We start from the raw sequence: 54995 nt of genomic DNA, 5'->3' as shown, positions 1-54995 counted from the left end.
CACCTGCTCCAGCGCGGTCAGTGCCGGGAACAGGTTGAAGCCCTGGAACACGAAGCCGACATGGTGCAGGCGGAAACGCTCCACTTCACTGCGGGTCATGTGGCCCACGTCCTGGCCCAGCGCGTGCACGCGACCGCCATCGGGTGCGGACAGGCCGGACAGCAGCGACAGCAGCGTGCTCTTGCCGCAGCCGGACGGGCCGGATACCAGGGTCAGCTCGCCGGGATAGATGTCCAGCGACAGGCCACGCAGCACCGGCACCTGCACATCACCGGACATGAAGCCTTTTTCCAATGCTTCGGCCTGCAGGGTCGGGGCGATGGCGCGTGTGGAAGTCATCGGCCGGTCCTCAACGCAGCAGCAACGATGGATCGGAGCGGACGACACTGCGCACCGCCATGATGCTGGACAGCATGGCCATCACCGCGACCAGCGCCACGCAGCCGAGGATCACCATCGGCGTCAGCTGCACCGGTACGCGCTGGGTCTGCGCGATCAACAGCACCACCGTGCTGAACGCCGCCGCCAGCAGCATGCCCACGCCACCGATCAGCAATGCCTGCTCGAACACCACCCGCGCCAGCGCGTAGCGACCGGCACCGAGCGCATTGAGCGTGGCGTACTCGCGTACCGAGCCGGCCACCACCGAGGCGAACGACTGGTTGGTGATCACCGCACCGACGAAGCAGACGATGACGGCCATGAACAACACGGCGATCCCTGCGCCGGTATCGAACAGCCAATACTGCTGCGAACGGCTGGCGAACGCCGGCGCGGTCCAGAACTCGACCGGTGTGGCCTGGCCCATCGACGCGGCCAGGCGGTCACGCACGCGGTCGGCCAGGTCCGGCGAGCGCAAGCCCGCCACGAAATAGGTGCTTCCCTCGTGTGGGTCGGTGCCGGCGATGGCGCGCGCGGTGTCCAGCGAGGCCAGTACGTTGACACCACCAAGGCCCCGCAGGCCCGGTTGTGCAGCGACCACGCGCACCGCCTTGCCATTGATCCAGGCACGGTTGTTCTGCAGGTCCACGCCCAGCGTATCCAGATCGGCGCTGTCGACGATCACCGCACCCGGCTCGCGCAGCTGCGCGCGCAGGTTCGCAGGGAGGATGCGCGCGAACATCATCGCGTCGTCCCGGGTGGAGATGCCGGACAGGTACACCGACACATTGCCGGTGCCCTGCGCGCCGGACCGCCATTCGCCGTCGACCCACTCGTAGGGTTCGACGCGGGTGACATCGGGGTCCATGCGCAGGTGGCTTTCCACATCGGCGCTGATCGCATGACCGTAGTTGACGCTCTGGGTGCCGGGAAAACCGGCCCAGAGATCGGCCGAGGATGCCTTCACGTAGATCGCAGCGGTACCGAAGATGCCCAGCACCAGTGCGGCCTGCACGATCAACAGCACACCGGCGAAACACATCGCCAGCACCACCGGCAGGAACCGGCGCCACTCATAGGCCAGGGTCTTGCGGGCGAGTGCGATCATTGCGATCCACCCTCGCCCTCGGCAGGCAGCGGGGCACCACCGAGGGCGCGGTACAGCGACGCAAAGGCCAGCACGCGCGCGCCCTGCGCGGCGATCAGGTCGGCCTGCGAGGCGAGTGCGGCGCGTTGCGTATCGAGTCCGTCGAACTCGCTGGACAGACCCAGCTGCAGCTGCCGCGCCTGGCGCTTGACCTGCTGCCCGGCGGCATCGTTGGCCGCGCGCAGCGACTGGATGCTGCTGTCCTGCCGCGCCAGGCTGCCCAGCGCGCCTTCCACTTCGCTCACGCCTTCCAGCACCGCCTTGCGGTAACCCAGCAAGGCGGCATCCAGCTGCTTTTCATCGGCATGGAAGCGCGCGCGACGCTGGCCCCAGTCCCACAGCGGAATATCGATGTACGGGCCGATCGACGGGCTCGAATCGGAATTGGAGCGGGCGTTCTGGGTGAGGTTGTACGCGTACAGGATGGAGCCGCCAAGGCTGACCCGTGGATACATCGCTGCGCGCGCCGAACCCTTGCTGGCCGCTGCCTGCATCACCTCTGATTCGGCCAGCAGGATCTGCGGGCGGTGGCGCAGCAGATCCGCAGGGACCTGCTGCAGTGAGAATGCACCGAGCTTCGGCGGCGCGCGGTATGCGCGCCAGGCGGGATCCGGCCCGTCACGCCCCAGCAGCAGCGCCAGCGCGCGGGCCGCGTTGTCCGCATTTTCGAGGGCCTGCGCCGTCGCTGCTCGGGTCGCCGCCTGGCGCGCACGCAGGCGTTCCAGCTCGCCCGGCTCATCCAGGCGCAGCCGCTGACGGACCAGCGCCAGCTGTTCGCCGCGGTCGTCCACGGCCTGTTGTCGGGCCAGCAGATCCTGCTGGGCCTGGGCCACGGTCAGGTCCAGATAACTGCGCACTACGTCGGCAATCACCGCCACCTGTGCGGCATTGCGCAGCGCCTCGGCATTGCCGGCGGAGGCCTGCGCGCTCAACTGCGCGCTCTCGGCGGCACCGAACAGGCCCAGGTCCCAGATCGCTTCGATACCGGCATGGAAATAAGTGTCGACCGCGGCGGCGTCCTGTACCTGCTTGGCGCTGGCGGTGATTTCCGGCAGAAAGCGCGCGTTGGAGGCGCCGGCGACGATGCGCACCGCCTGCAGGCGCAACGTGGCCTGCTGCAGATCAAGGTTGCCGGCGATGGCCTGATCGACCAGGCCGTCCAGCGCCGGGTCGGCCAGCACCTTCCACCACTGCCTGGCATCCACCGCTACGCCCTGGCCCTGCGGCACCTGGGTCCAGGTGCCGGGTGTGCGATCAGGCAGGTCCGGAGCCGGCACCGACATGCAACCTGCCAGCGCCAGGCTGGTCAGCAGCGCGCCCGGGCGCAGCACTGCCCGCAGGGAGAGTCCGCGCCCGGTCCTGGGCACTGCCACTGAAGTGATACGCCTGACCACCAGCCCGCCAACGTGTAGAAGGAGCATGAAGGCTACCGTGCGATTGTGGAGCGAACATGGAGAATTGGTCCGAAAACGGTCACCACACGCGTGCGGTTCAGGCAACGCCGACCCAGTCTTTCACTGCGCTTTCAACGCGTTCCCGGGACAGAACACTGGATGCTTTTCACGGCGCATTGCACATTGGGACGTCTCCCCGGCTCGACGTGCCACACGCGTGAACATCCTCGCCGCTGGCAGCCAATCGCTTCGATCACGGCGGTGGCTGTCGGTGCATCGTGGTCGCGCTGACCACTCCGCGGGCCTCGAACGCTCGCTGGCGACCCATGGGCGCATCCGGTCCGACAAACGAAAAACGCCCCCTTCCGGGAGCGTTCTTCTTGAATCTGGAGCGGGAAACGAGACTCGAACTCGCGACCTCAACCTTGGCAAGGTTGCGCTCTACCAACTGAGCTATTCCCGCAGATTTCGTTCGACCTGCGTCGAAGGAGCGCTATTGTGTCGATATCGCTGCACGGCGTCAACAGGAATTTTCGCCTGCATTGTGGGGAGGCGTTCAGGCCCCCAGGACCGATACCTCAGGTTCGCAGGCCACGGCGGTGGAAGTAGACCTGCTCGGCGATGCGCCGCGTGGCCGCCATGTGCAGCAGTGCGTTGAGCGGCCAGTCGGCCTGCAGATGGTCCATCGCCCAGCGCAGCAGGCGCTTGCCATGGAATGCCGGCGCCACCTGTCGCGCCACCCGTTCCGCTTCCGGCCCTTGCCCACGCAGATGGCGGGCAATCGCCTCGCCGACCGCCCAGCCGTGCCGCCACGAGGAGTGGATGCCCCCGGCGGACAGCGGCGAGACGATGCCCGCCGCGTCGCCGGTCAGGATCACGCGTTGGCCGGTGAACGGCCCATCCGGCCGGCTGCACGGGACCAAGCCGGCGCGGGTGGCCGAGGGACGCGCCGAAGGCGGAATGCCGACCACATCGCGCACGTGGTCGAGGAAGCCATCGATATCCGGCGGCCGTACCTGTTGCGGGTCATGGCGCAGCGCCAATCCCACCTGCAGCCCGGTCGGATTCTGCGCGACCCAGCCGATGTAGCCCGGTGCGTAGCGCTTGCTGACGAAGCAATGCAGTGCATCGCCCTGCGACACCTGCAGGCCGGCGAACTCACGCTCGACGCCGTAGAGGGTGTCACGCACCTGGCCAAGCCCGGTGCGTTGTGCCACGCGTGAGCGTGCGCCGTCAGCGCCGACCAGATAGGCGCACCGCCCTGCCCCTTCGACCTGCCAGCCGTCACCGCAGCGACGGGCGTCGGTGAAGGACTGCTGCAGGCGCAGGTCCACGCCATTCGCGCGCAGTTCGCTGGCCAGCCAGCGCATCAGGTTCGGCGTATCGGTGGTGAGGAAGTAATAGCCCGGCGCGGCCAGCAACCCGCTGCGCAGGTTCGGCGCATACAGGCGCACGTTTGCGACCCGCTGCACCAGATGCTCGGGCATGCGCCTCAGCCAGGTCTGCTCCATCGCCTCTTTCACCACGATGCCGGTGGTGTGCAGGCGCTCGCCGGGGTCGGTCTTGCGTTCCAGCACGCAGACGCGCAAGCCGTATTGAGCAGCGGCCAGCGCGCAGGCGGCACCGGCGAAGCTGGCGCCGACGATGACCACATCGTGGTCGTAGGCGGAGTGAGCGTGGGGCATTCCTGCATCGCCCTGGAGGATTGGAGATGCAGCTTCGAACGGCCGCGTGGTGAGCCGAAGGAGTGGCGGTGAAGTGGGGATGAAGCGGGCGCTAGGCAAATGAAAAACGCCCCCTGGCGGGAGCGTTCCTCTCGAATCTGGAGCGGGAAACGAAACTCGAATCCACGGTCCCAACCTTGGCAAGGTAGCGGTTGAAGCAGCTGACTGCGTAATGTATGAGTGGCACCGTCACCCAAACCAGCGGCCAGCTCCGGCAGGAATACCAAGCCACTGCTTCCATTTCGGAAACATTGCATGGACCGCGCCACATCAAAGCCTGATGGTGCATGCCCCTTCCTCGCGCATTCAACGATGGCGATTCCAGTCGATCAAATCGTGTTTCTGCTGGCCACCGACTGCTTCAGGGAGGTGCTCCTTTCAACATTTCCGAGAAGCGATGCTGAAGCTGCGCGGCTTGCAGCACAGCGTACAGTGAGCCAGCTGGTCGATGGAGGAGATAACTACTACCTGTGCGCCAGCTTCAGCGAAGCAAGGATAGGAAGCACTCATGATGCATTCTTCGACGATCTTCGCTCGCTTGGCGCCTCCGTCCGATTACAGAACCACGTTGCACTTGTGATTCAAGCACTACCAACTCCCGGAGCAGCAACGATCCGCGCGTGCGATACGATCACGTCCATCGCCAGCTACCTCTTCTGGCTGGAAAGCAAGGCCCTATGCAATCCGATTACAGTGGAGCTCGTTGATGCGATCGCCGTGATAGAACCGCTTGGCCTGCAACGCGAGCCGCCCTGCGTGGATTGGCATGCAGCCTGGACCCATTCGGAGTCCGAGCAGGATCGTTACATTGCTTCGTTGATGGATGGAATTGACGATGCGCCCGTGTACGTATTTAACGACGTGCAGGCATTCACTGTTCGATTCGATTTTCTCTCACTGTGGAGAGCGCGACTTGGCGAAGCCTGCTTTGGACAGATCAGCAAGTTCATCGCGACCGAGGCGCACTTGAGGCTGGACGATCGCGATGCTGACGCCGCTGGTCACATCGATCAGATCCTTGCGGCGATCTAGAACATTCAGACGACAGATTCAAACCAGAACGAAAAACGCCCCCTTGCGGGAGCGTTCTTCTTGAATCTGGAGCGGGAAACGAGACTCGAACTCGCGACCTCAACCTTGGCAAGGTTGCGCTCTACCAACTGAGCTATTCCCGCTTGGGAGGCGAAATTTTACCTGTTCCAAGGATGGCGTCAAGCGCTTTTTCTCAGGGTCTGCGAGGCACCTTGCATTGCGTATCCACGCATGGCGTGGATCTACCACGGCATCCCCGCAAACTGATGGATCCGCACCATCCGTGGACGCAGCATTTCCAGTAGATCCACGCCATGCGTGGATAGGCGCATCGATGGGGTCAGAGCCCTTTCCTTCGGAAAGGGATCCGACCCCGGGGCTCAGTTGCCCAGCTTCTTCTGCCGCGCCCGCTCGCGCGCCGCGCGCTCGTCATCGCGCAGGCTCGGCCAGGCGGCGTGCAGGTACTGCAGGCCCGACCACAGGGTCAGCACCGCGGCAATGGCCAGGGTCCAGTCGCCGATGCGGAACACCGGCCAGCCCATCCAGATGTCTTCCACCGGCACGTTCGGGGCCACCGAATACAGCAGGCACAGCAGCGCGACCATCTGCGCGGTGGTCTTGATCTTGCCGATCATCGCCACGCGCACCTTGGCGCGCTGGCCCAGCTCGGCCATCCACTCGCGCAGCGCCGATACTGCAATCTCGCGGCCGACGATGACCGCCGCCCAGAACGCCATCCACGGCGTCGGATGGCCCTGCACGATCAGGAACAGCGCCACGGCCACCATCAGCTTGTCCGCGACCGGATCGAGGAACGCGCCGAAGGCCGACTCCAGCTGGTAACGGCGTGCAATCCAGCCATCGAGCCAGTCGGTGATCGCGGCCAGGCCGAAGATCGCCGCCGAAGCGAAGTTGGTCCAGGTGTAGGGCAGGTAGAACACCAGCACCAGCACCGGGATCATCACGATCCGCAACAACGTCAGCCAGGTGGGCAGGGTCAACTTCATGCTTGCGTGCTTCTCTCTCTACTCGGCCGCATCAGGCGTGGCCAACCCGTGCAGGTTAGCGTAGATACGTGCCGCGAGGGCGTCATTGATGCCTTCCACCTTGGCGATTTCCGCTTCGCCAGCCGCTTTCAGGCCCACCAGGCCACCGAAATGCTTGAGCAGGCTGGCGCGGCGGCGCGGCCCGATGCCGGGGATATCCTCCAGCTTGCTGGTCATCCGTGCCTTCTGGCGGCGCCCACGGTGGCCGGTGATGGCGAAGCGGTGCGCCTCGTCGCGAACCTGCTGGATGAACTGCAGCGCCGGGTTGGCCGCGCCCGGGCGCAGCTCGCGGCCATCGGGCATCACCAGCGCTTCGTGGCCGGCGCGGCGCTCCACGCCCTTGGCCACGCCCACCAGCAGCACGCCTTCCACGCCCAGGTCGGCCAGTGCGGCCTGCGCCTGCGCCAGCTGCCCGGCGCCGCCGTCGATCAGCAGCACGTCCGGCAGCACGCCCTGCTCTTCCACCGCACGGCGGAAGCGGCGATCGATGGCCTGGCGCATGGCGGCGTAGTCATCGCCCGGCTCGATGCCGCTGATGTTGAAGCGGCGATACTGCGCGCGCACCGGACCGGCGGCGTCGAACACCACGCACGAGGCCACGGTGGCCTCGCCCAGGGTGTGACTGATGTCGAAACATTCAACCCGCTTGACCGGCTCGGCCAGGCCCAGCATCTCGCGCAGTGCGTCGCTGCGCGCCTGCTGCGCGTTGCGGCTGTTGAGTTCGGTGGCCAGGGTCAGCTGCGCGTTGCGGCTGGCCAGTTCCACGTAGCCGGCTCGCTCGCCGCGCACGTTCCACTTCAGCTGCACCTTGCGCTCGGCCGAGGCCGACAGCGCGGCAACCAGCAGGTCGGCATCGGGAATCTCGCGGTCCAGCAGGATCTCGCGCGGCGGCTCGAATTCGATGTAGTACTGCGAGACGAACGCGGCCAGCACTTCCTCCGGGCTTTCCTCGCCGTTGGTGCGCGGGAAGAACGGGCGGGTGCCGAGGTTGCGGCCATCGCGGAACGCCAGCAGCAGCACGCAGGCCTGCGACCCCTGCATGGCCACCGCCAGCACGTCCAGGTCCGCGGCGCGACCGTCCACGTACTGGCGGGTCTGCATGCTGCGCAGCGAGGAAATCAGATCGCGCAGGCGCGCGGCCTGCTCGAACTCCAGCGCCTCGCTGGCGGCCTGCATCTGCTCGCCCAGCTCGCGGGTGAGCTCGTCGCTCTTGCCTTCAAGGAACAGAGCGGCGCGGCGTACCGACTCGGCGTACTCCGCTGCCGGCACCAGCTCCACGCACGGCGCGCTGCAGCGCCCGATCTGGTACTGCAGGCACGGCCGCGAGCGGTTGCGGAACACGCTGTCTTCGCAGCTGCGCAGCTTGAACAGCTTGTGCATCAGGTTCAGCGTTTCGCGCACTGCGGTCACGCCCGGATACGGCCCGAAATAGCGGCCGGGAATGGCGCGGGGTCCACGATGCAGTGCGATGCGCGGCCAGTCCTCGCGGGTCAGCAGCACGTGCGGGTAGGTCTTGTCGTCGCGCAGCGAGACGTTGTAGCGCGGCGATAGAGATTTGATCAGCTGGTTCTCCAGCAGCAACGCCTCGGCTTCCGAGCGCGTGACGGTCACGTCCATGCGCGCGATCTGCGAGATCATCGACATGATCCGCGCGTTCTTCGGGCTGCCGTTGAAGTAGCTGCCGACGCGATTGCGCAGTGCGCGGGCCTTGCCCACATACAGCAGGGTGTCGTCGGCGGCGTACATGCGGTACACGCCGGGCGCGGTGCTGAGCTGGGCCGCGAAGGCCTTGCCGTCGAAGGCCGGGGCGGGAACGTCGGTCATTCGCTGATCGGGACTTCGCTGAGCACGCCGCTTTCGGGGTCGAAGCGCAGCACGGCGTGGGCGTCGGTCTCGGCGATCCACACCGCACCTGCGCCCACCGCCAGTCCAGCCGGGCCATGCAGGCGGCGCGGCAGCGGCTGGGTGGTCAGTTCACCGCCGCCCAGGCGCAGCGTGCGCAGGCGACCGTTGCCGGTATCGGCGATCCACAGCAGCGGGGCGTCCGCGCTCAGCGCGATGGCCTGCGGGAACTGCAGGCTGGCTTGGGTGCGGGGACCGTCTTCACTGCCGAAGCGCCAGGGCCCCTGCCCGACCAGGGTCTGCACCAGGTCGCCACGCAGCTGAAGCGCGCGGATCGAGGAACCCAGTGCATCGGCCACGTACAGCACCTGCTGCACCACGGCCAGCGCGGTGGGCTGGGCGAAGGCCGCCAGATGGCCACTGCCATCACGCTCGTCGATGGAACCACTGCCGGCGCGCCATTGCAGGGTGCGCTGGCCCAGGTGGTAGCTCCAGATGCGGTTGTCGCCGGCCATCGCGATGTGCAGCTGGTTGTCGGCAATGGCCAGGCCGACCGGATGGTCCAGCGAGACCTGCCGCGGCTGCGCGACCGGCCCTTCCACCGGCGCACCGGGTCGCCCGTTGCCACACAGGGTGTCGACGATGCCGGTCAGCAGGTTGATACGGCGCACCGCGTGGTTGCCGGTGTCGGCGACGTACAGCGAATCGCGCTCCAGTACCAGCGCCTGCGGGCGGTGGAATGCCGCTTCGGCGAGGTTGCCGTCCATGAAATCGGCGGTGCCGAGGCCGAACTGACGCAGGATGCGGCCGCCATGGCTGCATTCGAGAATGCGGTGATGGCCGCTGTCGGCGATGTACAGGCGTTCGGTGCTGACCGCCAGCCCCTGCGGGAAGCGCAGGGCCTGGCGCGGTTCCGGATGCAGTTCGCTGCCGCCACGCGGCGGCGCCGAAGGTGCGCCCTGGCACAGCGCGTTCAAGGCGCGCTCCAGTTCACCGGGCGCGCCCTGCCCGACCAGCCGTTGCTGTTCGCGGCCCTGCGCGTCCAGCAGCACCATGGTCGGCCAGGCGGTGACGCCAAAGCGGCGCCAACCATCCCAGTCGGCATCGAGCAGCACGGGCATGCTCAGGCCCTGACGGCGCAGCAGCTTCAGTGCGGCCGTGGCATCGCGTTCGAAATCAAAACGCGGCACCTGCAGCACCAGCGGCTGCAGCTTGCCGGGATGGCGCGACAGCCATTGGCCGAACTCGGCCAGGCGTTGCGCACTCCAGGCGGAGGCCGCATTGACGAACAGCAGCGCGACCGGCCGGCCGCGCAGTTCGGTCAGGGTGCAGGGGGTGGCATTGAGCCAGGTGGCGAATTCGGGCAGGTCCGGGACGGGCTGGACGTTCATGACCTGATTATGCCGGAGTCGGCGTCATGCAACAGTCGTGCCACCGCACGTTTTGCAGCATCGTCGACCAGCGACCAGACCTGTTCGAAATGATCGCTGCCGCCGGTGTAGGGATCGGGGATGGCTACCCGCCCCTGCCCGCCCGACCAGGGCAGGTACAGCGCCAGGCGTTCACGCTGGGCCGCCGATGCCAGGCGACCGGCATCACGCAGGTTGGCCTCGTCGGCACACAGGATCCAGTCGAAACGTTCGAAATCCTCGGCCTGCAGCTGACGTGCGCGCAGGTCGCCGATGTCCACGCCGTGCCCGGCCGCGCAGGCGATCGCGCGGCGGTCCGGCGGCTCGCCCACGTGCCAGTCGCCCGTGCCGGCCGAATCGACCTGCACCCGCCCGGCCAGCGGCGAGGCATCCAGGCGTGCGCGCAGCGCCCCTTCGGCCATCGGCGAACGGCAGATGTTGCCGAGGCAGACGACCAGCAACTTCATCGCGCGGCCATCGCCTGCAGCAACGCCTCGGCGCGCTCCAGGTCCTCGGGGGTGTCGATGCCGGGTGGGAACGGCTCCGGCGAGATCGCCACGCTGATCGGGAAGCCCGCTTCCAGCACGCGCAGCTGTTCCAGCGATTCGACCTGCTCCAGCTGGCCCGGCGGCATCGCCGCGAACTGCTGCAGGAAGCCGGCGCGGTAGCCGTAGATGCCGATGTGGCGCAGCCAGTGGTGGCCGTCCGGCAGCGTGTCGCGGCTGCGTGCGAAGCCGTCGCGGTGCCAGGCGATCGGCGCACGGCTGAAGTACATCGCCTCGTTGCGCACGTTGCGCACCAGCTTCACGACGTTCGGGTCGAACAGGGTGTGCGCGTCCTCGACGGTCGTGGCGAGAGTCGACATCGGCGCAGTGCCAGCGACCAGCGCATCTGCCACCGCGCGGATGCCGGTCGCCGGTGCGAACGGTTCGTCGCCCTGCAGGTTGACCACCACCGTGTCATCGGCCCAGCCGGCAATGCGTGCGCACTCGGCCAGGCGATCGGTACCCGAGGCATGCGTGGTCGCGGTCATCGCCACCTTCACCTCGGCCAACCCGGACAGCGCATCGGAAATGCGTTGGTCGTCGGTCGCCACCCAGACCTCGCGGGCACCGGCCTGCAGCGCGCGGCGCGCCACATGCAGCACCAGCGGCTCACCGCCCAGCGGGCGCAACGGCTTGCCCGGCAGCCGCGAGGCGGCAAAGCGGGCCGGAATGGCGACGACGAATTTGGTCATGCGGGCGGTTCTCGGCAGGCTCGTTACAACGGGAATGCGGCCAGCGGCGCGTGAATGCAAGCGCCGCCGCGCCAATCAGTTCGGTCGCAGCTTGTCCAGGCGATCGGTCAGCGCCACCCAGAACGCGGCGGGCAACTCGGCGCGCAGCGGAACCGCGTAGTGCCAGTCGTTGCCGAACGCCCGGCATTTCACCGCATCCTTTTCGGTCATCAGTACCGGCAACTGGCTGCCGAAGGACAGGTCCTGCGGCTGGTAGGCCTGGTGGTCGGCGAACGCATGCGGCACCACGCCGATCCCGCGCGCGCGCAGCATGTCGAAGAAACGCTGCGGATGGGCGATGCCGGCCACCGCGTGCACGCGCTGGCCCTTGAAGTACGCCAGCGGGCGCGCGCGGCCACCGGCCAGCGGCTGCGCACTGTCGATGTGCAGGGCCATCGGCCACTGGCCGAAGCCACAGGCCTGTGCCGCAGTCTCCTCATCGGCCTGACCGAGATTGACCACGCGGAAATCGCATTCGCTGGCGCGGCTGACCGGCTCGCGCAACGGCCCGGCCGGAATCATCCGGCCATTGCCATAGCGACGCTGGGCATCGACCACCTCGATCTCGATGTCGCGCGCCAGCCGGTAGTGCTGCAAACCGTCGTCGCAGACGATCACATCGCAGCCGGCCTCGATCAGCGCCTTGCCGGCAGCAACCCGATCACTGTCCACGCGCACCGGCACGCCGGTCTTCCAGGCGATCAGCACCGGCTCGTCACCGCCCTTGGCGGTTGGCGTGTCGGCCCGCACCCACAGCGGCTTGTCGGCGTCTTCGCGACCATAGCCGCGGCTGGCCACGCCCGGCTTCCAGCCGGCCGCACGCAGGCGTTCGACCAGCGCAATGGTCAGCGGCGTCTTGCCGGTACCGCCGGCCGTGATATTGCCAACCACGATGACCGGCACCGGCAGCGAATGGCGCTTGCGCCAGCCACGGCGATATGCGCGCCGGCGCAGCGCGGTGACACCTGCGTACAGCGGCGCCAGCAGGCGCATCGCCCACGGAACCGGGGTACCGTCGTACCAGTACGGCGGGGTCTGGGTGCCCTTGCCGGCCATCAGTCCTGCCTTTCGCGGAACTGCATGCTGTGCAGATGCTGGTACAGGCCGCCCAGTTCGAGCAGCTCCTTGTGCGTGCCGCGTTCAACGATGCGGCCATGATCCATGACCAGTACCTGGTCGGCATGCTCGATGGTCGACAGCCGGTGCGCGATGACCAGCGTGGTGCGTTCGGGCATCAGGCGCTGCAGGGCGTCCTGCACCAGGCGCTCGGATTCGTTGTCCAGCGCCGCAGTGGCTTCGTCGAGGATCAGGATCGGGGCGTCGCGCAGGATCGCGCGGGCAATGGCCAGGCGCTGGCGCTGGCCACCGGACAGCAGCGCGCCGTTCTCGCCCACCGGGGTCTGCAGCTGCTGCGGCATGCGTGCGATGAACTCCCACGCGTTGGCGGCTTCGGCCGCCGCGCGGATCTGCTCGTCGGTCGCTTCCATGCCATAGGCGATGTTGGCGGCGATCGTATCATCGAACAGCATGACCTTCTGCCCGACCATTGCCACCTGCCGGCGCAGGTCGGCCAGCGGGTAGTCGTCCAGTGCCACGCCGTCGAGGGTGATGACACCGCCGCTGGGCTCGTAGAAGCGTGGCACCAGCCGGATCAGGCTGGTCTTGCCACTGCCGGAACGGCCGACAATGGCCGTCACCGTGCCTGGCCTGGCAACGAAGCTGATGTCGTCCAGGGCGATGCCGCTGTCCTCGCGGTAACGCAGCATGACGTGGTCGAACGCCAGTTCGCCCCGCACGCGCTGCACGCGTCGCTGCCCCTGGTCGCGCTCCACTGGCATGTCGAGAATGCCGAACAGGCGCTCGGCAGCAGAGACACCGCGCGAAATCGAGGTCTGTACGCTGGTCAGGCGGCGCAGTGAGGGAATGATGGCCATCATCGATGTCATCAGGCCCATGAACTGGCCGGCATTGAGCCGGCCGGCCAGGGCTTCGCGGGTCGACACCCAGACGATCACCGCCAGCGCCAGTGCGGCCAGGAACTGCACCACGCTGGAGGCGGCGGCGCGGGTGACCTCGACCTTCATGTTCAGCGCCAGCATGCGGTTGGCCAGGCGCGAGTAGCGCGAGATCTCATGCTGCTGGGTGCCGTGCACCTTCACTTCCTGCTGCGCCGCCAAGGACTGCTCGGCAGTCTGCGCCATCGTGCCCATGCCGTCCTGGATGCCACGGCTGATGCGGCGGTAGCGTTTGCCCACGTAGGACACGATGCCACCGATCAGCGGCACCACCAGCAACATCGCCAGGGTGACCTTGACACTCATCTGCAGCATCACCGCCAGCATCGCGACGATGGTGAGGGTATCGGCCACCACGGTCTTCAGCGCGTCGGCGCTGGCCTGGGTGACCTGCTCGGTATCGAAGTTCAGGCGGCTGACCATCACCGGCGTCGCTTCGGTATCGAAGTGCGACGACGGCAGGTGCAGGTACTTCTGCAGCACCTGCTCACGCAGGTCGCGGACCACGCTGCGGCCGGTCTTGGCCAGCGTGTAGTCGCTGACCCAGGTGGCCACGCTGCGCATCAGGAACAGGCCGAGGATGGTCAGCGGCAGGACCACGGCCGCGCGCGGCTGCGGATCGACGAAACCCTCGTTGACCAGCGGCTCCATCAGCTTGGTGAAGTGGTAGCCGGCCAGGGCTTCGACCACCATGGCGATGACCGCGCCCACCATGAACACCCAGTAGGTGCGGGTATAGCCCAGCAGACGTTTGTAGATCGGCCACACCGGCGCGTGATGGGAACTCATGGACGCACCTCTGGCGCAGTTGCAATGGCGATACGACGGAAACCGAGCTGACCGAGCGCGTCCTGCGCAGTCACCACGGCCTGGTAGGGGGTGCGTGCGTCGGCGCGCAGCAGCACGGGCTGGCTGCGGTCGCTGCCGGCGACCGATGCGATGGTCTGCTTGACCGACTCGACATCGCTGCGCAGCACTTCCTGGTCATTGATGAAATAGCGGCCTTCGGCGTTGATCAGCACGCTGAGCGAGCGCGGCGGCTCGTTGCTGGGCTGCTGGCTGGCGGTCGGCAGCTGCACCTGCAGCGTCGAGCGCGCATCGAAGGTGGTGGTGACCACGAAGAAGATGATCAGCACCAGGATGACGTCGATCAGCGGGACCAGATCGATATGCGGTTCATCCTGTGAGCGGTCATTGCCGATACGCATCGATCAGGCCTTCGCCACAGCGGCGTTGGCCGGTCGCGCCGGCGCGGCCGGGTTCATCACCCCGGGGCGACCGTCGAGCGTGTCCAGCAGGGCACTGGCTTCCTGCTCCATTTCCACCACGTAGCCGTGGATGCGGCCCTTGAAGTAGCGATGGAACATCAGTGCCGGAATGGCCACGATCATGCCCGTGGCGGTGCACACCAGCGCCTTGCCGATACCGCCGGCCAGCTGGTTCACGTCGCCCACCCCATGGTCGAGGATGCCCAGGAACATCTGGATCATGCCGATCACCGTGCCCAGCAGGCCCAGCAGCGGGCCGGCCGAGGCAATGGTGCCCAGCGCGTTGAGGAAACGTTCCATGCGGTGCACCAGGTGGCGGCCGGTGTCCTCGATGCGCTCGCGGATCTGGTCGCGCGGACGATTGCGGGCTTCCAGCGCGGCCGCCAGCAATGCCCCCAGCGGCGAGTTGGCACGCAGGGTCTGCAGGTGCGCCGGGTCAAGCTTGCCGCGTGCGGCCCAGTTGCGCACTTCCTGGCCGAGGCCGGGCGGCAGCACCTCCGTTCGCCGCAGGGACCAGAAACGCTCCAGGATGATCGCCAAAGCCAGTACGCCCAACAGCAGCAGCGGCACCATCGGCCAGCCACCGGCCTTGACCAGTTCCCACACGTTTCAACCCTCCGGCCCGACGGCCGCTTGTTTGATCGGCGATAGGATAACAGCCGACCGCGCCCGCCCAGCGGCATCCCACCACCGGGATGCATGGATACGCTGTTCACGCAGCTGCAACCCTTGTGCGCCAAGCCATACGCGGATCGCCCCGGACTCCGCAGTGGACACCACCTCGGCTCCCTGCGCCTGCCAGCGCCGGACCACGTCCCGGCGCGGGTGGCCGAAGCGGTTCTGGTGCCCGGCCGAAACCAGCGCCAGCCGGGCTGACACCGCCGCCACCCAGGGCGCACTGGAGCTGCCGCCGCTGCCATGGTGCGGCACCAGCACCACGTCGGCCTTCAACGCCGCCGGAGACGCCCGCAGCAGCGCCTGTTCGGCCGGACGGCCGATGTCCCCGGGCAACAACACCCCACCATGCGCGCTGGCCACGCGCAGCACGCAGCTGTCCTCGTTTTCAGCCCGCTGGCTGCCGGCATCCGGGTGCAGCACCTGGAAGTCGACGCCGTCCCAGCGCCAGCGCAGGCCGCGCTGGCAGCGCCCGGCCCCGGCAATCGTGCTGCCCGGCGGCGCCAACAGGGGCAGCTCCGGCAACTGAAGGCGCAGGCGCGGCAGGTTGCCGGCATGATCGAGATCGTCGTGACTGATCAGCACGCGGTCGGGCCGTGCCTGCCCCAGCGCCCGCAATGACGGAACCAGGACCCGCTCGCTGCCCTCCCCCCCGATCGGCGGTCCCACGTCGTACCAGAGCGCATGCCGCGCGGTACGCAGCAATACCGCCGTGCCCTGCCCGACGTCGTGCACCAGCAGCTCCAGCTCTCCCTCGGCCGGCCGCTCGCGCAACGGCCACAGCAGCGGCAGGCACAGCAGGAGGCCAGCCAGCCCGCCCCCGGCACCGCGTGGCAGCAGCCACCAGAACACGCCCAACAGCGCCGCCGGCACTGCCCAGGCCGGTGCCTCGGCCAACCACCACATCGCCTGTGGATGCGCCGCCAGTGGCTGCAGGGCCTGCCAGCTGATTTCGAACAACCACGCCGCTGCGCGCCACGCCCAGCATCCGGCGCCGTCATGCAGCACCTGCAGGGCGGTGCCCAGCAGCGACAATGGCACCACCAGCAATGCCCACCACGGGATGACCGGCAGGTTCACCAGCGGCCCCAGCCAGGCGGTGCCACCGAACAAGCCGATGCCCAGCGGCAACAGGCCGACGCTGGCCACCCCTTGTGCGGCCAGGAACCCGCGCAGGTTGGCGACCACGCCTCGCGGACGTCCCTGCGGCAGGCACCAGACCAGCCACAGGACGCCGCCGAAGCTGAGCCAGAAGCCCGCGGACAGCACTGACAGGGGCGCCGGCAGCAGCAGCGCCAGCGCCGCCAGTGCAAGCCCCTGCACGAGACCCAGTGGGCGCCGCCCGCTACGCGCCAGCGCCACCAGCCCGATCATGAGTGCGGTGCGCACGGTCGGCAATTCACCGCCGGCCAGCACCGCATAGCCCGCTGCGGACAGGGCCGCGGCGCAGGCCGCCGCCTGGGGGCGTGGCCAATGCCGGCCCAGCAGCGGGCACAGCCACCACAGCCCTCGGCACAGCAACGCCCCCAGCCCCGCCACCACCCCGACATGGAACCCGGAAATGGCCACCAGATGGGTCAGGCCCAGCGCCCGCAACTGATCCCAATCGGCGTCGGACAGGCCACGCGTATCGCCCAGGGCAAGCGCCTGCACGAAGCGCGCAGCTGGATGGGCCACCTGCGCGGCGATGGCGGCGCTGGTGCGTTCACGCCATGCCGGCAGGCCATGTGCGGCCTGAAGCTCACGCGCGCTGGCCGGTGCCCGCACCGTGCCGTTGCCGGACACGCCGCGCAGCAGCGCATGGCGTTCACCGTCGAAACCACCGGGATTGATCCGCGAACGCGGCGCCCGCACGCGCAGGGCCAGATGCCACTGCGCGCCGGCCAGGACCTGATGGCGCCCACGCCCGGCGTCGGTGCCATCAACGGCACGCCAGGCGTCATTCCAGATGACCTGCAGGCGCTTGCCGCGCAGCGATGGCAGTTCGCTGCTCTCGCTGACCTGCAGCAGGAAGCGGGTGTGCGCGGCCCCATGGTCCGGCAGATCGATGACCCGTCCACTGACCACCACATCCCGTGCTGGCTGGCCTGGCGGCAGCTGTTCCTGCATTGCCCAGTGCCCGTGCATCGCCGTCCATCCGGCGCCCAGCAGCACGACCGCGGGCAGGCGCCCCCGCCAACGCAGGCCCCACCCTGCCATGCCAAGCACGATCATCACCATGCAGCCCCACAGCGGCGGCAGCTGTGGCAGCTGCACGCAGGCCAGCGCCCCCAGTGTCAGCGCCGCAGCGGCGCCACTGCCCAGCAAGGGAGACGGGGAACGCTCGACAGCCATGGGTCCAGCCTGCCGCTACCGGCGGCAGGTTGCCTATCGGGACTTGCCCCGCAAACGCGTCAGCGCCGGACGCTGCCGCGATGGAAATTGACCCGGAAGCTTGCGCCGCCTCCCGCAGCCTCACCGACACTGACCGAGCCACCGTGGTGCTGCACGATCTCCTTCACCAGATGCAGGCCCAGGCCACTGCCGCTGCCCGCCGCGCGCAGGCGATGGAACGGCTCGAAGATCGCCTCGCGGTCGCCCACTGGAATGCCCGCGCCTTGATCGCTGACTTCCAGCAAGCCACGCGTATCCAGCCGCACGCAGATGGTGCCACGGCCACCACCATGCACGATCGCGTTGTGCACCAGGTTGGCAATCACCCGCCCCAGCGCCAGACTGTCGCCGTGGATCCACACCGGCGATTCCGGCGCGTCCACTTCGAATCCATAGCCGGCGCCCACCACCAACGGCGCCAGGTCCGCGGCGGCCTCACGCACCAGCAGAGCCAGGTCCAGCCGCTGCAATGCGCCGACATTGCGGTCAAGGCGCTGCAGATCGAGCAGGTGCTCGGCAACATTGCCCAGCCGCGCCACGTCGGTCAGCAACTGCGATTTCAGCTCACCCTGTGGCAGCTGCGCCAGGCGCGCCTGCACCACGGCGATCGGCACGCGCAGCTCGTGCGCCGCGTCGGCGAGGAACTTGTCGCGCGCGGCGTAGCCCTGCTGCACCTTGTCGATGGCATCGTTGAACGCTTCCACCAGCGGCGCCACTTCCGTGGACACCAGCCGCGCATCCAGCCGCGCACCGGGCTGGCCGATGTCCAGTTCCTTGGCCTGCTGCGCAGAACGGCGCACACCGCGCATGGCACGGTGGATCACGGTCGGCATCACCAGCAGGGTGACCACGATCAATGGCAGGAAGAACCACAGGCCGATCAGGCGCAGCACCATCAGTGCGCCATCCAGCAGCCCGCCCTTGGGCGCGCCACCGACCATCACGGTGATGCGGCGCCCGTCCTCGTTGCGGATCATCACCCGCGCCACGTCCAGGTAGGGGGGCACCAGCGAGCCCAGTTCCGTGGCGCCCACGGTCGGCAGCCGCGCCAGCATCGGCGCGTGGATCGCTGGGATGGTGCCGCGCTCGAGCCACATGCCCTTGTCATCCACCGCGGCGAACCAGAGATTTCCCCCGGCGTTGGCATCGAGCTTGTCCCAGCGCGCCTGGTCCAGCACCAGGCGGCCGCCTTCGCTGTGCACCGCCTTGGCCACCGCCTCGGCAACGAACATGTCCATGCCCCAGGAGTCCTTGTCACCCCAGGTCAGGATCAACGCGACCACCGCGAACAGTACGGTGAAGGCCTGCGCCAGGAACAGGCGCCAAGCCAGGCCAAGGGTGATCGAACGGATCGGACGGGCCATCTCAGGCCTCCGCCAGCAGGTAGCCGACGCCGCGGATCACGTGGATCTCCACCCCCGCCCCGGCCTGCTGCAGCGCTTTGCGCAGCTTGGAGATATGCGCATCGAGCGCATTGGACTGGATCTCATCATCGAACCCGTACACTGCAGCCTCCAGGGCACTGCGGGTAACCGTGCGGCCCTGCCGCATCGCCAACGCCTGCAGCACCAGCACCTGCCGACGTGGCAATGCCAGGGGCTGGCCCTCCACCTGTGCCTGCAGCGATTCGAAATCGAACTCGAGCCGCCCCAGCCGCAGGCTCGGCGTCACCATCGCCGAAGGCCTGCGCGATACGGCGCGGATGCGTGCCATCAGTTCCTCGATCGCCACCGGCTTGACCAGATAGTCATCGGCACCGACGTCCAGGCCTTCGACCTTGTCCGACAGCGTGCCCTTGGCGGTCAGCATGATCACCGCCAGATTCGGCCGCAGCGCACGCGCCGACGCGACGAATCCAGCACCATCACCATCGGGCAGCTGGCGGTCGAGCAGCAGCAGCTGGTGCACCGGTTCGCGCAATGCGAGCGCGGCCTCGGCCAGGCTGCCGACCACGTCGGCGACCACGCCCTGCCGCTCCAGGCCCGATTGCAGGGCGCGGGACAGATCAGGATCGTCTTCGACCAGGAGGATGCGCATCAGGAACTCGTCTACCGGAAACGCTGCCGATCATAGTGCCTGGGGCCATGGTTTTGCGCCCATGCATGCCAGCGGTTGCAGGCGCAATGTTCTGACAATGTTGCCCCTTCAGCATGCGCAGCCATCACCCGCAACGTGGCCGAACGATGCTGTCGCTGCCCCTGACAAGGACCCCCATGGCCTCCGTCTCCCACACCGCAGACGCCCACGCGATCCTGCGTGCACCGGACCTGGACAGCGCAGAACGCGCCTATCTGGGACTGATGCCCGACCTTGAACATGTGAATGCACTGGCCCGCCGTGCAGTGGGCCTGTCACGCGTTGCCGACGCGGCACACGGCTATGCGTTGTCGATGACCCTGGTCGGACTGCGCCTGCAGGAGCTGGAGATGGGCGAGCCAACGGCCAGGGAACACCGCCAGGCCACCCTGCGCAGCCTGCGCCAGGCCTTCAGCGCCTGACGGCACGCGCACAGGCACTGCCGCCGCACCGGCGGCAGCGGGAGTCATCGGGTCAGCAGGACCCGCAACCCGGCAGGCCCGGCGCGGCAGCGTCATTCAGCGCAGCGTGGTCCACGCCAGCAGCGCGCTAAGGATTGCGACCCAGATCACTGCCTTGAACGTGCCTTCCAGCATGTTGCCGCCGAACAGGTGTTCCAGGAGCGGATTGGGCCTGGACACCGGGACGTGATCACCCATGCGGCAGTTCCTTGCAGTAATGGCGCAGTTGCGCAGCAGCGCCGAGTCTACGCCTGCGCAGCCCGGATTCATCGCCATCTGCCTGCCTTTGGCGGCCCAATCCCCGCCTTCGTCGCAGGCCGGCTGCGGTGCCCGGCCGACCATGCCAGCCTGCACGCACTTTCCCGCTGGAGCACCGTGCCATGCCGATGCTTGCCCTGATCCTGCTGTTCTCCAGCCTGTTCGGCGACGGCTGCGGGCCCACCGAGGATGCCCTGCGCAGCCAGATCCTGCGCACCGAGGATCGGCAGGCCATGCATGAAGCGCAGCCCCTTCAGCTCTATCACCTGCGCCAGGACCGCGTGCTGCGGCTGGGCAGCCAGCAATCGCCAGACGACACTGGCGCCAGCCCTCATCCTGCGCTGGCCCGGGTAGGTGTGGCGCAGCTGTGGGAACGCGTCGACGGCCAGTGGCGCATCCAGCGTTCGATCAGCATTACCCACTGATTTCATGCCACTGAACCGGCACGGATGCAGCTTCGCGGGAACGCCAGGCTCCCCGGAACGAAAAAAGCCGGCCTCGGGGCCGGCTTTCATCGTTTCCACCACTTCACCGGCAACGCCGGGAGCAGGTGGTGGGCGGTACAGGGTTCGAACCTGTGACCCCTACCATGTCAAGGTAGTGCTCTACCGCTGAGCTAACCGCCCATCGTGTTCTTGCCGCCCGAAGGCTGGCCTTGTTACGTAAAAACCCGGCGCCAGGGCCGGGCTTTGCATTTCACGACAGCCCTCTTCCGAGGACTTCGTGGTGGGCGGTACAGGGTTCGAACCTGTGACCCCTACCATGTCAAGGTAGTGCTCTACCGCTGAGCTAACCGCCCGTTTTGCTTCTGCATTTCCGCGATTGCGTCGGTGCAGGCCGCGTATATTACGGATGCGGGCCGTGAAGCGCAACACTTTTGTGAAGATGATGCTGCACTGCCACGTTCAGCCCAGGCTGGCTTCCTTCAGCTGCCGGATCTGGTCACGCACCCGTGCGGCATCCTCGAATTCCAGGTCCTTGGCGTGCTGGTACATCTGCTGTTCCAGCGCCTTGAGACGGGTCGCCAGCTGCGCCGGAGACAGCGAACGATAGTCGGCCGCTTCTTCGGCCACACCCGCCCGGCCCTTGCCCTTACCCTTCTTGGCTTCCTTCTCGGCGGCATCCGAACGCGCGCCTTCGAGGACATCGACGATCGGGCGCGCCACCGAGCGCGGCACGATGCCATGTTCTTCGTTGTACTCGACCTGCTTGGCACGGCGCCGGTCGGTCTCATCGATCGCCGCCTGCATCGAGCGGGTGATCTTGTCGGCGTACAGGATCGCCTTGCCGCGCACGTTGCGTGCGGCGCGGCCGATGGTCTGGATCAGCGAGCCGGTGGAGCGCAGGAAGCCTTCCTTGTCGGCATCGAGGATCGCCACCAGCGATACCTCGGGCATGTCCAGGCCTTCGCGCAGCAGGTTGATGCCGACCAGCACGTCGAACTTGCCCAGGCGCAGGTCGCGGATGATCTCCACGCGCTCGACCGTATCCACGTCCGAGTGCAGGTAGCGCACGCGGATACCGTGTTCGGTGAGGTACTCGGTGAGGTTTTCAGCCATGCGCTTGGTCAGCGTGGTGACCAGCACGCGGTCGCCCGCCTTGATGCGCGCGTTGGCCTCGCTCATCAGGTCGTCGACCTGGGTACCGACCGGCCTGATCTCCACCACCGGGTCGATCAGGCCGGTCGGACGCACCACCAGTTCGGTGATCTCGTCACCGGCTTCACGCAGTTCATAGGGCCCGGGCGTGGCCGACACGTAGATGCTGCGCGGGCAGCGCTCCTCCCATTCCTCGAAGCGCAGCGGGCGGTTGTCCAGCGCCGACGGCAGGCGGAAACCGAACTCAACCAGGGTTTCCTTGCGCGAGCGGTCACCCTTGAACATGGCGCCGATCTGCGGAATGGTCACATGCGATTCGTCGATCACCAGCAGCGCATCCGGCGGCAGGTAGTCGAACAGGGTCGGTGGCGGCTCGCCGGCATTCTTGCCGGTCAGGTGCCGGGAGTAGTTCTCGATGCCGTTGCAGTAACCGACCTCGGCCATCATCTCCAGGTCGAACTGGGTGCGCTGGGCCAGGCGCTGTGCCTCCACCAGCTTGTTCTGTGCGTACAGCTGCTCCAGCCGCTCCTTCAGCTCCACCTTGATCGTCTCGATCGCCGCCAGCACCCGCTCGCGCGTGGTCGCATAGTGCGTCTTCGGGTAGACCGTGAAGCGCTGCATGTTGCGCAGCGTCTCGCCGGTCAGCGGGTCGAACAGGGTGATCTTCTCGACCTCGCCATCGAACAGTTCGAGGCGCAGTGCTTCGCTGTCCGACTCGGCCGGGAACACGTCGATCACTTCGCCGCGCACGCGGAAGGTACCGCGCTGCAGCTCGTACTCATTGCGCGTGTACTGCAGCTGGGTCAGGTGGTTGATCAGGTCGCGCTGGTCGATGCGCTCGCCCTTGGACAGGATCAGGCGCAGCGACAGATAGTCTTCCGGCGCGCCCAGGCCATAGATCGCCGACACCGTCGCCACCACGATCGCGTCCGGGCGCGACAGCAGGGTCTTGGTCGCGGCCAGCCGCATCTGCTCGATGTGTTCGTTGATCGAACTGTCCTTCTCGATGAAGGTGTCCGACGACGGCACGTAGGCTTCGGGCTGGTAGTAGTCGTAATAGCTGACGAAATACTCCACCGCGTTGTGCGGGAAGAACGCCTTGAATTCGCCATACAGCTGCGCCGCCAGCGTCTTGTTCGGCGCCATGATCAGCGTCGGCTTCTGAATGTTCTGGATGACGTTGGCGATGGTGTAGGTCTTGCCCGAGCCGGTCACGCCCAGCAGGGTCTGCTTGGCGATGCCGGCCTCGAAGTTGCTGGTCAGCTTCGCGATGGCATCGGGCTGGTCGCCCGCCGGCGAATACGGCGAGACAAGTTCAAAACTGTCGCTCATGGTGTTGCCAGTTCCCGGGAAGGGTGAGTATACGGGGCGAGGAGTGACGGCCGGCTGAGGGGCTGCCGGGCAGGACGCTACGGGGTTTCCCGATGGCGGTCGCACAGCCGGGCGCGGAGGCTGGATGCATGCGCCCTGACTACACTTCCAGCCGCGCCGCGTCACGCGGCATGCACCTGATCGAAATCCTGGTCGTCACGGCGGTACTGGCCGTGCTGCTGGCCGCCGGCTGGCCCTCGCTGCAGGCGCTGCTGCTGCACCAGCGCGCGGAAGCCACCCGGTTCAGCCTGCAGGCCGCCCTGGCAACGGCACGCAGCCAGGCCATCATGCGTCGCGAACTGATCGGCCTCTGCGCCAGCGCGGACGGCCAGCGCTGCGGGGACGACTGGAGCCAGGGCTGGATTGCCTACCGGGCCGCAGGCGCGTGGCAGCCCCCATCCACGGCCGATGCCATTGTCCTGCATCAGGGCGGCCGCCCGGATGTCACGATCAGTGCGGCCAGCAGCAGCGGGCGACCGCAACTCTATTTCCAGCCGGATGGCCGCAGCCCCGGCAGCAACCTGACACTGCAAATCTGCGTGCGGGGACGCGAGCACGCGCGGGTCATCGTCAGCAACAGTGGGCGGGCGCGTTCGTCCACCACGCGGACTGGACAAGCCTGTTGAAACGATGCCCCTGCGCTCTCAAGCAGGCAACAAAAAAGACCTGCGGAAATCCGCAAGCCTTTGATGTGTAACGTCTGGCGCCCGAAGTTGGACTCGAACCAACGACCCCCTGATTAACAGTCAAGTGCTCTAACCGGCTGAGCTATTCGGGCGGGGACGCGCATTGTAATCACGTCGAACAGGGAGTGCAACACTCCCGTTCACATGCTTGCGTCGTCTGTTTCCAGCAGTGTCACCAGCACTCGGACAGCGTGGTCTTGGCGGTCTTCACGTTGGCCTGGTTGAGCGTCAGATTTCCACACTTGTCCTTCGCCTGTGCGTTGACGGCTGTGGCGGTGAAGGTGAATGTGGACTGCGCAGTCTGCATGGACAGGGTGTAGGCCGCCGTGCCGCCCTCGCGCGGGGAGTTGATCGAATCGGCATTGCCCGGGAACTTGAAACCGACGTAGGTGTTGTTGACCGTGTGGAAGCGCTCGGCCAACTGTGCGTATTCGACCAGGTCGGCCTTGGCCTGGGCCCGGCGCGACTTGCGCACATGTTCGCTGTAGCTCGGGTACGCGATCGCGGCGAGGATTGCCACGACCGCGACCACAATCATCAGCTCGATCAGGGTGAAACCGCGGGCCAGACGACCCGCCGCGAAAGATTGGCGCATTGCACGGGCTCCTGCTGCCGGGGAAGAATGGACGCCGGTCACTGGATCTGCCTCCAGGACTGACGGCCGCAGGGGTACGGCAGGTACATCGGATCAGCGCCGGCCACCGAGATCTGCATCAGGCACGCCTCGCCGGGCGGCTGCGGCGGCGGGTTGCCGGGAGTGCTGTCCGGCGGCGCCAGGCGCGGCACCACCGACGTCGTCACATCCCTCACCGGCGCGTTGCCGCCCGTGTTGAGAGCAACGCCGGCCGTACCCGCCCCCGGCGATCGGCCGTCGGGGGCTCCGAAGCGCACCTGCGACATCGCGGCCTGGCCGGTGCTGGCCTGCAGGCCGAGCAACCAGTTCGCACCGTCCACCGAGCAACCCTGAGCGTCGGACGGAATATAGGTCGGGAAGAACACCACGCCGGACACGATCCTCGGATTACCGACCGCACGCTCCTTGTTGGCCAGCACCACGGTCCAGCCGCGGCTGACCGTAGGCACGGTCCCGCCACGCAATGTCCGCACGCCGGAACCGATCTCGGCCGTATACGAGCTCAGGTTTGCCGAGGTCAGCGTCGTCGTCGGCTGGCCCGCTGCGGTGTCGTTGATACCGTACAACGCCTGCACCGCCGTATCGCTCTCGTCACCGTAGTAGGAGAAGCTGCCGGTGCCGAAGATCAGCATCACGCCACCGGACGGTCCGGTGGTCACCGTCATGCCACCGGTGATCGGCTGACGGTAGGTCCGGCGGTCGGCGGGATCGACATGGGTATCGGTGGTGAACAACGGTACGGTTGGCGCGGTGGTCCCGCGCAGGTCGAACTTCCAGATAACGCCACGCTTGTCGGCGCCATAGACCGTATCGGCCAGGCCATCGCGCACCTGCGCGTTCTGCCCGGTTCCGCCCCAGCGATCAACCACCACAATGTTGCCCAGCCCGTTGCTGCCCGACGGCAGGTTGGTACCCGACTCGATCGCCTCGATCATGCGGATGGTCGGCGTGCGGCCTGCCACCATGTCAACCACGAACAGTACCGCCTTGCCACTCCTGCTCTCGTAGCCGTTGCCGAAGATCGCCTTGAAGCCCACCGAACCGTCGGCATTCTTCACCGGCACGATCACCGGCTTGCCCAGCACATGGCCGATGTTGGCGCGCACAGCATCGTCAAGCGAAGCATCGAGGTCACTGATCTCCCACAGCAGGGAGCCGGTGGCGCCGAAGTTGCCCGGATCGGACACATCCAGCGCGAACACGCTGCGGCCGCCGGCACCGGCCGTGCCCACCAGTGACGTGGTCCACCCGTTGCTGCCGTAGGTGTCGCTGATCGTCACCGGGCCATCGACGTAGTAACGGTGCTGGAAACGCTGGGCGTTCTGGTTGGTCGGGTCGTTGGGCAGCAACAGGTTGCCCATGTGGCCCAACGCGGTCGAGGGAATGTAGGCGAACCGCTCCTTGCCACCGTCGGCGTCCATCTGGCCGTCGGCGCCCATGCCACCATCGAAGGCATGCAACATGCCGTCGTTGGCGCCGGCGTAGACCATGTAGCGGCGACCATTGCGCTTGGTGGTCATGTAGGCGGCGTAACTGCTGCCCATCGTGCCCGGGAGGCGGCCAAACCCATAGTCATCCAGAGGCGAACTCAGCACCGGGGTGGAGGTGATGATGTCGCCCAGTACCGTGCTGCGATCACGCAGCTTGCCGCCGTTGCGCTTCTCGCCGGAGGTTTCACCACGCAGGTAGGCCACGGCCGTGGTGGAATCCGTTGTCAGGCCGGCCAGCTCGGACGCGCTGCAGATCAGGATGCCCGGATACAGCGTCGACGACTTGGTGCACAGATTGGCCAGGCTGACATTGCTGCCGGTGAAGTCTTCCAGCGCGCCGTTGCGCCAGAACCGGATGCGGCGTGATGCAGGCGCCGGCATCTTCGCAGATGCTTCCCAGGCCTCTTCCGAAACGATCTTGCGGGTGGACGGCTCGACGCTCAGCTTGAAGGCGCGCAACTTGCTGTACCAGTCGGTGCCGTTGTTGGTGGCCTCGTAGAACGGCTCCACCGACAACGAGCCGACGCCGATGCGTGCGCCGGTCAGCGAACGCGAGCCGGACGGCGTGGCGCCCTGGGCGACGTTGCTGATGATGCGGCGCATGGCTGCAGTGATTTCGGCCGGGCGCGTAGCGTTGACCATTTCACCGCGGGTGTCATAGACCGCGTTCCACAGCTCATCAACGGCCTCAGGCTTGAGGTCCTGCGTCGTCGTCGGGAAGTTGGGCTTGACGACGTACGGGTCGGGGCTGAGCACCCACGGGCGCAGCGGATCCGGCAGGTAACGGACGCCGAACTCCTTGCCCTGCGTGCCCAGCGTCACGCCGTAGAAATTCATGTGCAGGTGGGTCTTGCAATCCAGCGACGGATTTGGATTCGGCCCCTTGCACTCGGCCGGCACCGGCACGGAATTGGTCTCCTTGCCCGGCACGAGAGAACTGTTGTAGTACGGCGCTACGAGATCCTTCATCAGCGTCGTGTTGCCGGACTCATTGATATAGCCATCGGTGAACAGCATGCCCGCGTTCTTCTGGCATGACAGGAGTACCGGCGCGTTCTGATCCGTGCGCTGGAATTGTTCGCCAAGGTACTGTGCGGCGGAACGATTGGGCGTACTGCTGCTGGCCCGCATTTCGCCGATGATCTGGCTGAGCAGCTGCTGCTTCTCCGGCTCGTTGGTCATGTTGAACATGGTCACCGCGCGGCGGCCATTGATACGGAACCAGCCCACGCGCAGATTGGTAGTGTCGTACAGCGCATTCGTGGCCGCACCGATCAGCGCTTCGCGTCGCGTCCGGTACAGGCTGAACCAGTTGGCGAAGCTCTGCATGGCAGCGTTGTACTTCGCTTGATTGTTGCCGAAGTTCGCAAGCTTGATTTCGTACTTGTACAACGTACCCGGACGGCCGCCCGGAGGATTTGCAACGGCAACAGGAGCTGCGGTGTACCCATATTCCGCCGGCAGCGTGGACGGATCTGCCAGGAAGAACGTAGCCGGATAGAAGGCGACGGCAGCATCGCAGCTTGAGCTGCTGATGGTAGTCTGGCGCGTCACGTTGTCGAACGAGCCTTCCTGCCGGACAGCCCCACCGCTCAGGTTGCATCGCCCACGCTCAATACGCGTTCCGACCGGCAGCGTCATGCCGGAACGGAAGCGGAAGCGCCAGTTCGCGCCGGTCCGCCCGCCGGTGTCCATGCTGGTCAACAGCGAGTCCACAGTCAGGTCCAGCGCGCCGGCGATCTTGTTCGGTGCATTGCCCGGACGCGGGTCCAGCGGCGCGCTGGACGCCCTGATGTCCAGATAGTTGGCAAGGGCTGTATCGGACAAGCCGGTCTTCCAGCCAGGATAGATCTCACGCGGGTCGTAGTAGGACGGGTTGACGTCCGGCGATCGGGCGAAACCGAAGCTGTCGAGCGGCGGGATGGCTACCTGGTCGTCGCGTCCATAGCTGGGGAAGACGTACAGGTAGCGCTGCCCAGACCCATCGTAGCCGTTGACGGCACCCTGGTTGTAGAAGCCACTGCCATCCCAGCGGTACACGCCATCGCGCGTGTTGTTCAACGTTTCCCACAGCATCGAGCCGGAATCATCCAGCGCCATCAGGAAGGCCGGCGGCGTCTGCACCTGGATGTTCAGCGGCGCCTGCGCCAGCGTGCCCTGGGCCTGGGCCGCCATCAGGCTGTAGATGACATAGCCCCCCCCGAGCGCCAGTGCGGCGCCGCCTGCGGCCATGAAACGGAATTTGCGCGAAGCCATGGCCTGCGTCCTCAGAGTTTGAATACGGTATCGATGACAACCGACGACGAGCTCGCATCGGCGTCGTCGGTCGCGAAGCCGGTGATCTGGTAGATCGGCGTGACGTCTTCCAGCGGACGGCCCATGTCGAGCGACGATTCGCCCATCACACAGCTGTCAATCTGGCGGACATTGACCGCAGGACGCATCTGGTTGCGGTGGCTTTCAGCCCAGATGGCCGGATCGAAGCCGTCATCGCAGACCCGCGACAGAGTGCTGGACTGCACCAGGCTGTCGTTCCCCACATCCTGACGGTTGGCGATTTTCTCCACCGAGCGTTCGGCCGCACGCACCACGCCCTCCGAGTTCTGGAAGGCCCGGTTGGCGGCGCGGTAGTTCGCTGCCATTTTCTCCTGCATGCCGGCCACCTGCATGCCCGCAATGCCGAGCAGCGCCAGCAGGATGAGCATGATCAACGCGACATAGAGCACGGCGCCGCGCTGGGCGCGAGCGGAGGCGGGCCTGAACGAACGTGAGAAGGTCGTCATGATCAGTTCCCGAACAGGCGATTGCGCAGTGCAATCGAGACTTCATAGCTGGAGCGGTAGCGGCCGTCAGGCCTGTCACTGCTGGCAAAGCCCACGCCGAGTACCGACAGCGGGTTGGCCGGCGTGCTCGAAGACGACGGCGTCGGGCTGCGTGCCAGCAGCCCCACCTGCACCTGCCCCACCCGCAGCCACTGCGCGGCACCGGCAGCGTTAGCGTTGCTGCTGACGCCAGTCGCGGCGGCCAGGCGGGTGATGTTGCCGGCCGGCGGCGTGCCCAGGCTGATGTTGGCGGTACTGTCCAGGCCATACAGCAGCTGCAGGCTTTCGATGCCTTCCACGAGTTCTTCATTGACCGCATAGGCGCCAGCACTGTTGGCGCGCGCACGGCGTAGGCCCGGCTGACCGGTCTCCGGATTGATGCCGACGTAATAGACCATCGACTCGGCGCGATAGAGCATCGTCTGCCCGGTCGGCTGCGCTGCATAGCGCGACAGGTCCAGCGAGGGCGCGGTCACACGTGCCGCACTCAACGTACCGGCGAAGATGTCCGCATGGGCACAGTCGGCGATGCCGAACAAGGTCGGTGCCGCCACGCCCCCCGAGGTGAGCCTGGCCACCCGGGTGCTGTCCATGTCCAGAAGCGCATTGCCGCCACTGGACGAAATGCCGGTCACCGGCACCCCCTCAGGGGCCAGGTAGCGCAGCACCAGCACATCGCTTCCGCCTGCCGGCGCAGGGCTGAGCCGGGTGATCGCTGCCGGCAGCGCTGACGGTGCGGACCATGTCGCCCCGAGTGCGAGCCTCCCGCCCGGTGCGGTTCCCGGTGCATCGAAGCCCTGGATGGAAACGCTGAAATCAAGCGGGCTGCCATCGCCCGAGGATGCACCCAGATGCGATACCGGATCGCCCTGGTTCTTCACCACGTGGGCCTGGTCGTTCACGCAGCCCATGTGCCCGGCCATGCGGATGTCGCGCTCAAGGAAATCCAGCGCGAAACGGGCGTTCTCCTGCACGCGCGAGGCCCCCTCGGACAGGCGCGAGGCAGCCTGCGAGGCCATGAAGACCTGCACCACCCCCAGCATCAGCACCAGGCTGATTACCAGGGCGATCATCAGTTCCACCAGCGACAGGCCGGCCATGGTGGCACGTCGGTTCAGGCGCATGCTCACAGCTCCGTAGCCAATGCAAAGGTGGTGGCCTTGTCCGGGTCATCCGGATCCCAGCGCTGGTCGCCCCAGGTGATGGCCACATTGACCACGCCGCCATTGAAGGTGACATCGGCGCCTGCATCGTCGCCCAGCGCCTTCACCACCTGGCATTGCCAGCGCGCGATCTTCTTTTCAATGGAGACGTCGCCGGTATCGCTGGTGCACGCGGTGGCGGCGGTCTTGCTGCCTGCCGCGAACGACGCGCCGGTGTACCAGGCCGCCTGGAAGCGGTTGCTGCGCATCTGCTCGGTCAGGTCGTACGCAAGGTTGGTGGCCTGGGTTCGATAATTGGCGCTCTGCACGAAGCGGACATTCATGGTCTGCAAGAGAGCAAAACCCAGCAGGCCGAACGCCAACACGATGATGGCGATCAGTACTTCCAGCAGGGTGAAGCCCCCGGCCTGGCGCGCGCGGAAGGTACGGGTGGTCATGGACAGGCTTCCTTAGTGCTGCGGATCTGCCCGGAGGCGTTCACCGTCAGTGTGCGCTTGTGCAGTGCGCCCTTGCTGCAGACGTCCGGCTCCAGCCGTACATCCTGCTCGGCGCTGGCGCGGCGACGGCCGCGCCCGTCGAAGGCGATCTCCGTGGCCGGCCCAGTGATCTTCAGCTTGGGATTGCCACTGACGAAGCGCAGGACGGTTTCACCTGCCGACAGCGCACCGTCGCCATTGGCATCGGCAAAGGCCAGCATGCCGCCCGACCAGGCACCATCACAGCTGGCACCGTCGCTGCTTCCACAGACGCCGCCACCGCGGTTGCTGCGGATCGCCTCGCTGCGGGCAAGACTGAGCAGGCCCAGGACCTCGTTGTTGGTCGAGCTCACCCGGCTCGAACGGATCGTGCTCTGGAAACTTGGAAAGGCGATCGCAGCCAGGATCGCCACCACGGCGATGGTGACCATCAGTTCAACCAGCGTGAAGCCGTTTTGCCGGCGCAAAGACATTGGACGCTCCCCAGCGTGTTGGTGGCCACGATGGGCCATCGCCCCGCCACCGGCAAGCGGCGGCAGGATGAACGGTCAATCCGGGGCGACGGGCGTCAAAGGCTTGACGACCCGCCCTCCCCTGCCAGTGCCGGCGCGATCCCCATCGCGCCGGCCCGGGTTCAGGCCAGCACCTGGTAGCAGGGCTGGTATTCGCCGGAGATCTTCATCCGGCGCTGCTCGACGAAGGCGCGCAGCAGCGCATCCAGCGCCTGCATCATGTCCGGGTCGCCGTGGATCTGGAACGGCCCGAACTGCTCGATGCGGCGCATGCCGTCTTCCTTCACGTTGCCGGCGACGATGCCCGAGAACGCGCGGCGCAGGTCGGCCGCCAGCGCGTGCGGGGCACGCCCGTGGTGCAGGTCCAGCGCTGCCATCGCTTCGTGGGTGGGTACGAAGGGCTGCTGGTACTCCCACGGAATCTCGATCGACCAGTTGAAGAAGAACGAGTCCTTCTGCGCCAGGCGGTGCTCGCGCACGCGCTTGATGCCGCTGGCCATCTTCTTCGCAACCGCGACCGGGTCGCCGATGATGATCTCGTAGCGCTCGGCCGCCGCATCGCCCAGGGTCAGGCGGATGAAGCGATCGATCTGCTCGAAGTACGGTGCCGCTACCGTCGGGCCGGTCAGGATCAGCGGGAACGGCAGGTCCCTGTTCTCCTCGCGCAGCAGGATGCCGAGCAGGTACAGGATCTCTTCGGCGGTGCCGACGCCACCGGCGAACACGATGATGCCGTGGCCGATGCGGACGAAGGCCTCAAGGCGCTTCTCGATGTCCGGCATAATCACCAGGTGGTTGACGATCGGGTTCGGCGACTCGGCGGCGATGATGCCCGGCTCGGTCAGGCCGATGTAACGCGTCACGGTACGGCGCTGCTTGGCATGGGCGATGGTGGCACCCTTCATCGGGCCCTTCATCGCACCGGGGCCGCAACCGGTGCAGATGTCCAGGCCGCGCAGGCCCAGCTCATAGCCCACCTGCTTGGTGTACAGGTATTCGTCGCGCGAGATCGAGTGTCCGCCCCAGCAGACGACCAGATTCGGGTCGCCCGGATTGAGGATGCGCGCGTTGCGCAGCAGGCCGAACACCGCATTGGTGATGCCCTCGGACGACTCCAGCTCGGCCGCATAGGCCGGGCCCATCTCGATGGCCATGTAGGCCAGGTCACGCACCACGGCGAACAGCAGTTCGGCGACGCCGCGGATGATCTCGCCGTCGACGAAGGCCATCGCCGGCGCGTTGACCAGATCGATCCGCACGCCGCGATCCTGCTGCGCCACCTGGATGTCGAAATCAGGGTAGAGATCGCGCGCGGCGCGCGGATCGTCCGAGGCGCTGCCGCTGGTCAGCACGGCCAGCGCGCAGCGGCGCAGCAGCTCATGCATGCCGCCGGCGGAGGCATCGCGCAGGCGGGCCACCTCGGCCCGCGACAGCACATCCAGCCCACCGCGCGGGTAGATCCGCGCATCCTGCACCGGCAGTGCACGGGCCGATTTTTCGTTCGTGGTCATATCCAATTTTTCGCTTCCTTCAAGGTTTCCGACTGTACTGCCGCCCCCTTAAAAAGCAAAACGGCCGGGAAGACCGACCGTTGGATGAGTGCTGCCCGCGTCCGCCTTTCCGGGACCGCATCGGCGGCGTTGGCACCGCGCACATTTCTGGATGCTACGCCGTTGCCCCAAGCCCTGCAAGGACTTTCGCCTGAACGGAAAACGGCCGGGTTTCCCCGGCCGTTTCCACTTACCACTTCAAGCGCTGATGGATCAGAACTTGTACTTCAGGGTCAGCTGCATCGACCAACGCGACACGGCGGTATTGCCCTTGTCGTTGTTGTTTTCCTGCACCGACGGGTTGTCGGTCGAACCGGTGAAGGAGTACACGTACTTGCCGGTGGCCGGGTCGATACCTGCGTAGTTGGCAACGCGACGGGTCGAGTAGAAGCCGTAGTCGTCGATCAGGCCCCACTTCTTGTTCAGCAGGTTGCCGACATTCATGATGTCCAGGGCGACTTCACCCTTGTGACCCTTCATGAAGCCCGGGAATTCCTGGCTGACGCGGACGTCGAAGCTGTTGACCCACGAGGCGCGGTGGCGGTTGGCCGGGACCACGCTGCCACGGTAGGCATCGAGTTCCGGGTTCTGCGCCAGCCAGTCGAAGAACTGCTTCTCCATCGCGGCACCGCCGGTGAACAGCACGTCGCCCGGACCCTTCGGCACGTAGAACAGGTCGTTGGTGGCAGCACCGTCGCCGTTGGCATCGTTGTAGAAGATGTAGCTGTACGGACGGCCCGAACGGCCTTCGTAGAACAGGCCGACGCGGGTGGCGTTGTCACCGAAGAAGTTGTGCTTCCACTCCAGGGTACCGGTGATACGGTCCTTCATCGCGTAACGCGAGTTGTAGGCCACGTTCTCGTTGGCATTGAAGATCAGCGTGTTGTTCCAGTTCGAGGTGTTCTGCGAGCTGGACAGCGGGCTGACTTCGGTCGACTTGGTGTAGGTGTAACCCAGCGACCAGCCCCAGTTCTCGGTCAGCGGCTTGGCCAGCGAGAAGGTGGCCTGGGTGCCGCGGCCCTTGTCGGTGTTGCGCAGGACCAGAACGTCGCCAATGTCGGACGGGCGGTTGGCGCGGTCAACCGCACCCTTGGTACCGGTCGACATGCCGTAGTCGACACCCTTGTCGATACGGGTATTGGCCTGGTTGCGGCCAGCAGCGTTCCAGTAGATCGCGCGGCCATCCTGCCCGAAGGCGGTCGGCGCCGACACGTCCAGACGGTCGAAGTAGATGCCGTCCTTGACCTTGGTGAACAGCACTTCGGCCGATGCCACGATGCCGTACCACGGCAGCTCATGGTCGAACGCCAGGTTGGCCTTCCACACCGACGGCAGGCGGGTGCCCGGCGCGATGATGTCGACGTTCTGACGGGCCGAAGCCGGGCCGCCGGCCGGGATGTACGGGTTGTTGCCGTCCGGAGTGAAGGCACCGGCCGGGATGCTGCGCTCGTCGTACTCGATGTAGTTCAGGCCGGTGTTCTGGTAGGCACCTGCCAGCCACACGTTCGGGGCGGCGCCGCCGAACAGGCCCACGCCACCACGCAGCTGGGTCGGGCGATCGCTGTCGAAGGTGTAGTTGAAGCCGACGCGCGGCTGCACCAGGTTCTTGTCGACCAGCTTGGTGTTGTTGAAGCCGTACAGCTGCTCGATGCGCGGGTTGTACAGGCGCTGGGTGCTGAAGTCAGGCATGTCGATGCGCACGCCGAACATCAGGTTCAGGTTGTAGTTGATCGCCCAGGTGTCCTGCACGAACACGCCAGTGTTCTTCAGGGTGAAGTCGGCCGGGATGTCGCTGCGGCTGCCATCGGCGCGCGGAGCACGCAGCTGGTAACGCGAAGCCTTGCCCGCCAGGAAGTCGTTGACGCTGTTGAATTCGTACACGCCGTTGAGGTTGCGGCCGTAGAAGTTCATCAGGTCATTCTTCGAGTAATCGAAGCCGAACTTGACGGTGTGGTCACCGATGTACCAGGTACCGGCACCAAAGGCGCTCAGTTCCTTCGACTCGACGATGTTGACGTGGGTGTTCTGTTCGGTACCGACGTACAGCGAATCGTTGCCCGACTTGATGCGGATCTGCGGCATGTCGACCAGCGGGACGCGGTTGGCCGAGTAATCCTTGTGCGAGACCTTGAACTCGGTCGAGAAGTTCTCGGACCAGTCACTGAACAGTTCGCCCATCCAGGTTTCGTACTGGGTCGGCTGCTGGTACCAGAAGTTGCTCAGCGAGATGGCGCTGCTGCTGACCTGCGGGAAGCGAACGACGTTCTGCTCCATCTTGTTGTAGCGCAGGGCCGCACGGTGGTTCTCGTTGATGTTCCAGTCCAGCTTGACCGCATACTCTTCGATCTCGGTCTTGCTGTTCGGCGCCGTCAGGCTGCCCGGGTCGTAGCCCAGCTTGCCCAGGAAGTTCTGGACATCGGTGATCTGCTGCTGGGTGATGGTGCCACGGCCGATCGGCGTGTCGCTCAGGGCGACGCCGGCAGCCGAGCGCTCGTACTTTTCATAGTTGGTGAAGAAGAACAGCTTGTCCTTGACGATCGGGCCGCCGAAGGTCATGCCGTAGGTCTTCTCGTCCTCGAAGCCGTTGAAGTCCTGCCTGTCGCCTTCCAGGCGCGAGCGGACCATGTCCTTGTCGCGGTACGAACCGTACACGGTGCCGTGGAATTCATTGGTACCCGACTTGGTCACGGCGTTGATCACCGCGCCGGTGCCACCGGCGATGGTCGTGTCGTAGTTGGCCAGGTCGATGTTGATTTCCTGGATGGCGTCCATCGACACCGGCTGACGCTCGGTCGGCAGGTTGTTGGAACCCAGGCCGAACGGATCGGAGGCGCTGATGCCGTCGATGCGGATGGCGTTGTAACGGGTGTTCTGGCCGCCAGCCGAGATCGCGCCGTCCGCCTTGCTGACCTGCGAGATGCGCGGATCGAGACGGACGTAGTCCTGGATGTTGCGGCTGGCCGACGGCAGCGCATCCATCGTTTCGCGGGTCACGTTGGTGCCGGTGCCCATCTTGTTGGCACTGAACAGGTCCAGGCCGCCGGCGGTGGCAACAACGTTCACCGCGTCCAGGTTGGTCGCAGCCAGATCACCGCCGAGGTTGGCGTTGACGGTGTTGACCTGGTTCAGGTTCAGGTAGACACCTTCCTCGGTCTTGGTGCCTTCACCGGACTTGGTGATGGTGATGGTGTACGGACCACCCACGCGCAGGCCGCGCGCGTTGTACCGGCCCGACGCATCGGTGGTGGCACGCGAAACAGTGCCCGACTCGGTGTGCGTGATGGTGACTTCAGCGCCGGCGACAGGCTGGCCTGCAGCGGACATCACCTGGCCGCCGACACCGGCGGAGGTGCTGCTCTGGGCGAAGGCGGGAGCGGCAGCAAGTGCAGCCACGAGACCAAGGGTGAGCTTGGACATCCGGAGTGGGTGGGTCATTTTTCGGTAGCCTCGATGCGAGTTGGCGATGGCGGAAAAAAAGCGCATCCAAGCAGCCCTGCGGGTGGCTGATCGGAGAGTTATCTGGGGTTCCCTACCGCTCGGCTGAAGGCAGCCCTAACGGTTAACACTAGATTAACACGCTACGCCATCAATGTGACGGTTGTGCGACAAACGGCACCGGTTCGCAACGCAATCGTGACGGGTTCTTCACTCCGCCTTTCCACGGGACTCACTTTTCCCGGGGCATCCCACTGGCGTCGAGAATCTGCCCGCGCCAGGTGCTCCCAGCGGCGGACAGCAGGGTCACCGCCGCGGCCGCCGCGGCTTCCGGGCCTTGCGCAGCCGGGTCCTGGTCGATGGAATAGGCACGTGCCCGCAGCGCCGTGCGCAGGGGGCCGGGGTACAGGCCGCTGACCCGGACGGGACTGCGGCCCAGTTCATCGTGCAGGCTGGCGATCAGGCCACGCAGGCCGTGCTGGGCCACGCCGTACCCGCCCCAATAGGCCTGCCCCACCCGGTCGGGGGCATCGACCGCGAACACCAGGGCGGCATCCTCGCGCTGCCGCAGCAGCGGCAGGCAGGCCTGGGCCAACCAGGCGGGCGCCGTCAAGGTGACATGGATGGCACGGGCGAAGCTGGCCGGGTCGGCCAGTTCGAACGGGGTCAGGCCCGGGAAGTGAGCGGCACAGACCAGCAGGCCGTCCAGCCGCCCCAGCTCGCGCTGCAGGGCCTGGGCCAGTTCGGCATAGTCATCGGGGCCGGCACCTTCCAGGTCCAGCGGGTACAGAAGAGGTTCCGGACCGACCGCCTGGACCTGGGCATAGACCCGGTCCAGCCGGCGCGGCTTGCGTCCCAGCAGGACCACGGTGGCCCCGGCTGCAGCTGCGGCGACCGCCGCGGCACTGCCCAGCCCGCCCCCGGCGCCGGCGACCAGTACGACGCGATCCTGCAACGGACGGCCATCAATCGCCCCGTCAGTCGGTGACGTCGACGGCCAGGCACTCATCCCTGGGTCGCCTCTTCGACGATGCGCTTGAGCTCGCCGGATTCAAACAGTTCCATGACGATGTCGCAGCCGCCGATCAACTCACCGTTGATGAACAGCTGCGGGAAGGTCGGCAGATTGGAAAAGCGCGGCAGGTTGGCGCGGATCTCCGGCTCTTCGAGCACGTTGACTGTGCGCAGGGTGACGGCGCCGGCTGCCATCAACGCCTGCACGGCGCGACTGGAAAAGCCGCACATCGGGTATTGCGGGGTGCCCTTCATGAACAGCACGAGCGGGTAACGATCGACCTCGGCCTGGATTTGCTGCATTACCGCCACAACCACACTCCTTGCTTCGCCGGACAAACCGACCGTGATGGTCGGCTAGACTGCCCACGGTAGCCGCCATTGTAAGCGGATGGAACAGGCTGCCGCCGTCCCCCTGGCCACGAACCTGTCCATGCCCGTCGAATTGCCTGCCCTGCCCTACCTCCCCGGCTCCCTGCAGCCCCACCTGTCCGCGCAGACCGTTGAGTTGCATCACGGCCGCCACCACCGCGCCTACGTCGACGCGGTCAACGCCGGCACTCTCGGCACCGAGTGGGAGGAGGCGTCACTGGAAGAGATCGTGCGCCATGCCCAGGGCACGCTGTTCGATGCGGCCGCCCAGGCCTGGAACCACGGCTTCTACTGGCAGTGCCTGCGCCCGCGTGGCGGCGGCGAGCCGCAGGGCCGGCTGGGCGAGCTGGTCAAGCGCCAGTTCGGTGACGCGCAGCGCCTGCGCGAGGAATTCAACCGCACTGCGCTGGGCCTGTTCGGCTCGGGCTGGGTGTGGCTGGTGCAGCACCCCGGTGGCCAGCTGGGCATCCAGGCCACCCGCAACGCCGGCACGCCACTGACCGGCGAAAGCACCCCGCTGCTGTGCTGCGATGTCTGGGAGCACGCCTACTACACCGACTACCAGAATGATCGCGCGCGTTACCTGGATGCCTTCTGGCAGATGGTCAACTGGGATTTCGCCGAGAGCCAGCTGCGCTGAGGCAGCGGCTCGGCCCCGGGGTAGTGCCGGTCGCTGGCCGGCATCCCACTGGGCATACAAAGATGCAGGAATTGCCGGCCAGCGGCCGGCACTACCGGGAAACAGAGCGTGGCTTCACGCGTTTTCGTGCGCGGCCACCGCGTCCATCACCCGTGCCGAATACACCAGCGCCGCGCCGGCGTTGAGCGACACCGCCACGCCCAGTGCTTCGGCGATTTCCTCGCGGCTGGCGCCATGCTTCAGCGCAGCGTCCACGTGCACGGTGATGCAGCCGTCGCAGCGGGTGGTCACCGCCACCGCCAGTGCGATCAGCTCACGGGTCTTGGCATCCAGATGGTTGGTCTGGGCACCGGCATTGGCCAGGGTGGCGTAGCCCTTGACCGTGTCCGGCGAGAGCTTGCCGATCTCGCCGATGCGGCCCTTCAGTTCCTTGCGGTAGGCATTCCAGTCGAGCATGGTCGTGACTCCTGTGAAAGGAGCTCCACGCTACCACCGGCAATGGTGCGCCGACGCCTGCACCGGCGCGCCACACCGTTGCAGGCATGCAGGGTTGTGCCGGCCATTGGCCGGCACGCCCGGGCTCAGCGGTTGCGCAGCGCGTGCACTGCCGGCGCCACCTGGGCCTGGCGGTCCAGCTCCAGCCCGACCTGGTCCAGCGCATCGGCCAGCGCATCGGCCTCGTCGTCGCGCAGGGTGGCATGGCCGACCTTGCGGCCCTCACGCGGCAGCTTGCCGTAGTCGTGCCAGTGGCCGCCGGCCTGGGCCAGCACCGGCAACGGATCGGGCATCTCGCCCAGCCAGTTCAGCATGCAGGCGTGGCCGAGCATGCGGGTGCTGCCCAGTGGCAGGCCCAGCACGGCACGCAGATGGTTCTCGAACTGCGAGGTCTCGCTGCCTTCGATGGTCCAGTGGCCGGAGTTGTGCACGCGCGGCGCCATCTCGTTGGCCAGCAGCTCACCATCACGGCAGAACAGTTCCAGCGCGAACACGCCGACGTACTGCAGGTGTTCGGCGACACGGCGCGCATAGCCGATCGCTGCCTGCTGCTCGGCGTCGGACAGCACCGCCGGTGCCACGCTGGCCGACAGCACGCCGTCGACATGCCAGTTGCCGGTGACCGGCCACGCTTCGAAGCTGCCATCGCGGCCACGCACGGCCACCACGCTGACCTCGCGCTGGAAGGCCACGAAGCCTTCCAGGATCAGTCCGGTGCGCTCCACCTGGGCACCCAGCGCATCCCATGCGGCGTCGATGTCGGCTTCGCTGCGCAGGCGGAACTGACCCTTGCCGTCGTAGCCGAGGCGGCGGGTCTTGAGGATGCACGGCAGGCCGAACTCAGCCGCCTTCGCCGCCAGCTCGTCGCGGTTACGGATGTCGGCGAAGGCCGGCAGCGGAATACCCAGCTGCTGGAACAGGGTCTTCTCGCTCAACCGGTCCTGGGCCACCGCCAGCGCGGCCGGCGGCGGATAGACCGGCACGCGGTCGGCCAGGAACTGTGCACTGTCGGCCGGCACATTCTCGAAATCGAAGGTGACCACATCGACCTTGGCAGCGAAGTCCGCCAGGGCCTGGCGGTCATCGAAGGCGCCCACGGTAAGCGGCGCCAGCGGGCCGCTGCACGCGTCGGCCGCCGGGTCATACAGTTCGAAGTGCAGCCCCAGCGGCGCACCGGCCAGGACCATCATGCGGGCGAGCTGGCCGCCGCCCAGGATGCCGACGGTCAGGCTCATTGGCGCGGATCGTCGTGAGCCATCACGTCTTCGGTCTGGCGTGCACGGAAGGCATCGAGCGCCTGACCGATCGCCGGCTGGTCGCTGGCCAGCATCGCCGCCGCGAACAGCGCGGCGTTGGAGGCGCCGGCGTTGCCGATGGCGAAGGTGGCGACCGGGATGCCGGCCGGCATCTGCACGATCGACAGCAGTGAATCCATTCCGTTAAGGGCCTTGGACTGCACCGGCACGCCCAGCACCGGCACGGCGGTCTTGGCCGCGATCATGCCCGGCAGGTGCGCGGCCCCGCCGGCACCGGCGATGATCGCGCGCAGGCCACGCGGGCCCGCCTGCTCGGCGTAACTGAACAACACATCCGGCGTCCGATGCGCGGACACCACCTTCACTTCGAACGGAACACCCAGGGCTTCAAGCTTCTGGGCGGCGTGCTGCATGGTTTCCCAGTCGGAACGGGAACCCATGACGATGCCGACAAGCGGCGCGATCGGGTTGGGGGTCATTGGCCGTCACCTGCCTTAAAGACGTATTCTAGCCATCTTCCACGCAAGACGAAGAACCATGGATCGCAAGCTGCTCGACCTGCTGGTGTCGCCGGACACCCGCCAGCCCCTGTCCCTGCTGGATGGCAAGGGCCTGGAAGCCCTCAACAAGGCCATTTCCGCCGGCACGGTGACCAAGGCCGATGGCAACCCGCTGGCGCAGCCGCTGCGCGAGGCGCTGGTCACCCGTGACCGCAAGCAGGTGTTCCGCGTCGACGACGGCATCCCGGTGCTGCTGGCCGAGGAAGCCATTCCGACCGCCCAGATCGCCGACTTCCCGGCCGCATGAGCACGCTGCCGACGCCGGATGCGGCCGTTGTCGCCGCCGATGTCGCGCGCGCACTGGCCGAGGACCTGGGCAGCGGTGACGTCACCGCCGCCCTGCTCCCCGACCAGGTCGACAGCGCCTACCTGCTGTGCAAGCAGGATGCGGTGATCGCCGGGCGCCCCTGGTTCGACGCCACCCACCGCGCGCTCGACCCTGACGTGCGCATTGAATGGCGCATCGCCGAAGGCGATGCCGTCACCGCCGGCACCGTGCTGGCCCTGCTGCACGGGCGCAGCCGCAGCCTGGTCAGTGCCGAGCGCACTTCGCTGAACTTCCTGCAGACGCTGTCCGGCACCGCCACCACCACTGCCCGCTACGTGGCCGCGGTGGCCGGTACCGGTACCCGTATCCTCGACACCCGCAAGACCCTGCCTGGCCTGCGCCTGGCGCAGAAGTACGCGGTGCGCTGCGGCGGCGGCGAGAACCACCGCTTCGGCCTGTACGACACGGTGATGCTGAAGGAGAACCACATCCGTGCCGCCGGTTCGCTGGCCGCGGCGGTAGCCGCCGCACGCCGGCAGTGGCCTGCGCTGCCACTGGTGGTCGAGGTCGAAGACCTGGCACAGCTGCGCCAGGCGCTCGAAGCCGGTTGCGAGCGCATCCTGCTGGATGACTTCAGTCCCGACCTGCGCCGCGAGGCGGTGCGCATCACGGCCGGGCGCATTCCGCTGGAAGTCTCCGGCAGCGTCGGCCTGGGCGGCCTGCGCTCGATCGCCGAGGATGGCGTCGACTGCATCTCCATCGGCGGACTGACCAAGCATGTGCAGGCCATCGATCTGTCGTTGAAGCTGGGCCCGCCACCGGCTTGAGGCCTACGGGACCTTGTGGAGCCAAGCCCACGCTTGGCGGCTTCTCGATCTGCGGCGCGCCCTGCACCCGCCTTGCGCGATGAGCCGAGCGCAGGCTCGGCTCTACACGACCCGGGGCGCCTTCACGGCTCGGCTACGCCAGCCTCTGCGACGCTGCGGGCATCCCCCACAGGAGCCGCGCATGCGCCGGATGCTCTTGCCTGCCTGCCTGCTGCTCGCGACAGCCCCCTTGTCCGCCGCAGCCGCTGAAGCCTGCGATGTCCCTCCCCGCTTCGGCCTGAGCCCCTTGGCGGTGGCCATCCGCAATACCGCCTGCAACGAGCACCGGTTGTGGTTTCGTCCCTTCATCGATCGCGATGGCCGCGCCGCCAGCCTCAGCGTCACCGAAGCCGAAAGCGATCACCTGGCTGACAACGGCCTGATCGCCTGGCAGCGCGTGGCCGGCTACTGGCGCAACAGCGGCACGCTCAACGCAATGGGCAGCATCGCCGGTGCCAGCAGCTGCGTGGCACCGCTGGGTACGCGCTACACCGACAGCGACTGCCGCGCGTTCCTGATCGACAACCCGTGGTCGGCCGCTTTCATTTCCTGGGTGATGGTGCAGGCCGGCGTTCCCGGCTTCAACACGTCGCCACGCCACATCGACTACATCCGTGCCGCGTACCAGGGCGGTCCCTCGGGCGTGCCCTACCGGCTGGTCGACCCGGCCACGGCCAAGCCCGCGCCGGGCGATCTGCTGTGCTTCCTGCGCGACCGCAGCAGCACGCTCAGCTACAGCGGACTGGTACAGGCGCTGGGCAACGGTTCGGTGGGCCACTGGAAATCGCATTGCGAAGTGGTGGTGGCCGCCAATCTCGGCGGCGACCAGACCCTGTATCTGGTGGGCGGCAACGTGATGAACACCGTGGCGATGCGCCTGCTGCCGCTGGACCGTACCGGATTGATCAAGCTGCCACCGGCGCGCGAACGCAACAGCACCGGCATCGACCCCAGCTGCACGCCAGGCCGCGAGGACGAATGCAGTTTCAACCGCCAGGACTGGGCGGCCCTGCTGCAGTTGACGGCGACCGCGCCATTGGTGATGCCGTCACCCTCCGCAGCGCCGATGCAGGCAGTACCGGCCAACGCGACCGCATCGCCGATGACGGGCCAGCCGCCGCCGAGGCGGTGATACCCGTGCTTGATCCAGCGCGTGTTCGCCGCCATCTTTGCAGGATCGACCTCTGACGGCTGACGCCATGCCTACCCTGCTGCTGTTGCTGATTGCCGGCGGAATCATCTACTTCTTCTGGAACGCCGCACGCTCGGCCGCCGAGCGCGCGGTCGAGCTGGGACGCAATGCCTGCCGCGCCGCCGACGTGCAGTGGCTGGACCAGGCGGTGCACGCCACCGGCCTGCGGCTGTCGCGTGGCGAGGATGGCCGGCTCGGTTTCGAGCGCACCTTCAAGTTCGAGTATTCCTACGATGGCATCGATCGCCACGTGGGCCGCATGGTGCTGCGTGGCGACCAGCTGATCTCGTTCACCGGCCCCGGTGCCGCGCGGATCAGCCAGATCCGGCCGGATGTGGAGGATGCCGAGGATGCCTAGGGTTTGAAGATGTGCCGACCAACGGTCGGCACCCACCGCCAGACGGGCCAAGAAGAACGCCGCCCATCGGGGCGGCGTCGGAATGGTTACTTGACCACGCGCAGGTTCGGGCGGCCCTTCGGCGGCGGACTGGCCGGCGGCGTGTCGTCCGGCGGCGTGCCTTCCTCGTGCAGCAGCTCATCGCTGGTCGGTGCGGTTTCGCTGCCCGGAATGTCATCCGGCAATGCCATGCCCTGCCCGGTCTCGCGGGCATAGACCGCCAGCACGGCGCTGATCGGCACCTGCACCGGGTAGCTGGTTCCGGAGAAGCGGGCCGAGAAGCTCACCATTTCGTTGTCGATCATCAGCCGCACCACGGCACGTTCGGCGATGTTGAGCACGACCCGGCCATCCTTGACCGCCGAAGGCGGGACCTGCACGCCGGGGACGCCGGCGTCGACCAGGATGTGCGGGGTCAGCTGGTTGTCGTTGATCCATTCCACCAGCGCCCGCAGCAGGTACGGGCGGTGGCTGGTCATGTGGAAGAAGTCTTCGGTCATGCGTGAAGTGTACGCGCCCGGCGCCCCGCCGGGGCGGATCGTCTGCACGCCGGTCGGCCTGCAGACGGGTAACGCGGGGCCGGATCAGACCGGCAGATCGCGCAGTTTCTTTTCCTGCTCGGTCAGGCTGCGGACAAATCCCGGATGGCGGAAGATGCGGTTGCCGTAGTCCTCGATCGCCTTGCCATCCTTCGGCAGCGGCACATCCAGCGACTGCAGGCGCCAGATGATCGGCGCCATCGCGCAGTCGGCCAGGCTCATTTCCGGATTGAGGAAGAACTTGCTGGCCTTGAACAGCGGCAGCGAGGCGGTCAGCAGTTCCTTCAGGCGCTTGCGCCCGGCCTCGGCCTGGGTCTTGTTGCCCAGCTGGATGGCCTGCACCTGCGGCACCCAGTCGTGCTCGATGCGCAGCATGGCCAGGCGGATGCGCGCACGCGACAGCGGGTCGACCGGCATCAGTGGCGGATGCGGGTAGCGCTCGTCCAGGTACTCGCTGACCACCGACGCGGCGTACAGCACCAGCTCGCGTTCGACCAGGGTCGGCACCGAGTGGTACGGATTGAGGTCGATCAGGTCTTCAGGCGGGTTCTGCGGATCGACCGGAACGAAGTCGAAGGTGACGCCCTTGGCCGCCAGGACCAGGCGTACACGGTGGCACAGTACGTCGTCGTTCGAGGAAAACAGCGTCAGTGTATTGCGCATGCGTACGCTCGCCGCCATCAAAGGCTCTCCCACGACAGGAGACCGCCTGCCGCATCGGCGCCGCCGGCACCGTGCCAGCGGTCGACTCCTCCCCGAGTGTGCAACCGACCATCACAAAAGCCAATAGGCCCACGCGATGGCCGGCGGCAGAATCAGTGAACGTCCTTCCAGTATTCCTTCTTCAGCAGGTACAGCAGGAAGGTCAGCAGGGCCAGGAACAGGATCACCCACACGCCCAGCTGCTGGCGCTTGAGTGCGGCCGGTTCGCCGGCGTATTCGAGGAAGTTGGTGATGTCCCGCACGGCCTGGTCGTACTGCCCGGCATCCACCGATCCCGGCGTTTCAATCTTCAGGCCGGTCACCGGCGGGTCCATGCCGGGCGCTTCCGCCTTGCCGTGCACCGCATGCTGCAGCCCCTGCATCTCCCACAGCGGGTTGGGCATGGAGGCGTTGGCGAACAGCGCGTTGTTCCAGCCCAGCGGGCGGCTGCTGTCCAGATAGAACGACTTGAGATAGGTATAGACCCAGTCGCTGCCACGCACACGCGCGATCAGGCTGAGATCGGGCGGCATCTTGCCGAACCACTTCTCCGCGTTCTCCTTGGGCATCGCCACCGGGATCGGGTCGCCGATCGCCGAGCCGGTGAAGTTGAGGTTGTTCATCACCTCTTCTTCGGTCAGGCCCAGGTCCTGCGCCATCCGCGAGTAGCGCAGGTACTTCAGCGCATGGCAGCCGGAGCAGTAGTTCATGTACAGCTGCGCACCCCGCTGCAGCGAGGCGCGGTCACCGAGGTCGTTGCCAGCCTGCAGCAGTTTGGTGCCGCCCTCGGCGGCGGAGGCCAGGAAACTGCCCAGCATCAGGGTGGCCGTCAGGGCCAGCCGGACCATCCAGCGCTCAGTCATGCGTGGTCACCCTCTCCGGTACCGGCTTGGTCTTGTCCAACCTTGTCCATAGCGGCATGGTGATGAAGAACGCGAAGTACAGGAAGGTCAGCACCCGCCCGATGTAGGTCTCGTGCACGTCGGTACCCGGGCCGGAACCAATCACGCCCAGCCACACGAAGCACACGGCCAGCACGCCCAGCATCACCTTCGAGATCCAGCCGCGGTAGCGCACCGATTTCACCTTCGCCTTGTCCAGCCACGGCACCAGGAACAGGATCGCAATGGCCGAGAACATCACCAGCACGCCGCCCAGCTTGTTCGGCACCACGCGCAACATCGCGTAGTACGGCGTGTAGTACCAGACCGGCTTGATGTGTTCCGGGGTCACCAGGCGGTTGGCCTCGGTGAAGTTGTCGTGCTCCAGGAACAGGCCGCCGAAACCCGGGGCGAAGAAGATGATGAAGGCAGCGATGATCAGCAGGAAGCCGGCGCCTACACCATCCTTGAGCGTGTAGTACGGGTGGAACGGAATTCCGTCGGCCGGAGCATTCGGCGACCAGCGGTTGCCCTTGGGCCCCTTCTTGATCTCCACGCCATCGGGGTTGTTCGACCCCACTTCGTGCAGCGCGCCCAGGTGCAGCACCACCAGCAGCAGCAGCACCAGCGGCAATGCGATGACGTGCAGCGCGAAGAAGCGGTTGAGCGTGGCGTCACTGGGCAGGTAGTCGCCCATGATCCATTCGGTCAGGCCGTTGCCGATCACCGGTATCGCGCCGAACAGCGAGATGATCACCTTGGCGCCCCAGAACGACATCTGGCCCCACGGCAGCACGTAGCCCATGAAGGCTTCGGCCATCAGCACCAGGTAGATCAGCATGCCCAGGATCCACACCAGCTCGCGCGGCTTCTGGTAACTGCCGTACAGCAGGCCGCGGAACATGTGCAGGTAGACCACGATGAAGAACAGCGACGCACCGGTGGAATGCATGTAGCGGATCAGCCAGCCCCACTCCACATCACGCATGATGTATTCGATGGAGCCGAACGCCTCCGCGGCGCTGGTCTTGTAGTGCATCGTCAGGAAGATGCCGGTGACGATCTGGTTGACCAGCACCAGCAGTGCCAGCGAGCCGAAGTAGTACCAGATGTTGAAGTTCTTCGGCGCGTAGTACTCGCTGACGTGCTTGCGATAGACCGGCATCAGGCCCGGCGCGCGGGCATTGACCCAGTCGGCGACGCCGCTGGCGGTACGGCTGAGGATATTGGCCATCAGGCAGCCCCCTGCGGATCGACACCGATGATGATGGTGTTGTCGTCCTGGTAGTGGTGCGCGGGCACCTTCAGGTTGATCGGCGCCGGCACATCCTTGAAGACGCGGCCGGACATGTCGAAGCGCGACTTGTGGCAGGGGCAGAAGTAGCCCCCCTTCCACTGCGGGTCATAGGGCTCGGGCCGGATCTCGGCGACCATTTCCGGCGAGCAGCCCAGGTGCGTGCACAGGCCGACCAGCACGGAGATGTCCGGCTTGATCGAGCGCAGCTCGGGATTCTGCTTCAGCACGTAGTCCGGCTGCTGGTCCTTCTCGCCGGACTCGGGGTCCTTGAGGCGGCCATCCAGCCCGTGCAGCGCATCCAGGATCGCCTTGGACCGCTTGACGATCCAGATCGGCTGGCCACGCCATTCCACGATCAGGCGCTGGCCTTCCTGCAGGGCGCTGATGTCGGCCACCACCGGTGCGCCGGCAAGCTTGGCGCGGGCACTGGGGTTCCAGGATTTGATGAAAGGAACGGCGGTGAATCCGACGCCGACGGCGCCAACCACAGCAGTGGTGGCAGAAAGAAAACGCCGACGTCCGGTGTTGACTGGATCGTGTACCCCATCGTTGGCCATCCGGCACTCCGATATTGATTAGGTAGCTTTAAGGCTGCCAGCGGATCCGGTGGGGGCCAGAGCCGCATTGAATCATGGGCGAGTGTAGCGGAACCGTCGCGCGCCACACAACGCATTGCAACAACATTGATTACGGGGTTGCCGGCCAGCGGCCGGTTGGTACCCGCCGTTGCCCAGGGGTTGCCGGCCAGCGGCCGGCACTACTGCTGCGTCAATGCGGTGCGGTAACGCTCGGCCAGCTGCCCAACCCGGCGCACGTAGTACTGGGTCTCGCTGTACGGCGGCACGCCACCGTGGCGGTCGACCGCGCCTTCGCCGGCGTTGTAGCCGGCCGCGGCCAGGGTCAGGTCGCCATTGAAGCGCTTCAGCAACCACGCAAGATACTGCACGCCACCACGGATGTTCTGCCCCGCATCATAGGAATCGCTGACCCCGAAGCGCGCCGCGGTCGGCGGCATCAGCTGCATCAGCCCCTGCGCGCCAGCGCGGCTGAGCGCGGTCGGGTTGTAGGCCGATTCGGCGTGGATGATGGCACGCACCACGGCCTCCTCGACGCCGAACTCGCGTGCCGCCGAGGTGATCTCGGTCTGGAACGCGGTGGTGTTCAGGCGCACCGAACCGAAGTCCACGCGCGGGTTGACGCCGCACGCGTAGCAGCGCTCCATGAAACTGTAGCGGATGGTGCGCACCGGACCGAGGTTGGCCACCTGGGTCGGCCGCGCACTGGTGTAGTGGCGCACGCCATCCTTCATGAAGGAATAGACCTGGCCGCTGACCATCCGCCCGGCCCGCGAGGCCGTCGGTGCCGCAGCAGGCGCGGGTGCAGCAGGCGTCGACGCGACCGCAGTGGGCGCAGCGGCGCCGGCCGCCACGGCGACCGGATTGCGTTCGATGCTGGCCACGGTGGTCGGCGCAGGCTTCGGCGCGGCCACCACGGAGCGCGGTGCCGGTCGGGCATCGCGGCTGTAGCTGATGCTGCTGCAGCGAGCGCCGGCCACTCGCTTGCTCACGTAGCTGGTGACCCCGTCGGCGCCCTGGCACTTGAACAGGGTGCCGGCGCTGGCCGGCGCAGCGGTCAGCGCAGCGATGATGATCGCCGTTGTCCCCAGTATCCCCTTCATGCCGCGAGTGTCCCAGCTTCGCCGGGGCTTGCCAAGCGACGCGGCTCAGCCTGTGACCGACGGCACAGCCAGCACCTGCCCCAATCCGGCCAGGCGCTGTGCCAGCTCATCGCGCAGGCCCGGCGGTGTGGTCCACAACGCCACCGGCACCCGGTCCAGGCTGAGGATCTGCGCCAGCATCATGCCGCGGCTCTCGGCGCCCATGCGCAACAGGCAGTGGTCGGCACCATCAGCCTCCAGCACACCACACCACGGTGGGATGCGCCCTTCCAGCTCGGTGCGGCTGCCGGCCAGGCGGACGATGGCCTGCAGCGCGAACGGCGCCTGGCTGACCGCCTGCCGCACCATCACGTCCGGGGGCGCGGGCGTGCGCCGATGCATGCCCGGCGCGGCGCATTCGCGCACCGCGCCCATCCGGTCCACGCGCAGGGTGCGCCAGTCCTGCCGGCCCAGGTCCCAGGCCAGCAGGTACCAGCGCCGCCCGTAGTTGACCAGGTGCTGCGCCTCGACCTCGCGCTGGGTCACCGCCTCCTGCGCACTGCGGTACTCGAAGGCCAGCCGTGACGCCTGCCGGCAATGCTGGGCCAGCCGTCCCAGCAGGCGTGCGTCGGTGGAGGGAAGGTCGGACAGGGTGGCCGTCGCCGCATGCACCTCGCCGGCCTGCTGGCGGCGGCGGGTCGGTACCAGCGGGTCGAGCTTGGACAACAGGCCCCGCGCGGTGTCGTCGATGCCGGCGACGGACGCGGACGCGGCACGCAGGGCGATGGCCAGGGTGGTCGCCTCCTCCTCGTCCAGCAGCATCGGCAGCACCGGCGCCCCAGCCCCGAGCTGATAGCCGCCGCCGACCCCCGAGCAGGCCCGCACCGGATAGCCCAGTTCGCGCAGGCGTTCGATATCACGGCGGATGCTGCGCCGGTCCACGCCCATGCGCTCGGCCAGCTCAGCCCCGGACCACTGGCGGCGGGCCTGCAGCAGGGCGATCAGGCGCAGCAGTCGATGGGCGGTATGGCGCATGAAGAATCGAGGACAGAAGTCGTCCGCAATAGTGCCCCAGGATGGCTTCCAGTTCACCACCCACCGCAAGGAGCAATGCCATGACCTCACGCCAGATCACCCTGTACCACGCCGCCCGATCCCGCTCGAGCGGCGCCGTGGCCCTGCTCGAAGCGCTGGGTGCCGACTACCGCATGCAGGTGCTGGACCTGAAGGCCGGCGCCAACCTGGCCCCGGCCTACCTGGCCATCAACCCGATGGGCAAGGTGCCGGCCATCGTCCACAACGGCGCGCTGGTGACCGAGCAGGTCGCCATTTATCTGTACCTGGCCGACCTGTATCCGGAGGCCGGGCTGGCCCCGCCGATCGGCGACGCCCTGCGCGGACCCTACCTGCGCTGGATGGCCTTCTACGGTGCCTGTTTCGAGCCGGCGATGATCGACAAGGCGATGCACCGCGAGCCGCCGCCGCGCCTGATGTCGCCGTACAACGATGCCGAGACCGTGCTGCAGGTGGTCGAGGCCCAGCTGGCACAGGGTCCCTACCTGCTCGGCGAGACGATGAGTGCCGCCGATGTGCTGTGGGGCAATGCGCTGGCCTGGACCACGGCCTTCGGCCTGGTGCAGCCTGCGCCGGCCACGGCTGATTACATTGCGCGGATGAGCGCGATGACCGCCTTCGACCGTTCGCGGCAGATCGATGCGGAGCTGGCGGCGGCGTAAGCAGCGTCGGCTGGCTTCCCTTGTAGAGCCGAGCCCACGCTCGGCTGGCTTCAGTAGAGCCAGGCCATGCCAGGCTGCTGCCCCATGGGAAGCGGGAAGAGCAGCCGAGCGTGGGCTCGGCTCTACAAGGGCGCGGCGGCTGGCGCGGGATGCGGGTAGAATTGCCCGCTTTCCCGCCACCCGAATGGATTAAGCGCCATGACCGGGACGCCAGACGTCTTTCCGCCCGCCACGCCGGGCGGTACCCCGCTCGTTGCCCTGCCCGCTGGTCCGCGCAAGCCCGACCAGGTCAAGGGCAAGCTGTACATCAAGACCCACGGTTGCCAGATGAACGAGTACGACTCGGCCAAGATGGCCGACGTGCTTGCCGCCAGCGATGGCCTGGAACTGACCGACAGCCCGGACGATGCCGACGTCATCCTGGTCAACACCTGCTCCATCCGCGAGAAGGCGCAGGAGAAGGTGTTCAGCCAACTCGGCGTGTGGAAGGGCCTGAAGAACAAGGGCCGCGAGGTCATCATCGGCGTGGGCGGCTGCGTTGCCTCGCAGGAAGGTGAAGCGATCATCAAGCGCGCCCCGTTCGTGGACCTTGTGTTCGGTCCGCAGACCCTGCATCGCCTGCCGGAACTGATCCGCGCACGCCGCGAGCAGAAGCGCCCGCAGGTGGACATCAGCTTCCCCGAGATCGAGAAGTTCGACCGCCTGCCCGAGCCACGCGCCGAAGGTGCCTCGGCGTTCGTGTCGATCATGGAAGGCTGTTCCAAGTACTGCTCGTTCTGCGTGGTGCCCTACACCCGTGGCACCGAAGTCAGCCGCCCGTTCGAGGACGTGGTGGTGGAAGTGGCGCAGCTCGCCGCGCAGGGCGTGCGCGAGATCAACCTGCTCGGCCAGAACGTCAACGCCTATCGCGGCCCGTATGGAGACGGTGAGTTTGCCGACCTCGGCCTGCTGATCCGCACCATCGCCGAGATCGATGGGGTCGGCCGCATCCGCTTCACCACCTCGCACCCGCTCGAGTTCAGCGATTCGCTGATCGATGCGTTCCGCGACGTTCCGCAGCTGGCCAACTTCCTGCACCTGCCGGTGCAGGCCGGCAGCGACCGCGTGCTGTCGGCGATGAAGCGTGGCTACACCGCGCTGGAATTCAAGTCGAAGATCCGCAAGCTGCGCGCGGTGCGCCCGGACATTTCAATCAGCTCGGACTTCATCGTCGGCTTCCCCGGCGAGACCGATGCCGACTTCGAGAAGACCATGAAGCTGATCGAGGACATCGGCTTCGACCACAGTTTCTCCTTCATCTATTCGCGTCGACCGGGTACGCCGGCGGCCGATCTGGAGGACACGATCAGCGATGCCGAGAAGCACGCTCGCCTGTCGCGCCTGCAGGAGCGCATCAATGCGCACGCCGCCAGCATCTCGGAGAAGATGGTCGGTACCGTGCAGACCGTGCTGGTGGAAGGGCCGTCGCGCAAGAACCCGAACGAGCTGACCGGCAAGACCGAGAACATGCGGTCGGTGAATTTCCCGGCGCCTGCGCGCCTGATCGGCCAGTTCGTGGATGTGGTGATCACCGAAGCGCTGACCAATTCGCTGCGCGCACGGGTGGTGGCGGAGTAAGGTCCGGGTGTGCCGACCAACGGTCGGCGCCCACCGGAAATGATGCCGGCCAGCGGCCGGCACTACCGAATGACAGGCCTCAATCCAGGCGCTTGCGGAAGCGCAGGATCGCCAGCGTCATCATCACCACGATGAAGGCCAGCAGCGCCAGTGCGTCGTGCCATAGCTCCCACAGCGAGGCGCCGCGCAGCATGATGCCTCGCACCAGGCGCAAGAAGTGGGTCAGCGGCAGCACTTCGGCCAGCCACTGCACCGGTCTCGGCATGCCGGCGAACGGGAACATGAAACCCGACAGCAGGATCGACGGCAGGAACAGGAACAGCGTCATCTGCATCGCCTGGAACTGCGAACGCGCACGCGTGGAGATCAGCAGGCCCAGCGCGAGGTTGGCCAGCACCAGCAGCACCGCGGCCAGGTAGATGTCCAGCAGGCTGCCGCGGATCGGTACCTGGAACAGCCAGGTGCCCAGCACCAGCACCAGCGTGGTCTGCAGCAGACCGATCGCTGCATAGGGCAGCACCTTGCCGACCATCAGTTCGCTGCGCGATACCGGCGTGGCGATCAGCAGTTCCATGTTGCCGCGCTCGCGTTCGCGCACCACCGCCACCGCCGTGAACATCACCAGGGTCATGGTCAGGATCACCCCGATCAGGCCGGGCACGATGTTCACCGCCGAGCGCCGCTGCGGGTTGTAGAAGCTGGTCACGCTGATTGGACCACCGGCGATGCTGCCTTCGCGCAGTGGCCGCGTGTTGCTGGTCGGGCGCGTGTCCAACGGCATCTGCGCCAGCTGGATCGCCGCGCTCTGCACCACGGTGTCGCTGCCATCGACCAGCACCTGCACTGCTTCGCGACCGTCGAAGCGGCGACGCTCGAAGTCGGCCGGCACCACGATGCCGACGCTGATCTCGCCGCGGCGCAGCGCCTGCATCAGCTGGTCCGGGCTGTACGCTTCAGTACGCGGCGTGATCACCCCGGTGGCGACCATGTCCTGCACCAGCGCGCGTGAGGCGGCGCTGTTGGCCTGGTCGGCGATACCCGCATCGAGGTGGCGCAGGTTGAGGTTGATCGCATACCCGAACAGCAGCAGCTGCATCACCGGAATGCCGACGATCATCGCCAGCGTGATGCGGTCGCGGCGCAGCTGCCGCAGCTCCTTGAGCATGATCGCCCACAGCCTGCGCAGGTTCATGCCGCCCGCTCCCTGCCACGGCCACGGGTGGCGGCCACGAACACGTCCTCCAGGTTCGGCGCCACGGTTTCGATATGCGCCTGCGGGTCGGCGCTGGCCAGCGCGCGCCGCAGCGCCGCGACATCGGCTGCGCCCTCATTGCACAGCACGCGCAGATGGGTGCCGATCTGCGCCACGCTCAGCACGCCGGGCAGCTCGGCCAGCACGCGGCTGGCCTGGCGTGGCTGCGATGACGTGACCTGCAGCGTGCGTCCTTGCAGCCGAGAGCAGAGCTCGGCCGGCGTGCCGTCGGCCACCAGTGCGCCGCGATCAAGGATCGCCAGGCGATGGCAGCGCTCGGCTTCGTCCATGTAATGGGTCGACACCAGCACCGTGGTTCCCGCGTCGGCCAGTTCGAACAGGGCCTCCCAAAAATCGCGGCGCGACTCGGGATCGACCGCGCTGGTCGGCTCGTCCAGGAACAGCAGTTCGGGCGAATGCACCACGGCGCCGGCCAGGGCCAGGCGCTGCTTCTGCCCGCCGCTGAGCGTACCGGCCAGCTGCGGCTGCCGGTCCTGCAACCGGTACTGCTGCAGCAGCGCATCGACCCGTTGCCGGGCCTGGTTGCGTGGCAGGTCCTGGATGGCGGCGAGGAATTCCAGGTTCTCGCGTACCGACAGGTCTTCGTACAGCGAGAAGCGCTGGGTCATGTAGCCGATGCGCCGGCGCAGTGCTTCGGCCTGCTCGGGAACCGCCAGGCCCAGCACCTCGATCTGCCCCGCACTGGGTTCCAGCAGGCCGCACAGCATGCGGATGGTGGTCGACTTGCCTGACCCGTTCGGGCCCAGGAAGCCGTACACCTGCCCGCGCGGGACGGTCAGGTCGACGTTGTCCACGGCCAGCAGTTCACCGAAGCGGCGGGTCAGGCCCTGCGCATGCACCGCGATGTCCGCACCGGTGTTCAGAAGCGCACCTGCACCGGCAGCCCGGCCGGAAGCTTCTGCATGTCGCTGGCTGCATCCACTTCGATCTCGGCCAGGTAGCTCAGCCGTTCGACGTCGTCGCCGGTCAACGCGTAGTACGGAGTGAACGAGGGCTCGCCGCGGATTGAGCGCACGTGTCCCTTCAGCACGGTGCTGCCGCCTGCCAGCTGTACCTGCGCGGCCTGCCCGACCTTGACCTTCAGGCGCAGCGGCTGCGGAAGATAGACGCGCGCGTAGGGGCGCTCGCCAACCAGCATCACCGCCAGCGGCGCCCCGATCGGTGCCTGGTCACCCTGCCGGTAGGGCAGGGCATCGACCACACCATCACGTGGCGCGCGCAGCTGCAGCTTCTGCAGGTTGACGCCCTGCACCCGCTCCTGTGCCTGCGCGGCATCAGCGGCCGCCTGGCCCTGTGCGATGTCCTGCGCGCGGCTGCCATGCACCCGCTCCAGCCAGGCCTGCTCGGCAGCCCGCACGCTGGCCTCGGCATGGCCGGCCGCCGCCCGTGCACGGTCCAGCTCGGCGGCGGCGATCAGGCGCTGGCGTGCCAATGGTTGCACCCGACGATAGTAGGCAGTGGCTTCAGCAGACTGCGCGCGCAACGCGGCCAGTTGTGCCTGGGCCTGTGCGATCTGTTCCTGGCGCGGGCCGATCTTCAGCTCTTCCAGCTGAGCCTGCGCGCGCGCCGTGTCGGCCTGCGCCGCAGCGAACTGCGCGTCGCCGCGGGCGGGGTCGAGCTGCATCAGCACGGCCCCGGCCTTGACCCGCTGGCCCTCGCGCACCTCCACCGTGGCGATCACCTCGGCCGCCGGCGCCGGCACCGTGATCCGGTCCCACTCCAGCGTGCCCAGCGCCGTTGGCGTTGACTGCCCACAGCCCGCCAGCAGGCCGATGCCCGCCAGTCCGAGTCCACGCATCCCGTTGCCGATGCCCATGCCATCCCCTCCTGTGACGGCGACACGGTGCCACCTGCCCCGTGCACCCTCAATGATTCCGATCAGCCCTGACGGTTTTTTCGCCACGCGCGGGCAAGCCTTTTGCTGCAAGGTTCCTCGCCACCTATCCACAGCTTGATTCAGCATCATTCCACAGCCGGTGTGGAGAACCGGACGGGGGCGGTCGTACTGGGTGCCTGGCAGCGGAAGATGCGCTGCCGTCACAGGAGCCGGCCGACCGTGACGGTTTTTTCACCACCGCCTCATACGCCTTGTGGCACAAGCACTGCGAAGGACTATCCA

General features: G+C 66.9%; 52 protein-coding genes and 5 tRNA genes (1 of these 57 running past the window's edge). 11 read left to right on the top strand and 46 right to left on the bottom strand.

The genetic code is table 11. The features are described from left to right. From ACMGRF_RS05430 to ACMGRF_RS05410, 5 genes are all read right to left on the bottom strand, one after another. Positions 1–339: the 5' portion of an ABC transporter ATP-binding protein gene (locus ACMGRF_RS05430; RefSeq protein ID WP_049414479.1), read on the bottom strand. The gene continues 390 nt to the left of window position 1, outside the view; the window shows 339 of its 729 coding nt (coding positions 1–339); it begins with the start codon at positions 337–339; its stop codon lies off the left edge, out of view. 10 nt (positions 340–349) lie between these two features. Then, positions 350–1489 carry an ABC transporter permease gene (locus ACMGRF_RS05425; protein ID WP_061478472.1) on the bottom strand — a complete coding sequence of 380 codons (1140 nt, stop codon included), beginning with the start codon at positions 1487–1489 and terminating at the stop codon, positions 350–352. Then, on the bottom strand, positions 1486–2949 hold the full coding sequence (locus tag ACMGRF_RS05420) for an efflux transporter outer membrane subunit (protein ID WP_180880454.1): 1464 nt from the start codon (positions 2947–2949) through the stop codon (positions 1486–1488). The genes ACMGRF_RS05425 and ACMGRF_RS05420 overlap by 4 nt, the downstream gene beginning before the upstream one ends. 360 nt (positions 2950–3309) lie before the next feature. Further along, positions 3310–3385 (bottom strand) — tRNA-Gly (locus tag ACMGRF_RS05415). A gap of 115 nt (positions 3386–3500) precedes the next feature. Further along, positions 3501–4607 (bottom strand): NAD(P)/FAD-dependent oxidoreductase, encoded by a 1107-nt coding sequence (locus ACMGRF_RS05410; RefSeq protein WP_049414850.1) that lies wholly within the window; start codon positions 4605–4607, stop codon positions 3501–3503. A gap of 294 nt (positions 4608–4901) precedes the next feature. Between ACMGRF_RS05410 and ACMGRF_RS05405 the strand changes: the two genes are divergently transcribed. Next, positions 4902–5678 (top strand): hypothetical protein, encoded by a 777-nt coding sequence (locus ACMGRF_RS05405; protein WP_134729537.1) that lies wholly within the window; start codon positions 4902–4904, stop codon positions 5676–5678. Positions 5679–5745: 67 nt separating this feature from the next. On the opposite strand, the gene ACMGRF_RS05400 is transcribed toward ACMGRF_RS05405, so the two are convergent. The 13 genes from ACMGRF_RS05400 to ACMGRF_RS05340 form a co-directional block, all read right to left on the bottom strand. After that, positions 5746–5821, bottom strand: a tRNA-Gly gene (locus tag ACMGRF_RS05400). 237 nt (positions 5822–6058) lie between these two features. Further along, complete coding sequence (gene pgsA, locus ACMGRF_RS05395; protein ID WP_049413149.1) at positions 6059–6685, bottom strand: CDP-diacylglycerol--glycerol-3-phosphate 3-phosphatidyltransferase; 627 nt, start codon at positions 6683–6685, stop codon at positions 6059–6061. A gap of 18 nt (positions 6686–6703) precedes the next feature. After that, complete coding sequence (gene uvrC, locus ACMGRF_RS05390; protein WP_049413151.1) at positions 6704–8548, bottom strand: excinuclease ABC subunit UvrC; 1845 nt, start codon at positions 8546–8548, stop codon at positions 6704–6706. Beyond that, positions 8545–9957: a nhl repeat protein gene (locus ACMGRF_RS05385; RefSeq protein WP_049413153.1), complete on the bottom strand. Its 1413-nt coding sequence runs from the start codon at positions 9955–9957 to the stop codon at positions 8545–8547. Before ACMGRF_RS05385 ends, uvrC begins: the two co-directional genes overlap by 4 nt. Continuing rightward, the gene (locus ACMGRF_RS05380) at positions 9954–10442 is read right to left on the bottom strand and encodes a low molecular weight protein-tyrosine-phosphatase (protein WP_049413154.1); all 489 of its coding nucleotides are present in this window, start codon (positions 10440–10442) and stop codon (positions 9954–9956) included. Before ACMGRF_RS05380 ends, ACMGRF_RS05385 begins: the two co-directional genes overlap by 4 nt. After that, on the bottom strand, positions 10439–11212 hold the full coding sequence (gene kdsB, locus ACMGRF_RS05375) for a 3-deoxy-manno-octulosonate cytidylyltransferase (protein ID WP_414485693.1): 774 nt from the start codon (positions 11210–11212) through the stop codon (positions 10439–10441). Before kdsB ends, ACMGRF_RS05380 begins: the two co-directional genes overlap by 4 nt. 75 nt (positions 11213–11287) lie before the next feature. Then, positions 11288–12307 (bottom strand): tetraacyldisaccharide 4'-kinase, encoded by a 1020-nt coding sequence (gene lpxK / locus ACMGRF_RS05370; protein ID WP_049435266.1) that lies wholly within the window; start codon positions 12305–12307, stop codon positions 11288–11290. Continuing rightward, on the bottom strand, positions 12307–14055 hold the full coding sequence (gene msbA, locus ACMGRF_RS05365; protein ID WP_049438204.1) for a lipid A export permease/ATP-binding protein MsbA: 1749 nt from the start codon (positions 14053–14055) through the stop codon (positions 12307–12309). Before msbA ends, lpxK begins: the two co-directional genes overlap by 1 nt. Next, the gene (locus ACMGRF_RS05360) at positions 14052–14474 is read right to left on the bottom strand and encodes an ExbD/TolR family protein (protein ID WP_019658998.1); all 423 of its coding nucleotides are present in this window, start codon (positions 14472–14474) and stop codon (positions 14052–14054) included. Before ACMGRF_RS05360 ends, msbA begins: the two co-directional genes overlap by 4 nt. 3 nt (positions 14475–14477) lie before the next feature. Further along, entirely contained in the window at positions 14478–15140 is a 663-nt protein-coding gene (locus ACMGRF_RS05355; RefSeq protein WP_111190716.1) for a MotA/TolQ/ExbB proton channel family protein, read from the bottom strand. Positions 15141–15143: 3 nt separating this feature from the next. Next, positions 15144–17543 (bottom strand): DNA internalization-related competence protein ComEC/Rec2, encoded by a 2400-nt coding sequence (locus ACMGRF_RS05350; protein ID WP_180880451.1) that lies wholly within the window; start codon positions 17541–17543, stop codon positions 15144–15146. Between the two features lie 59 nt (positions 17544–17602). Next, positions 17603–18946, bottom strand: coding sequence for a sensor histidine kinase (locus ACMGRF_RS05345; RefSeq protein ID WP_049415864.1), 1344 nt, complete (start codon positions 18944–18946; stop codon positions 17603–17605). A 1-nt stretch (position 18947) separates the two neighbouring features. Next, positions 18948–19619 carry a response regulator transcription factor gene (locus ACMGRF_RS05340; RefSeq protein ID WP_049415866.1) on the bottom strand — a complete coding sequence of 224 codons (672 nt, stop codon included), beginning with the start codon at positions 19617–19619 and terminating at the stop codon, positions 18948–18950. A 176-nt stretch (positions 19620–19795) separates the two neighbouring features. Between ACMGRF_RS05340 and ACMGRF_RS05335 the strand changes: the two genes are divergently transcribed. Continuing rightward, complete coding sequence (locus tag ACMGRF_RS05335) at positions 19796–20080, top strand: hypothetical protein (protein WP_049415868.1); 285 nt, start codon at positions 19796–19798, stop codon at positions 20078–20080. Positions 20081–20176: 96 nt separating this feature from the next. Here ACMGRF_RS05335 and ACMGRF_RS05330 read toward each other — a convergent pair whose 3' ends face one another. After that, positions 20177–20317 carry a hypothetical protein gene (locus ACMGRF_RS05330; protein ID WP_167692840.1) on the bottom strand — a complete coding sequence of 47 codons (141 nt, stop codon included), beginning with the start codon at positions 20315–20317 and terminating at the stop codon, positions 20177–20179. A gap of 182 nt (positions 20318–20499) precedes the next feature. On the opposite strand from ACMGRF_RS05330, the gene ACMGRF_RS05325 reads away from it, so the two are divergent. Beyond that, entirely contained in the window at positions 20500–20802 is a 303-nt protein-coding gene (locus ACMGRF_RS05325) for a hypothetical protein (RefSeq protein WP_065177376.1), read from the top strand. Positions 20803–20928: 126 nt separating this feature from the next. Here the strand turns inward: ACMGRF_RS05325 and ACMGRF_RS05320 are convergent. From ACMGRF_RS05320 to uvrB, 3 genes are all read right to left on the bottom strand, one after another. After that, positions 20929–21003: transfer RNA gene (locus ACMGRF_RS05320), tRNA-Val, on the bottom strand. A gap of 98 nt (positions 21004–21101) precedes the next feature. Further along, a tRNA-Val gene (locus ACMGRF_RS05315) sits at positions 21102–21176 on the bottom strand. Between the two features lie 106 nt (positions 21177–21282). After that, positions 21283–23307 (bottom strand): excinuclease ABC subunit UvrB, encoded by a 2025-nt coding sequence (uvrB, locus tag ACMGRF_RS05310; protein ID WP_049412758.1) that lies wholly within the window; start codon positions 23305–23307, stop codon positions 21283–21285. A gap of 128 nt (positions 23308–23435) precedes the next feature. Here uvrB and ACMGRF_RS05305 point away from each other — a divergent pair, with 128 nt between their 5' ends. After that, positions 23436–23972, top strand: a complete 537-nt coding sequence (locus ACMGRF_RS05305; RefSeq protein WP_245150970.1) for a GspH/FimT family pseudopilin — start codon at positions 23436–23438, stop codon at positions 23970–23972. 75 nt (positions 23973–24047) lie between these two features. Here the strand turns inward: ACMGRF_RS05305 and ACMGRF_RS05300 are convergent. From ACMGRF_RS05300 to grxD, 11 genes are all read right to left on the bottom strand, one after another. Further along, a tRNA-Asn gene (locus tag ACMGRF_RS05300) sits at positions 24048–24124 on the bottom strand. 80 nt (positions 24125–24204) lie between these two features. After that, on the bottom strand, positions 24205–24627 hold the full coding sequence (locus ACMGRF_RS05295; RefSeq protein ID WP_049416370.1) for a type IV pilin protein: 423 nt from the start codon (positions 24625–24627) through the stop codon (positions 24205–24207). A 38-nt stretch (positions 24628–24665) separates the two neighbouring features. Further along, entirely contained in the window at positions 24666–28412 is a 3747-nt protein-coding gene (locus tag ACMGRF_RS05290; RefSeq protein WP_049416373.1) for a pilus assembly protein, read from the bottom strand. Between the two features lie 11 nt (positions 28413–28423). Next, positions 28424–28939: a PilX N-terminal domain-containing pilus assembly protein gene (locus tag ACMGRF_RS05285; protein ID WP_049416375.1), complete on the bottom strand. Its 516-nt coding sequence runs from the start codon at positions 28937–28939 to the stop codon at positions 28424–28426. 2 nt (positions 28940–28941) lie between these two features. Next, entirely contained in the window at positions 28942–30102 is a 1161-nt protein-coding gene (locus tag ACMGRF_RS05280; protein WP_049416378.1) for a PilW family protein, read from the bottom strand. Positions 30103–30104: 2 nt separating this feature from the next. Continuing rightward, a complete protein-coding gene (pilV, locus tag ACMGRF_RS05275; RefSeq protein ID WP_049416379.1) occupies positions 30105–30578 on the bottom strand; it encodes a type IV pilus modification protein PilV in 474 nt (157 codons plus the stop codon). Beyond that, a complete protein-coding gene (locus ACMGRF_RS05270) occupies positions 30575–31090 on the bottom strand; it encodes a GspH/FimT family pseudopilin (protein ID WP_049416384.1) in 516 nt (171 codons plus the stop codon). The genes pilV and ACMGRF_RS05270 overlap by 4 nt, the downstream gene beginning before the upstream one ends. Positions 31091–31251: 161 nt before the next feature. Beyond that, entirely contained in the window at positions 31252–32640 is a 1389-nt protein-coding gene (gene ppnN, locus ACMGRF_RS05265) for a nucleotide 5'-monophosphate nucleosidase PpnN (RefSeq protein WP_049416387.1), read from the bottom strand. A 252-nt stretch (positions 32641–32892) separates the two neighbouring features. Continuing rightward, positions 32893–36114 carry a carboxypeptidase regulatory-like domain-containing protein gene (locus ACMGRF_RS05260; RefSeq protein ID WP_080352997.1) on the bottom strand — a complete coding sequence of 1074 codons (3222 nt, stop codon included), beginning with the start codon at positions 36112–36114 and terminating at the stop codon, positions 32893–32895. Positions 36115–36346: 232 nt separating this feature from the next. Continuing rightward, positions 36347–37123: an SDR family NAD(P)-dependent oxidoreductase gene (locus tag ACMGRF_RS05255; protein ID WP_049416391.1), complete on the bottom strand. Its 777-nt coding sequence runs from the start codon at positions 37121–37123 to the stop codon at positions 36347–36349. Further along, on the bottom strand, positions 37120–37440 hold the full coding sequence (gene grxD, locus ACMGRF_RS05250; protein ID WP_005415957.1) for a Grx4 family monothiol glutaredoxin: 321 nt from the start codon (positions 37438–37440) through the stop codon (positions 37120–37122). Before grxD ends, ACMGRF_RS05255 begins: the two co-directional genes overlap by 4 nt. 121 nt (positions 37441–37561) lie before the next feature. On the opposite strand from grxD, the gene ACMGRF_RS05245 reads away from it, so the two are divergent. Further along, entirely contained in the window at positions 37562–38140 is a 579-nt protein-coding gene (locus tag ACMGRF_RS05245) for a superoxide dismutase (protein ID WP_049435954.1), read from the top strand. A 114-nt stretch (positions 38141–38254) separates the two neighbouring features. Here ACMGRF_RS05245 and ACMGRF_RS05240 read toward each other — a convergent pair whose 3' ends face one another. The 3 genes from ACMGRF_RS05240 to purE form a co-directional block, all read right to left on the bottom strand. Then, on the bottom strand, positions 38255–38596 hold the full coding sequence (locus ACMGRF_RS05240; protein ID WP_019659022.1) for a carboxymuconolactone decarboxylase family protein: 342 nt from the start codon (positions 38594–38596) through the stop codon (positions 38255–38257). A gap of 125 nt (positions 38597–38721) precedes the next feature. Then, entirely contained in the window at positions 38722–39870 is a 1149-nt protein-coding gene (locus ACMGRF_RS05235) for a 5-(carboxyamino)imidazole ribonucleotide synthase (protein ID WP_049414905.1), read from the bottom strand. After that, positions 39867–40370 carry a 5-(carboxyamino)imidazole ribonucleotide mutase gene (gene purE, locus ACMGRF_RS05230; protein WP_005412808.1) on the bottom strand — a complete coding sequence of 168 codons (504 nt, stop codon included), beginning with the start codon at positions 40368–40370 and terminating at the stop codon, positions 39867–39869. The genes ACMGRF_RS05235 and purE overlap by 4 nt, the downstream gene beginning before the upstream one ends. A 58-nt stretch (positions 40371–40428) precedes the next feature. On the opposite strand from purE, the gene ACMGRF_RS05225 reads away from it, so the two are divergent. The 4 genes from ACMGRF_RS05225 (at position 40429) to ACMGRF_RS05210 (ending at position 43135) form a co-directional block, all read left to right on the top strand. Then, positions 40429–40698 carry a Trm112 family protein gene (locus tag ACMGRF_RS05225; RefSeq protein WP_005415953.1) on the top strand — a complete coding sequence of 90 codons (270 nt, stop codon included), beginning with the start codon at positions 40429–40431 and terminating at the stop codon, positions 40696–40698. Next, on the top strand, positions 40695–41546 hold the full coding sequence (gene nadC / locus ACMGRF_RS05220) for a carboxylating nicotinate-nucleotide diphosphorylase (protein ID WP_049414903.1): 852 nt from the start codon (positions 40695–40697) through the stop codon (positions 41544–41546). The genes ACMGRF_RS05225 and nadC overlap by 4 nt, the downstream gene beginning before the upstream one ends. A 181-nt stretch (positions 41547–41727) precedes the next feature. Next, a complete protein-coding gene (locus ACMGRF_RS05215) occupies positions 41728–42717 on the top strand; it encodes a DUF2272 domain-containing protein (RefSeq protein ID WP_049414902.1) in 990 nt (329 codons plus the stop codon). A gap of 67 nt (positions 42718–42784) precedes the next feature. Continuing rightward, positions 42785–43135 (top strand): DUF3301 domain-containing protein, encoded by a 351-nt coding sequence (locus ACMGRF_RS05210; protein WP_049414899.1) that lies wholly within the window; start codon positions 42785–42787, stop codon positions 43133–43135. Positions 43136–43221: 86 nt separating this feature from the next. Here ACMGRF_RS05210 and ACMGRF_RS05205 read toward each other — a convergent pair whose 3' ends face one another. The 7 genes from ACMGRF_RS05205 to ACMGRF_RS05175 form a co-directional block, all read right to left on the bottom strand. After that, positions 43222–43674 carry a ClpXP protease specificity-enhancing factor gene (locus ACMGRF_RS05205; RefSeq protein ID WP_019659028.1) on the bottom strand — a complete coding sequence of 151 codons (453 nt, stop codon included), beginning with the start codon at positions 43672–43674 and terminating at the stop codon, positions 43222–43224. A gap of 84 nt (positions 43675–43758) precedes the next feature. Next, a complete protein-coding gene (locus ACMGRF_RS05200) occupies positions 43759–44394 on the bottom strand; it encodes a glutathione S-transferase N-terminal domain-containing protein (RefSeq protein ID WP_005415948.1) in 636 nt (211 codons plus the stop codon). 134 nt (positions 44395–44528) lie between these two features. Then, the gene (locus ACMGRF_RS05195; RefSeq protein WP_049414892.1) at positions 44529–45278 is read right to left on the bottom strand and encodes a cytochrome c1; all 750 of its coding nucleotides are present in this window, start codon (positions 45276–45278) and stop codon (positions 44529–44531) included. Further along, on the bottom strand, positions 45271–46530 hold the full coding sequence (locus ACMGRF_RS05190) for a cytochrome b (protein ID WP_049414887.1): 1260 nt from the start codon (positions 46528–46530) through the stop codon (positions 45271–45273). The genes ACMGRF_RS05195 and ACMGRF_RS05190 overlap by 8 nt, the downstream gene beginning before the upstream one ends. After that, complete coding sequence (petA, locus tag ACMGRF_RS05185; protein WP_004151998.1) at positions 46530–47150, bottom strand: ubiquinol-cytochrome c reductase iron-sulfur subunit; 621 nt, start codon at positions 47148–47150, stop codon at positions 46530–46532. The genes ACMGRF_RS05190 and petA overlap by 1 nt, the downstream gene beginning before the upstream one ends. A 200-nt stretch (positions 47151–47350) precedes the next feature. Next, positions 47351–48271, bottom strand: coding sequence for a lytic transglycosylase domain-containing protein (locus ACMGRF_RS05180; protein ID WP_049414884.1), 921 nt, complete (start codon positions 48269–48271; stop codon positions 47351–47353). A 45-nt stretch (positions 48272–48316) separates the two neighbouring features. Then, positions 48317–49285: a helix-turn-helix transcriptional regulator gene (locus ACMGRF_RS05175; protein ID WP_049440412.1), complete on the bottom strand. Its 969-nt coding sequence runs from the start codon at positions 49283–49285 to the stop codon at positions 48317–48319. Positions 49286–49365: 80 nt separating this feature from the next. Here ACMGRF_RS05175 and ACMGRF_RS05170 point away from each other — a divergent pair, with 80 nt between their 5' ends. Together ACMGRF_RS05170 and miaB are read left to right on the top strand one after the other, a co-directional pair. Further along, the gene (locus tag ACMGRF_RS05170) at positions 49366–49986 is read left to right on the top strand and encodes a glutathione S-transferase family protein (RefSeq protein WP_049414878.1); all 621 of its coding nucleotides are present in this window, start codon (positions 49366–49368) and stop codon (positions 49984–49986) included. 198 nt (positions 49987–50184) lie between these two features. Then, the gene (miaB, locus tag ACMGRF_RS05165; RefSeq protein ID WP_049435924.1) at positions 50185–51603 is read left to right on the top strand and encodes a tRNA (N6-isopentenyl adenosine(37)-C2)-methylthiotransferase MiaB; all 1419 of its coding nucleotides are present in this window, start codon (positions 50185–50187) and stop codon (positions 51601–51603) included. Between the two features lie 79 nt (positions 51604–51682). On the opposite strand, the gene ACMGRF_RS05160 is transcribed toward miaB, so the two are convergent. Genes ACMGRF_RS05160 through ACMGRF_RS05150 form a run of 3 tightly spaced genes read right to left on the bottom strand, consistent with a single transcriptional unit; the run spans position 51683 to position 54692 of the window. After that, a complete protein-coding gene (locus ACMGRF_RS05160; RefSeq protein ID WP_049412044.1) occupies positions 51683–52795 on the bottom strand; it encodes an ABC transporter permease in 1113 nt (370 codons plus the stop codon). Then, positions 52792–53715 (bottom strand): ABC transporter ATP-binding protein, encoded by a 924-nt coding sequence (locus tag ACMGRF_RS05155; RefSeq protein WP_049412047.1) that lies wholly within the window; start codon positions 53713–53715, stop codon positions 52792–52794. Before ACMGRF_RS05155 ends, ACMGRF_RS05160 begins: the two co-directional genes overlap by 4 nt. 20 nt (positions 53716–53735) lie before the next feature. Continuing rightward, a complete protein-coding gene (locus tag ACMGRF_RS05150) occupies positions 53736–54692 on the bottom strand; it encodes an HlyD family secretion protein (protein WP_049437963.1) in 957 nt (318 codons plus the stop codon). Positions 54693–54995 lie beyond the last annotated feature (303 nt).

The organism is Stenotrophomonas sp. EMP41, assembly GCF_047495535.1.
Lineage (GTDB): Bacteria > Pseudomonadota > Gammaproteobacteria > Xanthomonadales > Xanthomonadaceae > Stenotrophomonas > Stenotrophomonas sepilia.
This window is presented reverse-complemented; position numbering and strand designations above follow the sequence as displayed.

Coding starts and splice junctions, on each gene's coding strand:
- nadC (WP_049414903.1), top strand. CDS start 40,695: ATGAGCACGCTGCCGACGCCGGATGCGGCCGTTGTCGCCGCCGATGTC.
- ppnN (WP_049416387.1), bottom strand. CDS start 32,640: ATGACCACGAACGAAAAATCGGCCCGTGCACTGCCGGTGCAGGATGCG.
- ACMGRF_RS05235 (WP_049414905.1), bottom strand. CDS start 39,870: ATGAGCCTGACCGTCGGCATCCTGGGCGGCGGCCAGCTCGCCCGCATG.
- ACMGRF_RS05340 (WP_049415866.1), bottom strand. CDS start 19,619: ATGCGCATCCTCCTGGTCGAAGACGATCCTGATCTGTCCCGCGCCCTG.
- ACMGRF_RS05305 (WP_245150970.1), top strand. CDS start 23,436: ATGCGCCCTGACTACACTTCCAGCCGCGCCGCGTCACGCGGCATGCAC.
- ACMGRF_RS05260 (WP_080352997.1), bottom strand. CDS start 36,114: ATGACCCACCCACTCCGGATGTCCAAGCTCACCCTTGGTCTCGTGGCT.
- ACMGRF_RS05175 (WP_049440412.1), bottom strand. CDS start 49,285: ATGCGCCATACCGCCCATCGACTGCTGCGCCTGATCGCCCTGCTGCAG.
- msbA (WP_049438204.1), bottom strand. CDS start 14,055: ATGAGTTCCCATCACGCGCCGGTGTGGCCGATCTACAAACGTCTGCTG.
- ACMGRF_RS05255 (WP_049416391.1), bottom strand. CDS start 37,123: ATGAGTGCCTGGCCGTCGACGTCACCGACTGACGGGGCGATTGATGGC.
- pgsA (WP_049413149.1), bottom strand. CDS start 6,685: ATGAAGTTGACCCTGCCCACCTGGCTGACGTTGTTGCGGATCGTGATG.
- petA (WP_004151998.1), bottom strand. CDS start 47,150: ATGGCCAACGATGGGGTACACGATCCAGTCAACACCGGACGTCGGCGT.
- ACMGRF_RS05290 (WP_049416373.1), bottom strand. CDS start 28,412: ATGGCTTCGCGCAAATTCCGTTTCATGGCCGCAGGCGGCGCCGCACTG.
- ACMGRF_RS05200 (WP_005415948.1), bottom strand. CDS start 44,394: ATGGCGGCGAGCGTACGCATGCGCAATACACTGACGCTGTTTTCCTCG.
- ACMGRF_RS05380 (WP_049413154.1), bottom strand. CDS start 10,442: ATGAAGTTGCTGGTCGTCTGCCTCGGCAACATCTGCCGTTCGCCGATG.
- ACMGRF_RS05245 (WP_049435954.1), top strand. CDS start 37,562: ATGCCCGTCGAATTGCCTGCCCTGCCCTACCTCCCCGGCTCCCTGCAG.
- ACMGRF_RS05345 (WP_049415864.1), bottom strand. CDS start 18,946: ATGGCCCGTCCGATCCGTTCGATCACCCTTGGCCTGGCTTGGCGCCTG.
- ACMGRF_RS05215 (WP_049414902.1), top strand. CDS start 41,728: ATGCGCCGGATGCTCTTGCCTGCCTGCCTGCTGCTCGCGACAGCCCCC.
- miaB (WP_049435924.1), top strand. CDS start 50,185: ATGACCGGGACGCCAGACGTCTTTCCGCCCGCCACGCCGGGCGGTACC.
- ACMGRF_RS05350 (WP_180880451.1), bottom strand. CDS start 17,543: ATGGCTGTCGAGCGTTCCCCGTCTCCCTTGCTGGGCAGTGGCGCCGCT.
- ACMGRF_RS05160 (WP_049412044.1), bottom strand. CDS start 52,795: ATGAACCTGCGCAGGCTGTGGGCGATCATGCTCAAGGAGCTGCGGCAG.
- uvrC (WP_049413151.1), bottom strand. CDS start 8,548: ATGACCGACGTTCCCGCCCCGGCCTTCGACGGCAAGGCCTTCGCGGCC.
- pilV (WP_049416379.1), bottom strand. CDS start 30,578: ATGACCACCCGTACCTTCCGCGCGCGCCAGGCCGGGGGCTTCACCCTG.
- ACMGRF_RS05420 (WP_180880454.1), bottom strand. CDS start 2,949: ATGCTCCTTCTACACGTTGGCGGGCTGGTGGTCAGGCGTATCACTTCA.
- ACMGRF_RS05190 (WP_049414887.1), bottom strand. CDS start 46,530: ATGGCCAATATCCTCAGCCGTACCGCCAGCGGCGTCGCCGACTGGGTC.
- ACMGRF_RS05195 (WP_049414892.1), bottom strand. CDS start 45,278: ATGACTGAGCGCTGGATGGTCCGGCTGGCCCTGACGGCCACCCTGATG.
- ACMGRF_RS05385 (WP_049413153.1), bottom strand. CDS start 9,957: ATGAACGTCCAGCCCGTCCCGGACCTGCCCGAATTCGCCACCTGGCTC.
- ACMGRF_RS05270 (WP_049416384.1), bottom strand. CDS start 31,090: ATGTCTTTGCGCCGGCAAAACGGCTTCACGCTGGTTGAACTGATGGTC.
- ACMGRF_RS05410 (WP_049414850.1), bottom strand. CDS start 4,607: ATGCCCCACGCTCACTCCGCCTACGACCACGATGTGGTCATCGTCGGC.
- ACMGRF_RS05280 (WP_049416378.1), bottom strand. CDS start 30,102: ATGCGCCTGAACCGACGTGCCACCATGGCCGGCCTGTCGCTGGTGGAA.
- kdsB (WP_414485693.1), bottom strand. CDS start 11,212: ATGACCAAATTCGTCGTCGCCATTCCGGCCCGCTTTGCCGCCTCGCGG.
- ACMGRF_RS05325 (WP_065177376.1), top strand. CDS start 20,500: ATGCCGATGCTTGCCCTGATCCTGCTGTTCTCCAGCCTGTTCGGCGAC.
- ACMGRF_RS05150 (WP_049437963.1), bottom strand. CDS start 54,692: ATGGGCATCGGCAACGGGATGCGTGGACTCGGACTGGCGGGCATCGGC.
- lpxK (WP_049435266.1), bottom strand. CDS start 12,307: ATGGCCGGCAAGGGCACCCAGACCCCGCCGTACTGGTACGACGGTACC.
- ACMGRF_RS05180 (WP_049414884.1), bottom strand. CDS start 48,271: ATGAAGGGGATACTGGGGACAACGGCGATCATCATCGCTGCGCTGACC.
- ACMGRF_RS05240 (WP_019659022.1), bottom strand. CDS start 38,596: ATGCTCGACTGGAATGCCTACCGCAAGGAACTGAAGGGCCGCATCGGC.
- ACMGRF_RS05330 (WP_167692840.1), bottom strand. CDS start 20,317: ATGGGTGATCACGTCCCGGTGTCCAGGCCCAATCCGCTCCTGGAACAC.
- ACMGRF_RS05360 (WP_019658998.1), bottom strand. CDS start 14,474: ATGCGTATCGGCAATGACCGCTCACAGGATGAACCGCATATCGATCTG.
- ACMGRF_RS05295 (WP_049416370.1), bottom strand. CDS start 24,627: ATGCGCCAATCTTTCGCGGCGGGTCGTCTGGCCCGCGGTTTCACCCTG.
- ACMGRF_RS05205 (WP_019659028.1), bottom strand. CDS start 43,674: ATGACCGAAGACTTCTTCCACATGACCAGCCACCGCCCGTACCTGCTG.
- ACMGRF_RS05170 (WP_049414878.1), top strand. CDS start 49,366: ATGACCTCACGCCAGATCACCCTGTACCACGCCGCCCGATCCCGCTCG.
- ACMGRF_RS05335 (WP_049415868.1), top strand. CDS start 19,796: ATGGCCTCCGTCTCCCACACCGCAGACGCCCACGCGATCCTGCGTGCA.
- ACMGRF_RS05225 (WP_005415953.1), top strand. CDS start 40,429: ATGGATCGCAAGCTGCTCGACCTGCTGGTGTCGCCGGACACCCGCCAG.
- ACMGRF_RS05425 (WP_061478472.1), bottom strand. CDS start 1,489: ATGATCGCACTCGCCCGCAAGACCCTGGCCTATGAGTGGCGCCGGTTC.
- ACMGRF_RS05285 (WP_049416375.1), bottom strand. CDS start 28,939: ATGACGACCTTCTCACGTTCGTTCAGGCCCGCCTCCGCTCGCGCCCAG.
- ACMGRF_RS05405 (WP_134729537.1), top strand. CDS start 4,902: ATGGACCGCGCCACATCAAAGCCTGATGGTGCATGCCCCTTCCTCGCG.
- uvrB (WP_049412758.1), bottom strand. CDS start 23,307: ATGAGCGACAGTTTTGAACTTGTCTCGCCGTATTCGCCGGCGGGCGAC.
- ACMGRF_RS05210 (WP_049414899.1), top strand. CDS start 42,785: ATGCCTACCCTGCTGCTGTTGCTGATTGCCGGCGGAATCATCTACTTC.
- purE (WP_005412808.1), bottom strand. CDS start 40,370: ATGACCCCCAACCCGATCGCGCCGCTTGTCGGCATCGTCATGGGTTCC.